Origin of the sequence: Bacillus cereus (assembly GCF_025917685.1) — a bacterium.
GTDB lineage: Bacteria > Bacillota > Bacilli > Bacillales > Bacillaceae_G > Bacillus_A > Bacillus_A cereus_AT.
The window spans coordinates 745001-802671 of sequence record NZ_CP089518.1; the positions used below are offsets into that span (position 1 = coordinate 745001).

Below are 57671 nucleotides of genomic sequence, written 5' to 3' on the forward strand. Positions count from 1 at the left end.
GGAGCTTTACTGTAGCCTGATATTGAATTTTGGTACAGTTTGTACAGGATAGGCGGGAGCCATTGAAACCGGAGCGCTAGCTTCGGTGGAGGCGCTGGTGGGATACCGCCCTGACTGTATTGAAATTCTAACCTACGGGTCTTATCGACCCGGGAGACAGTGTCAGGTGGGCAGTTTGACTGGGGCGGTCGCCTCCTAAAGTGTAACGGAGGCGCCCAAAGGTTCCCTCAGAATGGTTGGAAATCATTCGTAGAGTGCAAAGGCATAAGGGAGCTTGACTGCGAGACCTACAAGTCGAGCAGGGACGAAAGTCGGGCTTAGTGATCCGGTGGTTCCGCATGGAAGGGCCATCGCTCAACGGATAAAAGCTACCCCGGGGATAACAGGCTTATCTCCCCCAAGAGTCCACATCGACGGGGAGGTTTGGCACCTCGATGTCGGCTCATCGCATCCTGGGGCTGTAGTCGGTCCCAAGGGTTGGGCTGTTCGCCCATTAAAGCGGTACGCGAGCTGGGTTCAGAACGTCGTGAGACAGTTCGGTCCCTATCCGTCGTGGGCGTAGGAAATTTGAGAGGAGCTGTCCTTAGTACGAGAGGACCGGGATGGACGCACCGCTGGTGTACCAGTTGTTCTGCCAAGGGCATAGCTGGGTAGCTATGTGCGGAAGGGATAAGTGCTGAAAGCATCTAAGCATGAAGCCCCCCTCAAGATGAGATTTCCCATAGCGTAAGCTAGTAAGATCCCTGAAAGATGATCAGGTTGATAGGTTCGAGGTGGAAGCATGGTGACATGTGGAGCTGACGAATACTAATAGATCGAGGACTTAACCATATAATATGAAGCGATGTTATCTAGTTTTGAAAGAATATAAAAAACTTGTTGACTTTCAAAGGTGAATGAGTTATAATGATTCTTGTCTTAAATGAATACAGTCTGGTAATGATGGCAGAGAGGCCACACCCGTTCCCATACCGAACACGGAAGTTAAGCTCTCTAGCGCCGATGGTAGTTGGGACCTTGTCCCTGTGAGAGTAGGACGTTGCCAGGCAAAATGGAGGATTAGCTCAGCTGGGAGAGCACCTGCCTTACAAGCAGGGGGTCGGCGGTTCGATCCCGTCATCCTCCACCATATATGTCGGAGGGGTAGCGAAGTGGCTAAACGCGGCGGACTGTAAATCCGCTCCTTCGGGTTCGGCAGTTCGAATCTGCCCCCCTCCACCATTCTTAATTAATGGGCTATAGCCAAGCGGTAAGGCAACGGACTTTGACTCCGTCATGCGCTGGTTCGAATCCAGCTAGCCCAGCCATTAAGAGCCATTAGCTCAGTTGGTAGAGCATCTGACTTTTAATCAGAGGGTCGAAGGTTCGAATCCTTCATGGCTCACCATTTTAATCAAATATGCGGGTGTGGCGGAATTGGCAGACGCACCAGACTTAGGATCTGGCGCCTTTGGCGTGGGGGTTCGACTCCCTTCACCCGCACTTTTAATAAAATAACTCATACATGTCTTGCGGAAGTAGTTCAGTGGTAGAATACAACCTTGCCAAGGTTGGGGTCGCGGGTTCGAATCCCGTCTTCCGCTCCAATTTTCAATATGACATGCCGGGGTGGCGGAACAGGCAGACGCACAGGACTTAAAATCCTGCGGTGGGTGACCACCGTGCGGGTTCGACCCCCGCCCTCGGCACCATATGCGCCCGTAGCTCAATTGGATAGAGCGTTTGACTACGGATCAAGAGGTTAGGGGTTCGACTCCTCTCGGGCGCGCTTTTATTAACGGGAAGTGGCTCAGCTTGGTAGAGCACCTGGTTTGGGACCAGGGGGTCGCAGGTTCAAATCCTGTCTTCCCGATTTTCCCAAAAACATGGGGCCTTAGCTCAGCTGGGAGAGCGCCTGCCTTGCACGCAGGAGGTCAGCGGTTCGATCCCGCTAGGCTCCACTTTATTTTTTATATGTCGGAGGTATACCCAAGTTCGGCTGAAGGGATCGGTCTTGAAAACCGACAGGCGGTGAGAATCGCGCGGGGGTTCGAATCCCTCTACCTCCTCCATTTTTTCAAAAAAAGTGGTTTAGTTACATATAAAAAAATATTGATTTTCCTTCATGGAGGTATACCCAAGTTCGGCTGAAGGGATCGGTCTTGAAAACCGACAGGCGGCGAGAGTCGCGCGGGGGTTCGAATCCCTCTACCTCCTCCATTTTTTCAAACAATATAATATCGTCGCGGGGTGGAGCAGTACGGTAGCTCGTCGGGCTCATAACCCGAAGGTCGCAGGTTCAAATCCTGTCCCCGCAACCAATGGTCCCGTGGTGTAGTGGTTAACATGCCTGCCTGTCACGCAGGAGATCGCCGGTTCGACCCCGGTCGGGACCGCCATTTATGTTGGCTCGGTAGCTCAGTCGGTAGAGCAGAGGACTGAAAATCCTCGTGTCGGCGGTTCGATTCCGTCCCGAGCCACCATTTTTTTTTATGCCGGCTTAGCTCAATTGGTAGAGCAACTGACTTGTAATCAGTAGGTTGGGGGTTCAAGTCCTCTAGCCGGCATCATTTAGGGGCATAGTTTAAAGGTAGAACTGAGGTCTCCAAAACCTCCAGTGTGGGTTCGATTCCTACTGCCCCTGTAAAGTATATGGGCCTATAGCTCAGCTGGTTAGAGCGCACGCCTGATAAGCGTGAGGTCGATGGTTCGAGTCCATTTAGGCCCACCATATATATTCCGCAGTAGCTCAGTGGTAGAGCTATCGGCTGTTAACCGATCGGTCGTAGGTTCGAGTCCTACCTGCGGAGCCATGGCCCGTTGGTCAAGTGGTTAAGACACCGCCCTTTCACGGCGGTAACACGGGTTCGAATCCCGTACGGGTCATAAAAAAAGAGTCAGCAATGTGCTGACTCTTTTTTATTATGTGTATGCCTCTTTTTTATCATCTTATTTTTCTCAAATAAATAAAGGGATTTAGGAAAAGCTATGGTATGTATTAAAAGGAGGAGATAAAAATGACGCGAGTTAGAGACTTTATGAGTACTCATATTGTACATTGTACCCCGTTAGATAATGTATATGAGGCTGCTGTAAAAATGAAGGAAGAATCGGTTGGATTGATTCCTGTTGTTGAAAATGAACAAGTTGTTGGGCTTGTTACTGATCGAGACTTAGTTGTTCGTGGGATTGCTGAAAAACATCCTGGATCTAATAAAATTACAAATATAATGACAACAAACATTGTTTCAGTTTCTCCAGATGATTCGATTGAAAAAGCTACAGAATTAATGGCACATTATCAAATTAGACGCTTACCAGTAGTTGAGAGTGGGCAACTTGTGGGTATGCTAGCACTAGGTGATTTAGCTATAAGAGAATCGGCTGATGATCAAGCTGGCTTTGCTTTAAGTGAAATCTCGGAGCACATGGAATAAATTATGTATAAAGATCAGATACATTATTCTAGTATATATGGATTAAACTAATATGTTAGCGTGATGTATCTGAGACATTATATAATAAGTATAGCGTTAATATTTTCGACAGTTTTTTTAAATTTGTTATTCCTAATTTTTAATAAGAGAAAAAATGATATACTAATAGATATAAGTATTATGATAGATTTTGAATATAACGATATTTATTGTTAATGATGTAATAATGAATTAATATTTCCTACATAGATAAAAAGGAAAGGGGAATTATATGAGGGCTGCACAGGGCGATCCAAATTGGAATTTGGTTACAGATACATATATAGAACCAAACAATTTCGCTAAGTTATTTTCTTTGCTTGTACCTTGTCATCCAAAAGGTGAAGGGAAAGAGCGAACTATATTAGTATGGAAAGAAAAAGAGTTTTATAAAGAAGAAAATTTAGCGGCATTTATCGTATATGGAATGAATAAAGTAAAGGGTTTACCGCAGTTTCATAAAGATGAAATTCCAACTCTAGTACGTATTCTGCGTTTATGTCAAGAGATTGGTTGGTATGAAGAGGCAAATGATTTTATGATAAGCCAGGGACTAGATGAATTTGTCCAAACTTCATTGGAATATGAAACATGGGATCTTTTGACGCAAGCGGTTGCTTTAAACTATTTAATTATTAAATATCGTATTGGTGAATTAACAGATGGCGATGTAGAAATTTGGAATCGAGTTAAATTTAGTGAGAAATGTATAACAGATTGTAAACATCTATTATCTCATAAAGAAGTATTGGAATTTACATTTTTTTATATGTGTAAGCGAGCTAAAACACTATCAAAAGAACAATTAAATAGTGATATGATGAATCTAGCGATGTATTGTAATACTTTTGTGTATGATTTGTATACACATGACTTATTACGAAAGTATCGTAAGTGTACAGATTTTCTATCATATTATGGACCGAGTCAAGTAGTTTTAGCTTGTCAAAGAGCTGTGCTTTCTCAAATTTCAGATCGATTAGATCCATTAAAGACAACACATGTAGATGATTATTTATATGTGATGAAAGAAATGATGGAGCATATGACGATAGGGGTAATGGATCGATATGGTCATTTTATTGGAAAGTTGCTATCATATGTACCATTTTTTGAAATGATTCAAGTTCCACAGCATGCATATTATTGTGAAGAATTACTGTATATTTGTAAGGGTATTGAATACAAAGAAGAAACACTACGCAATTATATATTTATACAATTACATGATTGTTTACCATCATTCTTTAAACAATTTCTTAAAAATAAGCGTTATGCAACGATTCATGATATTCTTTTCTATTGGTGCGACGATGAACAAAGAATGAGCTTAGAGAAAAAATATAATCTTAGTTTTATTTATGAAAAATATGCTTGTGGATAAACCGTATTTTACATATTAAAAATTAATATAAATTAAAAAAGGATCTCAAGTTTATGTGAGATCCTTTTTTTTAGTAAAACAAGGAGAAAGTAACTAAGATAAGAAATAACATTCCATAAAGGAGAAATTGTGCAGTAGAACTTCCTTGTATACCAAAAAAAGTATTCATTTTTTCATATAAATTCAGTATATATTTCATTGGATTATCTTTGAAATATTGGTACACAGTGTCTCCTCTTTCTAAGCTTCTTGTTCATGTTTTTGGTTATGAGGAACATTAACGTATCTAGCTATGAATAATAAAACAGTCATAAAGAATACAGGAAGTACGGTAGATAAATAAAAACCATTATTAATTATATTTGTTATAAGAGCACTCAAAAGGAAAATTACATTATAAATATGGGCTATTTTTTGTTTTAGCCGCATTTGTAATGCTTCCATAATGATTTCTAAGGCAACAAAAGCAATAATAATAGATAAAAATACAGTGTTCGTATTATAAATGATTAAACAACAGATTAAACCAAAAAAGGACAGGTATTCAATAATGAGAGGTATATTGCGTGGCATAGAATTTACCTAACTAAATATGGCAGTGGGTTCACTGCATTTGTTTTTTCAAAATTCCATTCCCCATTATGTAATTCAAAATGGAGATGTTGCCCGTATGAATGACCTGTATTTCCCATATGACCGACTAATTGTCCAGCTTGCACTTGATCCCCAACTTGTACAGCACGATCCTTCATATGAGCATAAACTGTTGTATATAATTTTCCATTTATTTGATGGGCGACGAACACGACATTGCCGTAGCTAGCCGAATAATAAGATTTCACAACTTTACCTGTAGCAGCAGCTTGAATAGAGATGTTGCCTTGTGCTGCAATATCTATACCATAATGCATTTGTTCCCAGCGCATATCAAAAGTTGAGCTAATTCTTCCTTGAGTTGGAAATTTGAAAACAGCTGGAATTGATGAAGGTTGAGCTGTTTTAGTTTGTGATTGATTTTGATGTTGCACTACATAGTGTTTTGCTACATATCCGTATCCTGTGCCAAAACGAATTTTATACCAAGTACCTACCGTTTCTACTACTTGTACTTGTGTACCATTTTGTAATGAACCAAGTAGAGTGCTACTTGTACTAGCGTTGCTACGTACATTTAATTTTGGTGTTGCAACAGTATAAGAAGGAGAACCTTGTACAGTTACACCTTTTACTAGAGGTGTGGATCCATTAGATACAAATGTTTTTTGTACGTATCCAATTTGACCATTATGTAATATTTTGTACCAATCCCCTTGTTCACCTTGAATGGTAATGAATTGACCATTTGGTAATATATCTAGAATAGAAGACTCTGTATTAGGTTCAGAACGAACGTTTAATGCGTTTGCATTTACGATATATTGATTCTTTGATTGAACATTTTTTTTGAATAGAATTGCATCTTTTTTCATATAGCCTGTTTTGTTGTTAACAGATACTTTATACCAATCTTGAGTTGTCTCAAGAATAGTAACCGGGCTATTAAATCGAATATTATCAATTATTGCACTGTCTGCATTGTTATTTTGATGTAGTACAACGTTGTCAATTTTTACATATCCAGTTTTTACTTTAGATGGTTGCTTAGCAGCCGCTGTTTGTATACCGGATTCTCCCATAGAAGGAAGTAAAGAAACAATTGCTATAGTAGTTGCTGTTAAAGCTGTAGCTTTCATATTCATGTAATAAAGACCTCCTCTAGTTGTATAGTTGTATTTTTATTATAGTATAAAGATATAATATATTGGTCGTATTCACATAAATGTAATATGAAATCAATAAAAATAATGTTAGAAGAGAGGTTCGTATATAAATATTGTATATATCATTTGCGGGGGCGCATTTATATTTGTTCAACATGTTAAGATTTAATTCGCAATTAAGAAAATTAAAACAGTTGATGATGTCTTATTACGGTGTTATACTGACAGTGATAATTTTATAGTTTGCTAGGAGAGCTGGTGTTGCCAGCTGAGAGTGGGCCGTAAGCCTTTGATCCTTTTCATTACCTGATCTAGATTATGCTAGCGTAGGGAAGCAATTCGGACACTAACAATGAGTCCCCGTTTCTTTGCGTATAGAAACGGGGCTTTTTTATTTGAAAAATTCATATTGAAACCACTAGGGGTGCTTGATGTGCTGAGAGAGGAATAATCCTTAACCCTTACAGACCTGATCTAGGTAATACTAGCGAAGGGAAGTGGAACAACGAATAAATGTATAATTTTATTTGCTGTAACCACTTCTTATATATAGAAGTGGTTTTTTATTTAGGTACATATATTGAAAGGGGAAATAGAAATGAAATTTTGCGATAGATTATTAGAAACTGTGCAACCTGTTTGGGAGAAAAGTCATAATCATCCGTTTGTAGTAGGTATGGGGGATGGCACGTTAGAAAAAGATAAATTTCAGTATTATATTATTCAAGACTATTTATATTTGTTAGATTATGCAAAGTTATATGCGATTGGTGTTGTAAAAGCAACGAATCCACAAGTTATGGCAAAGTTTGCAGAGCAAATAGATGGTATTTTAAATGGTGAAATGACGATCCATAAACAATATGCAAAAAGACTTGGTATTTCTGTACAAGAGATGGAATCTGCGAAACCATCTGCTAAAAATTTAGCTTATACAAATTATATGATGTCTGTATCTCAAAATGGCACACTTGCGGAATTAATAGCAGCACTTCTACCATGTATGTGGAGTTATTGGGAGATTGGAAAGCGTTTAAATGATATTCCTGGAGCAAGAGATCATGAGTTTTTTGGTGAGTGGATTCAAGGATATAGCTCTGAAGAATACGGCGACCTTTGTATTTGGTTAATAGACTTATTAAATGAAATGGCGGTTGGAAAGTCTGAGAAAGAACTAGACCGATTAGAGGAGATTTTCTTATATTCCAGTCGATTTGAATATTTATTCTGGGATATGTCCTATCGTAAGGAGATGTGGGGATTTGAGGAGCAAGAACATACTACAGTTTCATAATGTTTCTTTTCATTATGATGAGAAACCAATCATCAATGAATTAAATGCTTCTATACAAGATAAAGAGTTTGTAAGTATTATCGGACCGAGTGGATGTGGGAAAAGTACTTTATTTCGCCTTATTACAGGATTAGAAGAGGCAAGTACTGGACAGATAGAGCTGATAGAAACAAAGAGTCATCCTGTAGGGTATATGCCTCAAAAAGATATGCTCTTACCGTGGAGGACGATTATTGAGAATGCTGCTCTGCCGCTAGAGTGTCAAGGTGTGCAGAAGAAAGAAGCACAAGTAAAAGCGAAAGAACTGTTACATAAATTTGGGTTACAAGGATACGAGGCGAAATATCCGAAAGATTTATCTGGTGGTATGAGACAACGTGTATCTTTTATCCGAACTTTATTAACGGGCGGGGAGATATTATTGTTAGATGAACCGTTTAGCGCATTGGACGCTTTAACGAAGGCATCTTTGCAAGAATGGTTGTTTGAACAATGGAAAGAGTGGGAAAAAACAATTTTATTTATCACTCATGATGTTGAAGAAGCGTTGTTTCTTTCTAATCGAATTTTGGTTGTAGAAAATCAACCGATAGCAACTTTAACTGAGCGAATTGTGCCGCTTGAGCGTAACCGAACACGAAAGGATTTATATAAGCCTGAAGTATTGGCGCTTAAAGATGAGCTCCTTAGTATGTTACAAAGGCAGGTACTTGTATGATGAACCGTTTGAAAGAATTAGTTCCTGCTCTTACACTTTCTAGTATTTTACTCGTTATGTGGGAAGTAGGGGCAAGAATTGTAGATGAGATGTACATTTTACCGCCACCATCTGCAATTGTAATGAAGATATGGAAACTAAAAGACATATTATTTACGGTTCATTTACCGGCAACGTTATACGTCGTTTTAATAGGTGTTGCTATTTCTATCGTATTAGGTGTGGGGCTAGCAATGTTAATGAATGCGAGTACGTGGATGGAAAGAGCATTTTACCCATTATTAGTAGCTTCGCAAACCATCCCGATTACAGCACTTGCGCCCCTATTTGTTTTATGGTTTGGATATACGATCTGGAGTAAGGTTGTTGTCACAGTTTTAATTACGTTTTTCCCAATTGCGGTCAATACGTATGATGGACTGCGTAGTACGAAGAAAGAGTGGGAGGAGCTCTTAGTTACGTATGGTGCAACGAAAAAAGATATTTTTCTAAAGCTAAAGTTGCCATCTGCTCTTCCTTACTTTTTCTCAGCGTTAAAAATTGCAGTTCCGCTTAGTGTGATCGGGGCGGCAATTGGAGAATGGCTCGGTGCACAAGCTGGGCTTGGATATTTCAGTAAAAGAATGATGACGCAGTTAGACGGAGCTGGTGTATTTGCACCCATTGTATTGTTATCATTATTAGCTATTTTCTTCGTCATACTTATTTCCATATTAGAAAAGAAATTTATTAGTTGGAGGAAACATTCATGAAATTATTAAAACGCATCTTTGTGTTTACATTATTAGTTGCAATGATTGCAGGATGTTCGAGTAATTCAGCATCAGATAAGAATAAAACAGAAAAAGAAATAACAGTAATGCTTGATTGGTACCCGAATGCGGTACATAGCTTTATTTATACGGCAATTGAAAAAGGATACTTTAAAGAAGAAGGAGTAAAGGTGAATATTAAATTCCCTTCTAATCCGACTGATCCATTAACGTTAGCTGCTGCAGGGAAAGTGACAGTTGGTCTGTATTATCAGCCAGATGTTGTCATGGCCAGAGCAAATGAACAAATTCCAGTAAAATCAATTGGAGCTGTCGTACGTTCGCCGTTAAATCATGTTGTATCGCTGAAATCAGCAGGTATTAAGTCACCTAAAGACTTAGAAGGAAAAACAGTTGGATATTCTGGAACCCCTTTAAGTGAAGCATATTTAAAAACGATGGTAAAAGAAGATGGTGGTAATCCAGATACAGTAAAAGTAGTCGATGTTGGATTTGATTTAGTACCAGCGTTAATTACGAAAAAAGTAGATGCTGTAACAGGAGCATACATTAACCATGAAGTACCTGTTATGCGTCATGAGGGCCATGAACCAGCATACTTTAATCCAGCTGATTACGGAGTACCGAACTATCATGAGCTTGTGTTTGTAACGGGTGATAAAACGTTGAAAAAAGATAAAGAAGCATTGCAAGCCTTTTTACGTGGGGCACAAAAAGGGTATGACTTTATGAAGAAAAACCCTGATGAAGCATTAAATATTTTATTAGATCATCAAGAAAAAGAAAACTTCCCGCTTGTACCAGAAGTTGAAAAAGAAAGTATGAAAATTTTATTAGAGAAGATGGAAACGAAAGATGAGCCATTCTTATCGGATTCAAAAGAGTCATGGGAGAAACAAAACAAATGGTTGAAAGACAAAGGAATGACGAAAGAAATCGTTCCAGCCGATGAATTATTTGAAAACATTTTAAAGTAGGCGAATGAATATGAAAAATGAGCTCCATGTAATCTCAAATGGCCATATGCCATTCGAAGAGTTAGTGAATGTAGCGATGCAAATTGAGAGTGAGATTGATTATTTGCATATTCGTGAGCGTGAGAAAAGTACGAAGGAATTGTATGAAGGTGTGGAAAGTCTTTTGGGGAAAGGCTTTTCGGCATCGAAGATAGTGATAAATGATCGAATTGATATTGCTATTCTATTAAATATTCCGCGTGTTCAGCTAGGATATCGAAGCGCAGATGTAAGGTTAGTAAAAGAAAAGTTTTCTTATTTGCATGTTGGCTATTCAGTACATTCTCTAGATGAAGCGATAGTGGCATTTAAAAATGGAGCGGATTCCCTCGTTTACGGTCATGTATTTCCAACGGCTTGTAAAAAGGATGTGCCAGCAAGAGGATTAGAAGAAATTGCTCATATGGCAAGGTGTTTATCCATACCAATAACTGCAATTGGTGGAATCACTCCTGAAAATACAGGTGATGTTCTTGCAAATGGTGTAAGTGGCATTGCTGTTATGTCTGGGATTATAAGCAGTAGTAATCCGTATAGCAAGGCGAAATCTTATAAGGAATCAATAAGAAAGTGGGCGGGAAAACATGTGTAAGAAGTATGATGTAGCGATTATTGGCGGAGGTGTAATTGGTAGCTCAGTTGCACACTTTCTAGCAGAAAGAGGGCATAAAGTAGCGATTGTAGAGAAGCAAAGAATCGCATCTGAAGCTTCGAAAGCAGCTGCTGGTTTGCTCGGTGTTCAGGCAGAGTGGGATGAATATGACCCGCTATTTGAACTTGCTAGGGAAAGCCGTGCTATATTTCCACAACTTGCAGAAGTTTTACGTGAAAAGACAGGCATCGACATTGGGTATGAAGAAAAAGGCATTTATCGTATTGCCCAAAATGAAGATGAGAAGGAAAGAATTCTTCGTATTATGGATTGGCAACAGAAAACAGGTGAAAATTCCTACTTTTTAACGGGGGACCATTTACGGGAAAAAGAGCCGTTTCTATCTGAGTCAATTATAGGAGCGGTATATTATCCGAAAGATGGTCACGTTATTGCGCCAGAGCTTACGAAAGCACTCGCGCATTCCGCGGCATTTTCTGGAACTGACATATATGAACAGACAGAAGTGTTTGATATTCAAATTGAAAACAATACAGTGGCTGGAATTGTTACGAGTGAAGGTGTAATAACATGTGAAAAAGTCGTTATCGCTGGAGGCTCATGGAGTACGAAATTACTACATTATTTCCATAGTGATTGGGGTACATATCCTGTTAAGGGCGAGGTTGTTGCAGTAAGAAGCAAGAAGCCTCTCTTGAAAGCTCCTATTTTCCAAGAAAGATTTTATATCGCGCCGAAACGTGGTGGACGTTATGTAATAGGGGCAACGATGCATCCTCATACGTTCAATAAAACTGTGCAACCCGCAAGTATTACTTCTATATTAGAGCGTGCTTATACAATATTACCGGCTTTAAAAGAAGCAGAGTGGGAAAGCACCTGGGCAGGATTAAGACCACAATCGAATCACGAAGCTCCTTATATGGGAGAGCATGAAGAAATAAAAGGTTTATATGCTTGTACTGGGCATTATCGAAACGGTATTTTATTAAGTCCTGTTTCTGGTCAGTATATGGCTGATTTAATAGAAGGAAAGCAGGAGAATCACTTGCTAGATTCATTGCTTTCTAAATCGGTTTAGAAAGGGGATGGAAGTTTGAATTTAAAAATTAATGGTAAGCAAATTGAAGTGCCGGTGAGTGTGAAAACAGTAGCTGAGCTACTTACATATTTAGAATTAGATAACAGAATTATTGTAGTAGAGCGTAATAAAGATATTTTACAAAAGGATGATCATAAAGATACATCTGTTTTTGATGGAGACCAAATTGAGATTGTAACTTTCGTAGGAGGCGGTTGATTATGTTAAACATTGGACCATTTTCATTTCATTCTAGACTTTTATTAGGAACAGGAAAATTCCCTGATTTTGATGTACAGCAAAAGGCAATTGATGTATCTGAGGCTGAGGTTTTAACGTTTGCAGTACGTCGTATGGATATATTCGATGCAAAGCAGCCTAATTTATTAGAGAAACTTGATGTGAAAAAGTATAAGTTATTACCGAATACAGCTGGAGCAAAAAATGCTGAAGAAGCTGTTCGTATTGCAAAATTAGCAAAAGCCTCAGGGCTTTGCGACATGATCAAAGTAGAAGTTATTGGTGATGATAGAACGTTATTACCTGATCCAGTAGAAACGTTAAAGGCATCTGAAATGTTACTAGAAGAAGGATTTATCGTTCTACCATACACATCTGATGATGTTGTATTAGCTCGTAAATTACAAGAACTTGGTGTACACGCGATTATGCCAGGAGCATCACCAATCGGTTCAGGGCTTGGTATTGTAAATCCGTTAAATTTAAGCTTTATTATTGAACAAGCGACAGTACCAGTTATCGTTGATGCTGGTATTGGTAGTCCAGCTGATGCGGCATTTGCAATGGAATTAGGAGCGGATGGCGTGTTATTAAATACAGCTGTGTCAGGAGCAAACGATCCTATTAAAATGGCACAGGCAATGAAATTAAGTATTGAAGCAGGACGTTTAGGCTTTGAAGCGGGGCGTATTGCACGTAAACGTTGTGCAACTGCAAGTAGTCCTTTAGAAGGAATGAGCGTAGTTGAATAATCGATATTCTCGCCAAGAATTATTTTCTCCAATTGGAGAAGAAGGGCAACGAAAAATAAGAGAAAAGCATGTACTCATTATCGGCGCCGGTGCATTAGGTAGTGCAAATGCAGAGATGTTTGTAAGAGCTGGTGTAGGCACAGTAACAATTGTGGACCGGGATTATGTCGATTGGAGTAATTTACAAAGGCAGCAATTGTATGCAGAGAGCGATGTAGAGAATAATCTTCCGAAGGCTGTAGCGGCAAAAAAACGTCTAGAAGAGGTTAATAGCGAAGTAAGAGTAGAAGCTCTCGTTCAGGATGTAACGGCTGAAGAGTTAGAAGAACTCGTTACAAATGTTGATGTAATTATCGATGCGACTGACAATTTCGAAACGCGTTTCATTGTGAATGATATATCGCAAAAATATTCTATTCCATGGGTTTACGGGGCATGTGTAGGGAGTTATGGCCTTTCTTACACAATTCTTCCAGATAAAACGCCATGTTTATCTTGTTTATTACAATCGATTCCGCTTGGCGGAGCGACATGTGATACAGCGGGTATTATATCACCTGCTGTATCTCTTGTCGTTTCTCATCAAGTAACGGAAGCTCTTAAACTGTTAGTGGAAGACTATGAATCGCTTCGAGATGGACTTGTGTCGTTTGATGTATGGAAGAATGAATATTCATGTATGAATGTACAAAAACTTCGTAAATACAATTGTCCTTCGTGTGGTGATAATGCGCTATACCCGTATTTAAATAAAGAAAATACTTCAAAAACAGCAGTTTTATGCGGGAGAAATACAGTTCAAATTAGACCACCTCATAAAGAGGAAATGAATTTTGAACAATATAAACAGCTGCTAGAAGGCCGCGTGAATGAGTTAAATGTAAATCCATATTTACTATCTTTCTCTGTTGAAGAAAAGAGGTTAGTTGCCTTCAAAGATGGCCGTGTACTTGTACACGGAACGAAAGATATAAGCGAAGCAAAGACGATTTATCATCGCTATTTTGGATAGAAAAGGATGAGTGAGATGGAAGTGAATAAAGCTTTAACAATTGCAGGATCTGACAGCGGAGGCGGTGCTGGAATTCAGGCGGATTTAAAAACATTCCAAGAGCTTGGTGTGTACGGAATGACAGCTATTACAGCAATTACAGCGCAAAATACGCTCGGCGTGCAAGGGGTATATCCTGTTCCGTTAGAAGGAATTACGGAACAGCTGAATTCAATTGGTACGGATTTAACACCAGATGCTGTGAAACTAGGAATGTTGTTTAGTAGTGAAATTATCCAAATTGTTGCCGAGCATATTAAGAAATTTGGCTGGAATAATATTGTGCTAGACCCTGTTATGATTGCTAAGGGTGGTGCGTCATTATTACAACAAGAAGCAGTGCAAGCATTAAAAGAATATTTATTACCAGTAGCAACTGTTATAACACCGAATGTTCCAGAAGCAGAAGTGCTAACTGGGATGGAGATTCATAACATCGAAGATAGTAAGAAAGCTGCGAAAGTATTGCACGAATTAGGTGCTAAATATGTGCTTATGAAGGGCGGCCATGCAGAGTATCAAGGTAATGAAGTAATTGATTTACTCTTTGATGGAGAGGAGTTTATCGAGTTTAGAAGTGAACGAATTCCTTCTAAGCAAACGCACGGAAGCGGGTGTACATTTGCTTCAGCAGTTACAGCAGGACTTGCTAAAGGGTATTCAATTGAAGAGGCAGTTCAAGAGGCGAAAAAATTTATTAGTATAGCAATTGAAGAGCCGTTGAATATTGGTAGTGGTCATGGACCAACGAATCATTTTGCGTATAAATTGAATGAAGTACAAGCATAAGTGAAAATTTAACCAGTGGGGATATACCCTCACTGGTTATAAATATTAATAGGGATTATTTGATTGGTTTAGCTTGTTTAAATGTGCCTTCTTAGATGAGTAAAGTATATACAAGGTGTAATGATATTAATATTAAAAATATAATGTATGGAATCATAGCTTTCTTATTATTACTTAAGTATTTACTATAAATTAATAACAAACAAGAAAGTAAAAAAATGATTTCTAATGTGGTGCGGAATTCAGTATAACTAGGAATAGTAACCAATATCGCTAGAATTATTAGTGACGAATTGCCTAGAATAGTTATTATTTGAATAAAATTTTTCTTTTTATCCTCGGTCATATACCATCCTCATTTCACCTTTAATTTTTAATCATTTCTTTATCTAGTATTATTACAATACGATTAATGAAAATTCCTATTGAATGTAAATATTTATAATACTTAACAATAAAAAAACTCCATTTTGAGGAGTTTTTTTATTGTTTACTTTTTCAAAATACAGGAGTAATATATCAGCCAGAATACATTTTTTGTAATACGCTGAGTCCAAATGTATGGAGCGGAGGAACCAATTTGTGCGTCGTCACTAGGGGTGAATCTTTCAAATTTGAAAGTAGGGCTACTCTCAAAGTCCGAATCCGACAGCTAACTTCGTAAGCGTCTTGAGAGAGGACGGTGCCATGATGGATACATCACTTCATCGATCTGATTAGTATAGGGGAATATCAATCTATGTTTGATTTCTTTTATGCTAAGGAGGATGAGGTACATGGAACTAACACTTATTTGTGTTGGAGGAGAAAGTAAAGTAAATAGTTTAAGAGATTTAGTAGCATTTCAACATGAGTTAATTATTTTTACAGCAAATGAAGAGATAGCGGCTGAAGTTAGGGATTGTGGATTTGATTGGACGTATAGTTGCAGTAAGGAGCAGGATTTTACTAGTATTTGTGAGTGTATTAAGAAGGTAATCTTACTAGGGGATGAGCTTCCAATCGTTAGCTTCTTCACAGAACACATTCGCTTTTCTTCTCAAGCACCTATTACTGTTGTTACAAGGAATAAACGATATCCAGCGAGGCTCTATGAAACAATGGGGGCTACATTTGTCGTGTTTACGAATTGTGATAATATTTCTTTTTTATTTTTTGAATAGGGCGGGGGAAATAAAGATGAAGGTGTTGTTATTAGGAGATATAGCGAATCGTTGGGCGGTATCGGTAGAGCGAGTTCAAGAATTGGTGGTGCTTGATCCTATTTTTCCAAGGCCATATATTATATTGCCATCGAAAGACGCTTTATATTTAAAAACAGATGTTATCGAATATGAGCAGCTACATGCAGAATTGTCACAAGTTTATATTCGCGGGAGAAATTTACGTGCTTTTTTACGAGGGGAATAAATAGTGAATGAAAAAAGAGTGAATGCTGAGTGCAACAAGCTATGCACTTCATGTAATTCGCTCTTTTTATTTCGTATTTAAAAGATCATTTCTGTGAAAAAGAAAGAAAAGACGAGAAAACAGATGAAAGAATATTAATAACACCTAATGTAAGCGTTTAAATAGATGGATATTTTCTTATTTTCAGTAATTTAACCCTTTACAAGTTAAATTTAGAGGAGTATATTTACTCTCATAAATCATTCATGAAATTTCCAAAAAAAACCTAAAATCGCTGAGTTCCAGAAATGGAGCGGGGGAACCAATTTTGTGCATCGTCACTTGGGGTGAATCTTTCAATTTTGAAAGTAGGGCTACTCTTTAGGCCCGAATCCGACAGCTAACCTCGTAAGCGTTTAGAGAGGAGGTTTACTTTGTGTTGTTCACTTCGAACACTAAGTAGAGCTTAGTGTTCTTTTTTTGATGAATAAATGTCAAATTTTAACAAAAAGTGAGGGATAGCTATGTTAGATGTTGTAATGATCGGGATATTTGTTGTATTAGTTGCATCGATGGCAAGCCTGGCAAGTTGGTCAGATAAAGTTGTGAAAGAAGGGAAGCAATCATGATGATTGCCTTATCGGTTATTGTTGCAGCGATTACGGTGTACTTAGTGTACGCATTATTAAATCCAGAAAAGTTTTAATTAGGGGGAATCATTCATTATGATTTGGGTTGCAGTCGTTATTACAATGCTCTTGTTTATTTTAGTAGCAAAGCCAACGGGGATTTATTTAGAAAAAGCTTTTCAAGGTAGCAAAACGCTAGATAAAGTATTCGGGCCTTTTGAAAAACTTATTTTTAAAATTACGGGTGTAAAAGAATACAATCAAACGTGGAAACAGTACGCATTATCACTTGTTTTACTCAACGGATTTATGATTGTTGTTGTATATTTCATTTTCAGATTACAGGGTGTGCTGCCGCTAAATCCAGCGCATATTGAAGGAATGGAGCCTACGCTCGCTTTTAATACAGCAATTAGTTTTATGGCTGATACAAATTTACAGCATTATAGCGGTGAAAATGGTTTGTCTTATTTATCACAATTAATCGCCATTACGTTTTTAATGTTTGCAGCACCAGCAACGACTTTAGCGATTGTTATGGCATTTATAAGAGGGCTTGCTGGAAAAGAACTTGGGAACTTCTTCGTTGATTTTACGAGAGCTTTAACGAGAGTTTTTCTTCCAATTGCATTTGTTGCGGCGTTAGTCTTTGTTGCACTCGGTGTACCACAAACGTTAGACGGGGCAGTTACAGCACATACGATTGAAGGTGCAAAGCAAAGTATATTACGTGGACCAGTTGCATCATTCGTTGCAATTAAGGAACTTGGGAATAATGGTGGTGGTTTCTTCGGAGCAAACTCAGCGCATCCATTTGAAAACCCAGGACAAATTAGTAATATTTTGCAAATGATGCTTATGATGTTATTACCAACAGCACTACCATTTACGTACGGAAGGATGGTAGGAAATAAAAAGCAAGGACGTATCCTTTTTGTATCACTGTTCATGGTCTTTTTACTAGGATTTATAACGATTACGACATCCGAATTACATGGGAATCCAGTATTGAACCAAACAGGTATCCAGCATGTGCAAGGAAGCACAGAAGGGAAAGAAGTACGATTTGGAACCGTATTTTCTTCACTTTATGCGACAGTAACGACAGCTGCTGAAACAGGAGCGGTTGATACGATGCATGATACGTTAACACCAATTGGCGGTTTAGTTCCACTCGTAAATATGATGTTGAATACAGTATATGGCGGCGTTGGAGCAGGCTTTATCAATATTATCATGTATGCAATTATTGCAGTCTTTATATCAGGATTAATGGTCGGACGGACGCCAGAGTTTTTAGGTAAAAAGATTGAAGGTAAGGAAATGAAATTAATTGCGGTAACGATATTATTCCATCCGTTGCTTATTTTAGGATTTTCAGCATTAGCTCTTTCAACAAGCTTAGGAACGGATGCGATTTCTCATTCAGGTTTCCACGGTTTGACGCAAGTTGTATATGAATACACATCGTCAGCTGCGAATAACGGATCTGGATTTGAAGGTTTAGGGGATAATACACCATTTTGGAATATTACGACTGGTTTAGTTATGTTTTTAGGACGTTATTTCAGCTTAATTACGATGCTAGCTGTTTCTGCTTCACTGAAGGAGAAAAAGGTCGTACCAGAAACAGTCGGAACATTCCGTACGGATAATAGTTTATTTGGTGGCATCTTCATCGGAACGATTGTAATTGTAGGTGCGTTAACATTCTTCCCGATGTTAGTATTAGGTCCAATTGCAGAATTTCTTACATTGAAGTAATGGAGGGTAAATGATGAGACCGGTAGTAGTAAAAGAAAAACAAGTAGATAAATCACAAATACATGCTGTAGAAGATGAGGTTAGACAAGCGAAAACGTTGGATCGTGATATCGTGACGCATGCGATAAAGCAATCCTTTGCAAAATTGAATCCGAAAGTCATGATAAAAAATCCGATTATGTTCGTTGTGGAAATTGGATTTATCATTACGTTACTTTTATCCTTTCTTCCAAGTAGTTCTAGTAGTGTACCAGGATGGTTTAATATAACAGTTTCTCTCATTCTATTATTTACAGTTTTATTTGCTAACTTTGCAGAAGCGTTAGCTGAAGGGCGTGGTAAAGCGCAAGCCGATTCTTTAAAACAATCGAAGAAAGATGTGTTTGCAAATGTTGTAAAAGAAAATGGAGATATTGTTCAAGTTTCAGCAACTGATCTGAGAAAAGGTGACGTTGTTATTGTAAAACAAGGAGAAATGATTCCAAATGATGGTGAAGTAATTAAAGGTTTAGCATCTGTCGATGAATCTGCAATTACAGGGGAATCAGCTCCTGTTATAAAAGAAGCGGGCGGTGATTTTTGTTCCGTAACAGGTGGAACGATGGTCGTAAGTGATGAAATTACGATTGTGATTACGAGTAACCCAGGGGAATCATTTATCGATAAAATGATTTCTTTAGTAGAAGGAGCTGCACGTCAAAAAACGCCGAATGAAATTGCTTTAAATACAGTATTAACGAGTTTAACGCTTATTTTCTTAATAGTTGTTGTGACGTTGCCGATTTTTACAAATTATTTAGGGTTTCAAATTGATACAGCTGTACTTGTAGCGTTGTTAGTTTGTTTAATTCCAACGACAATTGGTGGGTTATTATCAGCAATTGGTATTGCCGGGATGGACCGCGTGACAAAGTTTAACGTGTTAGCAATGTCAGGGAAAGCAGTAGAAGCTGCGGGCGATATCAACACAATTATTTTAGACAAAACGGGTACGATTACTTTCGGGAACCGGATGGCACATACACTACTCCCTGTAGGAAATGAAACGATTGAGCAAGTAGGAAAATGGGCAGCGATTAGCTCAGTTTTAGACGAAACACCAGAAGGTCGATCTGTTATCGAGTATATGCAAGCGAAATCTATATCATATAATAGAGAACTTGCAGAACAAGGTGAGTTCGTTCCATTTAAAGCAGAAACGAGAATGAGTGGTGTCGATTTACAGGATGGAACGAAAGTGAGAAAAGGTGCTGTAGGTAGCGTGATTGAATGGGTTCAATCACAAGGTGGAACGATTCCGAAAGATGTGAATCAAAAAGCAGATTTCATTTCAAAAGAGGGTGGAACACCACTTGTAGTTGCAGTAGACGATCGTATTTACGGTTTAATTTATTTAAAGGATACAGTAAAACCTGGTATGCGTGAACGTTTTGAACAATTACGTCAAATGGGGATTAAAACGGTTATGTGTACAGGGGATAATCCATTAACAGCAGCAACAATTGCCAAAGAAGCAGGGGTAGATGAATTCGTTGCCGAGTGTAAACCGGAAGATAAAATTGCAGTTATTAAAGCAGAGCAAGATAAAGGGAAACTTGTAGCGATGACAGGTGATGGTACAAATGATGCCCCGGCATTGGCACAAGCGGACGTTGGATTAGCGATGAATAGTGGTACGACAGCTGCGAAAGAAGCAGCGAATATGATTGATTTAGATTCGAATCCAACGAAAATTATTGAGGTTGTAGGAATCGGTAAACAATTGTTAATGACGCGTGGTGCTTTAACGACGTTTAGTATTGCGAATGATATCGCGAAATATTTTGCTATTATTCCAGCGATGTTTACACTTGCGATTCCGCAAATGGAAGCATTGAACATTATGAAATTAACATCACCGCTTTCAGCAATCTTATCAGCATTAATATTTAATGCAGTTATTATTCCGTTACTCATTCCGTTGGCGATGAAAGGTATCGCATATAAACCGATGAGTTCGAATGCACTGCTTAGCCGAAATCTACTTATTTACGGGCTTGGCGGAGTGATCGTTCCGTTCATTGGAATTAAAGTAATTGATATGATTGTCGGCTTGTTCATATAAGGAAGAGGGGAAAACAGATGGCGAAAAAACAAAGTATACTTTCACCAATTATTCGTATTACTTTTACGTTCTTAGTCTTGTGTGGACTTGTATACCCGCTAATTGTAACGGGTATAGCGCAAGCGGTAATGAAGGATAATGCGGATGGAAGTCTTATATATAATGATAAAGATGAAGTAGTTGGTTCAAAATTAATCGGTCAAAATTTCACAGATCCACGTTATTTTCATGGACGCGTCTCTAGTATAGAATATAAAGCAGAAGCATCTGGTTCAAATAACTATGCACCGTCTGATCCAGATTTAGCAAAACGAGTTGAGAAAAGTATTGAGGACTGGAAGAAACAAAATCCAACCATTCCAGTTACAGAAGTACCGATAGATTTAGTGACGAATTCGGGTTCAGGGCTTGATCCTGACATTAGTCCAAAAGCGGCTTCTGTGCAGGTAGATCGCATCTCGAAATTAACGAATATTCCGAAAGAAAAGCTGGATCAATTGATTAAGGATCAAACGGAAGGTGCTGCACTTGGCTTGTTTGGGGAAGATCGCGTGAACGTTTTAAAGTTAAATTTAGAATTACAGAAATTAATGAAATAGTAACAGTGCTACCTCAATCTAACGGATTGAGGTAGCGTTGTTTCGAATGAAAGGTTGTGCTTATTTTGTATGCGGATGACTATGAACCGAAGTTTCAAAGGCGAACGCCAGAGGAATATTTAGAATATATTCGTCAGCAAAATCGCGGAAAATTAAAGCTATATGTAGGGGCTGCCCCAGGTGTAGGAAAAAGTTATAAAATGCTCTTTGATGCAAGAGAGATGAAAAAAGACGGTATTGATATTGTAATTGGTTTAATTGAAACACATGGAAGAGAAGAGACAGAAGAAGCAATTGCTGATTTAGAAAAAGTTCCGTTAAAAGAAATACAGTATAAAGGAAAAGTATTTTATGAACTTGATGTAGAAGGAATTATAAATCGTGCGCCGCAAGTAGTTGTAGTGGATGAACTCGCGCATAGTAATATTCCTGGATCTAAAAATAAGAAACGTTATATGGATGTTCAAGAATTGTTAGATGCCGGTATATCCGTATTATCAGCATTTAATATTCAACATTTAGAGAGTGTTCATGACATTGTAGCTCAAATTACGAATGTAAAAGTACGAGAACGAATTCCGGATTTTATTTTGCAAAAAGCAAATGAAATTCAGCTTGTTGATGCAACGCCCGAGGTATTAAGGAAGAGATTAATAGATGGAAAGATATATAAGGAAGAAAAAATAGAGCAAAGCTTACAAAATTTCTTTACGCTCAATAATTTAGGGGCATTAAGGGAATTATCGCTTCGTGAAGTCGCAGATGATATGGATGAGAAAATTAGCCAAACTGTTATAGAACCGATTGGTGTGAAAGAAAAAATTCTCGTTTGTGTACAATACAGTTCAACAGCAGAGAAATTAATACGGAGAGGTTGGCGCATGGCAGATCGGTTAAATGCTGAATTGTATGTCTTAAACGTAGAAAGAGAAAATATAGATTCTATTTCAGCAGGGAAAAAGCAAACAATTGAAGAGTGGAAATCGCTAACGAATCAATTTGATGCGAGCTTTGTATTAGAAGAAGCGAAAGGAAGAAAACCCGCTGATGTTATTATTGAAGTCGCGAACAGACTACAAGTGACACAAGTTTTACTCGGGCAATCGGCGAGAACACGGTGGGAAGAAATACGAAAAGGTTCTATTGTAAATGAAATTATGAGACAAACGAAGTATATTGATATTCATATTGTTGCGGATCAACGAGCTTAAAATAGAGGCCACCTTTCGGATAGTCTCTATTTTTCTTTTTTCAAGCCTTTTGAATATAATTTCTGAAAGAACTCATATATAATAGAAAAAGATACTTAACATAGTGAATAATTAAAGAGTCAATATATATAAAGAGGAGAGAGTAACATGCTTGAAAATACAGGGTTAGTATTAGAAGGCGGCGGTATGCGTGGTGTATATACGGGCGGGATATTAGAATATTTTATGGAACAAGATTTATATTTTCCATATGTAATCGGTGTATCAGCTGGTGCTTGTCATGCAGCGTCGTATCTTTCCAGACAAAGAAATAGAAATAAGACAGTAAATATTGATTATGCATCGCATCCACAATATTTATCGTATAAAAACTTATGGAAAAAGCGTCAATTATTTGATATGGATTTCATTTTTCATGAAATTCCAGAAAAGCATGTACCGTTTGATTTTGAAACATACTATAATAGCCCAGAGCGTTTCCTTGTAGGAACAACAGATTGTGAAACAGGACAGTCTGTTTATTTTGAAAAAGAAGGAACGAATGATGATGCACTAAATTTATTACAAGCGTCTAGTTCATTGCCTTTCATTGCACCGGTAGTAAATTACCGCGGTAAGCAGTTATTAGATGGCGGGATTTCTGATCCGATTCCAGTTCGTAAAGCACAGGAAGATGGGTTTGAAAAATCAGTCGTGATTTTGACGAGAAATCATGGTTACGCGAAGAAGAAGTCAAAGTTTGGATGGGTGGCAGCGAAAGCGTATAAAAAATATCCTAATCTTGTTAACACGATGTTGAATCGTTATGAAGTGTATAATGAGACACTTCACTACATTGAAAAAGAAGAGCAAGCAGGTAATTTATTTGTTATTCGCCCAGAAGTGCAGCTTCAAGTAGATCGTATGGAAAAAGATACAGCAAAACTACAAAATTTATATGAGCAAGGCTATGAAGATGCAAAGAGACAATTTGCAGATTTACAGGCGTTCTTGCAAAAATAAGTATTAGGCTGCGGAGAAGAGTTTCTTCGCAGTCTTTTTTATTATTGATCTATAACTGAATGCCGAATGCCATTTTAGAAACAGTTATACATGTTTTTGGTTATGGTATAATATGGATGAAAGTGTGTAAAGGGATGATACATATGGAAAATGTATATAAGGGGCTTAGACATGCTGGATTTACTATGATACTTATTTTTGGTGGTGTATTTCTACTTCGCTGCTTCATTCATGGTGAGATGCTACTGGATCAGCTTATTGGGTTTAGTGTAGGAATGATGATGGTTGTTTCATCCGTTTTCATTCAAAAGTATAGTAAAAAGTTACAGGTAGATGAGAGATATTAGAAATTGTGAGCTCCCTTTATATTTGGAGGGGGCTTTTATAATTAAGTAGTTTAGCTGAAGAGGAGGCTTTCGTATGATTTTCTTACTTGTCGTATATTTTGTTTTTATTATGACGTTGTTTATGACGTTTTTTCTTTCTAAAAGATCATATGAGAAGCCGTTTATTAAATATGTACCAGCGTTAATATTGTTTATTTTGGCTTTCATTTCTTCTATTACGTTTGTATTTAATAACGGCATGGGAGAACTGATGATAGCGATATTTTTAGGAGTTACGGCAATAGCAAACTTGCTCTTACTGCTTGCGCTAAAAGTAGTTCGTGTGATTGTTGCAAAAGGAAAGTAGAGCATCGGAATTCGATGCGCTACTTTTTTATTTACGCTTCTTTTTAATAAACGAAAAGGCTAAAGCTGTAATCAAAATACTGCCTTTAATGATATCTTGTGCATAATAAGGAACGTTCATCATTGTGAGGCCATTTAATATAATTCCGATTAATACCGAGCCGAGGAATGTTCCGACTATATTTGGTTTCTTGGCACCGAACATTGCATAACCGATATAGGCAGCTGCAACTGCATCCATTAATAATGGGGAACCAGCTGAAACTTGCCCTGTTCCAACGCGGCTACATAGAATAATCCCGCCGACAGAGGCGAGTAAACCGCTAATCATATAAGCGTATACACGGTAACGATCGGTAGGGATACCGGCTAGTCTAGCAGCTTCTCGATTCCCACCTGTCATATAAAAGAAACGACCGTACGTTGTTTTTTCTAAAAATAGATGTGCAATTAAAACGACGATAAGCATGATAATGACAGGGACTGGAATTCCTAAAATGGAACCTTGACCGATAAATAAAAAGGATGGAATAAAATGTCCTGTGGCACCCGACATTCCTTCATATATTGAAGATCCTTTTGAAAATGTTAAGTGTAGTCCATTCACGATATACATGATACTTAGTGTAGCTAGTAAATCTGGTAGTTTAATTCGGATAACGAGTAGTGCATTTAATAATCCAACTAATAGTCCACACAGAATAGGAACAAGGAGTGTGACTAATAGTTCTTGTCGATATAAAACGAGACAAGAAGCAGCGGCAATTGTTGCTAAACTAGCGGTAGAGCCGACTGATAAATCAAACCCATCTACAATCAATGTAAAGGTAACACCAATCGCAAGTAACGTTACGATAGAAATAGAGCGTAAAATATCACTAATATTGTTGTATGTTAAAAAAGAATCATTGACGATAGAGAAAAAAATTGTAACACCTATAATAATAGCAACTGTACTAAATTGATAAAAAAGATGAGTAGGTAAATATAGTTTCTTAGTTTTAGTTTTATGAACGAGATTCAATGGAAAAGCTCCCTTCAGATAAATGTAAAAGCTGTTCAGGAGATAGGTCATTCGGCAAGTACTCACCTACAAATTCTCCGTTTGCCAGTATAAGAATGCGATCGGCGATATGTAGTGCTTCATCTTGTTCTCCTGTGAAATAAATTACGGAACTCCCGTTTTCTGTAATGTTGCGAATGAATTGAAAAATGTCTTGTTTCGCAGCTATGTCTACACCTTTAGTTGGCTCGTCCAAAAGAAATAGATTAGGTTTGAATCCATTCCATTTTGCAATTGAGACTTTTTGTTGATTTCCACCGCTAAGTGAATGAATAAAGGCTTTTGGGTCATTGGGTGAAATGCTGAAAGAAGAAATTACCGTAGTAGCATTATTTAATTCGGTTTGTTTTCGTCTCCAACCTGATTGGTGTAAATTAGTGTGACTTATAATATCTTCCGAAAGAAATACACCTTGTTTTCTTCTTTCTTCTGGTACAAGTGCGATTTTCGCTTTAATCGCATCTCGCGGTGTTTTAATTGTTATGTTGTGACCATCTATTTTTGCGCGATAAGTATGACGAGCACCAAATAAAGTTTCAGCAAGTGTTGTTTTTCCACTTCCAATTAATCCGTATATCACAACAGTTTCTCCTTTTCGTATTGTAAGAGAAAGGGGAGAATGATCTTCGTGTAATTGAAGCTCTTGTACTTTAAATATTTCCTCGCTCCCGATTTTTGGTGCTGTATTAATAGGAAGTGTAAGTTGTTTTCCAGTCATTGCTTCAACAATTTGTTGATCTGTAATCGTTGTAATGGCTTGAGAAAGGGCAACTTTACCGTTATGTAGTACAGTTACATCATCCGCGAAATTTCGAATCTCTGATAAACGATGAGAAACTAGGAGGATGCCAATTCCTTTTGATGTCAAATCTTTTAATAGTTTCCCAAAGGTTTCAACTTCCTTTGGTCCAAGAGAAGAAGTAGGTTCATCTAATAAAAGATAAGTTGTATTGTTAGATAAAGCTCTTGCGATAAGAAGTAATTGTTTTTCATGTAATGAGCAGTTTGAAACATCTTCTGAAACATTTAAATCTACTTGTACAATTTGCAAATGTTGTTTAGCGAGTGCAACTAATTTGGACTTTGAAAATAGTACTTTATTTTGCATTGCTAAATGATCAATTAGTACATTTTCTAATACAGATAATCCCGGAATAAGTCCATGATCTACTTCTTGTGTTACGAAAGAAATACCGTGCTTTTTTGCATCACGTGGTGAAGTGAAGGAAACAGACTGATTATCAATTTTTATATCGCCAGCAACTGGTTGGATTTCACCAGTTGCTATTTTTAGTAAAGTACTTTTTCCCGCACCATTCATTCCTAGTAAAGCGTGTACTTTTCCTTTTTGAATATGAATAGAAACATCTTCTAAAACAGGTGTAGCTACATGATAAGAATGTGTAATGTTTTGAAGAGAGAATGTCATCATTTTTTCTCCTTCTCTAATTTTTTCATCCAAGGAGAATATGCATCTTTTGAGTCTCCCCAACCGTTTATATGTTTTGATAATTGATCCATTGTTATATTTTCTTTTGGTAAACTACTTTTCTTTACTAAATAAGGTTCTAGTGAATAAATATCTGGCGTTTGTTCACCAGCAATTTTTTTGTATAAAAATCGTACTTGAACTTTACCTACTTCAGCTGGATCAGTTGCAGCTGTAGCAGTCCAAGGTGAGCTTTCTTTTTGCATGAGTTGTAAATCTTCATTACTTAAGTCAATGCCATATACTTTTATATCTGTACGACCAGCTTGTTCAAGTGCTTTAACAGCTCCTTTAGCGAACTCATCCCATGAAGCGAAAATAGCTTGTAAATCTCCTTTTTTCGGATATTTCTTTAATAAAGCTTCTACTTGTGTTTGTGTATCAAGCGGTGTGTTATTACTAGCAGTACCGAATCGTGCAACTTCTTTTATATTTGGATAACGTTTATAAAAAGCATCAATGATAACGTTGCGACGTTCCATTGGAGCAAATCCGCCAACCCATACGACTGCGATATTTCCTTGTCCATTCAAATCTTCCGCTAACGTTTTTAATGATTTCCATGCAAGACTATAGTCATCTTGATCAATAATTGTCACACCTGGCAAGCGTAGATCGTTATCAAACGCAACTACGGGAATATTCGCCTGTAACGCTTTTTCTACTCCAGGTTTTAGTGCTTCAGAGCGGCCGTGATCAATTAAAATACCATCCACTTTTGAATTAATAGCAGTATCTAAATTTGCAGCCATTTTTGCTAAATCGTTATCAGAATTGTAGACTTGTACACTACCGCCAAATAGCTCGACTTGTTTTTTGACGCCCTCAATATATTGAGAGGAAAAAGTTCCGATGGACATTTGCATAATTAATGCGATTTTTAATGGCTTCTTCATTTGGATTGGAACTTCTGTTTGTAAGTGATTTTCTACCGTTGTAGGCGCCTTTTTCACAGTTTGTTGCTTTTGTGATGAAATCGCATCTTGTTCATTTGTACAAGCGGTTAATGTAAGTAAGAGAAAAATAAGTACGATGGAACATAATTTTTTCATAAAAAAATCCCTCCTAAACTAAGAAGAGAGAGGAGGGAGTGAAAATAAAAAACGCCTTTTCATATAGAAAAGACGTCTTATCATATTACTCTTATCTTTCAACACAATGTGTTGTAAGAATTAGCACCGTGCCCATAAATGGGTCGGTTGCCGGGCTTCGTAGGGCTCATCCCTCCACCTGCTCTTGATAAGACATCGAATATTTAACTATTTTGAATTATTTCACAAATGAATGGTGTTGTCAAACAGTATTTATAAAAAAAATCCCTCAGGAAGAGGGATTTTAATGTGGTAAGAAAACTAATTGGTAAGCGAACAAGATTCCGAATAAATACACAAGTGGGTGAACAGCGCGGAATTGTCCTTTTGCCATTTTCATAAGTGGGTATGAAATAAATCCAAGTGCAATACCTGTTGAAATACTTGATGTAAGTGGCATGCTTAAGATTACTAAAAATGCTGGGAATGCTTCATCGAACGTATCCCAATCGATGTGACGAACTGAACCCATCATAAGACTACCAACGATAATTAATGATGGTGCTGTAATAGCTGAAACGCCAGAAACAGCGCTCACTAACGGTCCGAAGAATGCTGCTAATGCAAATAGAACAGCTACTGTAACAGTTGTTAAACCAGTACGACCACCAGCTGCAACACCAGCAGATGATTCAATGTAAGCTGTTGATGGTGTTGTTCCGAACATAGCTCCAATTGTTGCTGAGAATGAGTCAGATAGAAGAGCTCGTCCTGCTTTTGGAAGCTTTCCATCTTTCATGAATCCACCTTGTTGTGCTACACCAAGTAATGTTCCAGTTGTATCAAATAGTGTAACAAGGAAGAATGAGAACACAACGCCGTATAATCCGTAGTTAATTACATCAGATACAGCAGTAATTGGATTTGAAACGATAATTCCTTCTGGTAATCCAGGCATTGATGTAACGCCGTTTGAGAACGTTAATTGCCCTGTGAAGTAAGCGATAATACCAGTTAATAACATTCCGATAAATAGTGCCCCGTTTATATTTAAAGACATAAGGATAATTGTAATTCCAAGGCCAGCTAATGCTAGTAGAACTGGAGCAGAGTGAAGATCACCAAGCCCAACTAAGTTTGCATCATTTTTTGTAACAATTCCTGTTAAGCGCAAACCGATAAAAGCAATAAAAAGACCGATACCAGCAGTAAGTGCATGTTTTAAGTTTTCGGGAATTACTTCCATTAATTTCGTACGGAAAGATGTGAATGATAACAAGATTAAAATCATACCTGCTACGAATACAGCAGAGAATGCAATTGCGAAAGTCATGCCTTCATGAGCTTTTACAACAGAGTAAGAGAAGTAAGCATTTAATCCCATACCTGGTGCAATTGCGATTGGTAAGTTTGTAAAGATTGCCATAAATAATGTTCCGACAACAGCGGCGATAATAGTAGCTGTAAATGCTTGTTCAAATGGAACGCCTGCATCCCCAAGGATGACAGGGTTTACGACAATGATATATGCCATTGTTAAAAAGGTAATAATACCTGCCATAATTTCAGTTTTAATAGAAGTTTTATGTTTTGAAAGGTTAAACATATAAACATCCTTTCTTTTTACGAATAATTTTCACAACAGTTATATATAATATTCGTTTTTTGACTTTTTTGCAATAGTTTTGCATAAAAACTTTAGAACAATCCATATTTTATGTCTTGAATTTGAATATTAACCGTAAAAACGAGTGGGAATTGCGGTTGTTCATGTGTAAGTAGTTTTTAATATTGTGCACATTATAAGGAGAAAGGAGTTGAAGGAAGTTATGCCACAGCAAAAAAACTTTTTAACAATGCCAGCGCAACATCAACATAAACAGCCTGGTATTGAATCATTAATGAATCCTCTTCCAAAGTTTGAAGATCCAAATTATAAAGGAAGTGAAAAGTTAAAAGGAAAGAATGTATTAATTACAGGGGGAGATAGTGGGATTGGGAGAGCTGTGTCCATCGCTTTTGCAAAAGAAGGAGCAAATATTGCGATTGCTTATTTAGACGAGGATGAAGATGCAAATGAGACGAAAAAACTTGTTGAAAAAGAAGGCGTGAATTGTGTATTACTGCCGGGGGATTTGAGTAGTGAACAACATTGTAAAGATATTGTGGAAGAGACCGTCCGGCAGCTGGGGAGTTTAAATGTGCTTGTGAATAACGTTGCACAGCAATATCCGCAGCAAGGACTAGAGTATATTACAGCGGAACAGTTAGAAACGACATTCCGTATTAATATTTTTTCTTATTTTCATGTTGCAAAAGCAGCGCTATCCCATTTAAAGCAAGGGGATGTAATTATAAACACAGCATCTATCGTTGCATATGAAGGAAATGAAACGTTGATTGATTATTCTGCAACGAAAGGAGCAATTGTCGCATTTACAAGATCGCTATCTCAATCATTAGTACAAAAAGGGATTCGTGTAAATGGTGTTGCACCAGGTCCAATTTGGACACCGCTTATTCCATCAAGTTTTGATGAGAAAAAAGTATCACAGTTCGGGAGCAATGTTCCTATGAAAAGACCTGGTCAGCCGTATGAATTAGCGCCTGCGTATGTATATTTGGCGTCTAATGATTCGGCATATGTAACAGGGCAGATGCTACATGTAAATGGGGGCGTTATTGTAAATGGATAGTTTTCATTTATAAGAGCAAAGTAAAGCTAATTGCATTTATCCCGCTATTTACGGGCAGTAAGACTCCATCTCAAAATTTGGCTGGAGCAAAGAAGTTAGATGGGAGCCCTGCTGCCCGTAAACGCCCGATTGGTGCGGGCTAATACTCAGTGGGGGATGGACAAAACCTCCACTGAGTAAAGTTTCACTTTATTATTATGTTAGTGCTAGGGAGGATTTAGATGAAGAAAGTATGGTTAATCATAATCCTATTTTTCTGCCTACCAGCTAGTGTTTTTGCTAATACAGATCATTTAATATTAGTTAACCTTAAAACGAATCAGCTGTCTTTTTTTGAAGAGGGAAACTATACGAGAACATTTCCGATAACGACAGGAAGAGATAGCACCCCAACGCCTGAAGGGAATTTTTGTATTATAACTAAGTATAAAAATAAAGAATACCATCGAAAAAAAATACCTGGGGGTGCGCCGAATAATCCTCTCGGTACGAGGTGGTTAGGTCTGGATAAAAAGGAATATGCGATTCATGGAACAAATCGGGAATGGACGATTGGGAGCAGGGAGTCGAATGGTTGTATTCGCATGCATGATCGGGACATACAATGGTTATATGAACGGGTACAATTACAGACGAAAGTAATTATTTCTCGTTTTTATACGAGTCCCGAATATGAGGCGTATAAGCTTGGTTATCGTGTTGTGAGTTGGAATGGTCGTAAAGTAGAAGAAGGACAAATTGGAATACTTACGCTAGTAGACCGTGTAAATATATATTGGCAAGAACCAAATGGACAATTGACGAAAGTAAAAACGGTATTGCCAAATGAAAAATACGCAGTGTACTCCAAACGAAAAGATGGAATATATTATATAGGAAGCAATTTGTATATTGTTGATGAAACGGGAGAAAAAATTCGTTATGAGCAATTACCTTATTCGACCTTAAGTAATATATATAAAAGAAAATATGATGTTCCGTAATAGCTACCGTGTATAGGCGGTAGCTTATTTGTGATGAAGTGAAACTTAATGGGGGAATTGCTCTTCTTTGCTGATTATAAACTTATACTAATTGGGATTCATGTAAATAGCGGGATAAAAAATTGAAACAGCAACTATTATGTTTTGCTGAATATAATACAGTACAGATTGGGGGGCGGTCACATTATGAAAAGTGAATTTGCATTTAAGATTTTCTTAATCACGACTTGTTTATTTATCGTGTATTTATATGCGTTACTCGTCTTCTCATTTTATGTTCCATATATTGATTTAATATTGTTCGTCGGATTTATTTGGGCGTTTGTTAAAGCGAGGGAAGGGGAGAAGAGTGTATATCGACGCATCACTTTATGCGGGACGGTCCTTCTCGTTATTTTATACTTTTTTATGATGCATGATTTTTGGAGAGGAATGTAAAAAAGCATACGACTAATCGTATGCTTTTACGTTTAATATTTTGGTTTAAATGTATGGCAACAAGTTTCTACACTCGTTGTTACAGAACTTTCAAGCGTCTCGTTTGTTAAAGTAGCGCTTGTATACGAATCATTTGTATTCTGACCAGCCTCTTGTGCATCCGGTTGAACAACGATTGCACTTGCTTGACAAAAGTTACCTTGTCCCCAAAATGAGCAATTGGAAACAGAGCATTTTACTTCAGGCATAAAACCCCCTCCTTATACATTAGTGTGGGATTTTACGTCCATTTCATGTATAGAAGGAGTTTCCTTTTCTCGTTATTTTTTCGTTTGCTCAAGCCATTCTTTTAATTTGTCTTCCGGTTGTTCACCACTAATACGGCTTACTTCTTTGCCATCTTTAAAGTGAATGATTGTTGGAGTTCCTTTAATTTTATATTCATCCCAAGGAGCATCTAGTTTTTCAATGTCCATAACTTTCATATCAACGTTCAAGTCTTTAGCCATTGGTACTACGATAGGAGATAGCTTTTGACAATGAACGCAAGATGTTTGATAAAAGTATACTGTTTCTTCTTTTTTCTCTTTTAAATTCTTTTGGAGATCTGAAAGAGAGATTTTATTTGTATAGTAGTCAGGGCCATTTGTCTTACTATCAGTAGCATTATCAATTTTTTGGCTAGTAGCGTTTTTTTCTTCCATTTGTGTTACAGCGAATATTGCTGCGAACAAGGCGATAATAATACCGCCAAATATAAGCATTTTTTTCATTCTTTCATCTCCTTATTTGTTTTTGATGACAATAAAGCTACAAACAGCGATTGTGATAAAGCCGATAAGTGCCAAAAACGGGATTGTCACAAAACCGAACCAGTTTATGTATTCTCCCGTACATGGCACACGGCCGCAAGCTGCCCCAGCAGCTGAAAATGCTGCTACTTTTTGAATTGCATAATGATATAAAGAAATACAAGCACCAATACTTGCAATTGGTAAAGAATAACTTGCGATGCGATAATCTTTCTTTGCTACAGCGATACCAAGCCATAAAACGAATGGATACATAAAAATACGTTGATACCAACAAAGGACACAAGGCTCAAATTTCATGATTTCGGAAAAGTATAGACTTCCTAGTGTAGCGATAAAAGAAGCCCCCCACGCGGTAAGTAAAGCATATTCTTGCTTTTTTTCTTGTCCCATATTTTATACCTCTCTTATAATAGTTACATACTAAATTATAGTATGAAGTGGCACAGAAAAGAAAGAAAAAATATGTTTATCAATAAAAGTTTTATAAGGGAAAACTTTTATTGATATAAACATTTTAAAAAAGCGCTATTCTCATAAAGAGAATAGCGCTATATTTTACATTTGAATTTGCTCTACTTCATCTATATGTGACTTTTGGGATGCGTGGTCAATATATTGAAATAGGAGCTGTAATTGTTTATCAACTTCAGGCAGTTCTTTACTGTATTGATAAGCGTGTAAAAAATGTTCAATACGCTTAGAAAATAATTGATCGTTCGTTTGAACCATAAGAACGAGTAATTTATCCCAATTACAGCAATACGTGTAATAGAGAGCTTTATCGTAGTCGTTATATGTTTGCACTGTGTACCCTCCTTACTGAGGAGTTATATATAGTGTGTGATAAGTAAGGAGAAATACACTTGAAAGAATTTGTTAAGAAAAAAAGTGAATGAAAAGAAAAAACGAGGTATCTCCTCGTTTTTTAAGCTTTTGGCATTGGTGTAGGTGTTGGTTTTCCATAGCCTTCTTTGTATTTATTATCAATATAGTTACGAATTTCAAGCGTCGATTTTCCTTTTTGTTTCATCGAAGCAGATTCAACTGCGATTTCTAGACAATTGACGCAAGTTGTTGCATGGGAATCCCAAACAACTTCACCATTCTTTTTAATTTCACGAATAAAGCAGTTTTTATTATTTTTATGTCCTACACTTTCACCACAACCGCAGTAACATGGAATCCAATCTAATAGTTCTGCATTTTGTCCAGCGACAGTGTAGATATCTTTCATTTGTGGATCAAGCTTGTCTAGGAAGGAGGGAAGTGTTTCGACCCCTTTTGTTTTTTCTTGAATGTCAGCTTGCTGAGTATGTGATGCGTGGTCATGCTCTTCTTTTGATTCAGATGATTTTTTTTCATTTGTACCAGTACTCCCGCATCCAGCAAGAATTAGGCTCAGTACTGCAAGTAAAGAAAATACATACTTTTTCATTCGCTTGTCCCCTTTACAAATGTATTAACCAAATTGTATCAAATATCATGGTGTGTCGGGTGAAGATTTTTTCGACTGATTTTTGAAGCGCCATCGTAGTGAATGGAATAGAAATAAAATTGGGATATAAGCGTATACAATATATAAACCAGCTTGAGACAGTACGGTATTTAATGTATTGATGCTTTCCCTGTTTGTGAAAAACAAAGATGAAACAAATATAGTCGCGATAAACAATGGTAATGTAATGTTAAATGGTATGTGAAAAGAGTATTTACTAATACGACAAGAAGACCAAATGGTTAAACAAAGATTAGGTAAAATAATAAGAAACCAGATGAAAATAATAATGTATTCAAATCGCTGAATGAATGGGACTTTAATAATTTTTAGCATTGTTAAAGTAGGCCAAATTGTATGATGCAGTTGGCCCTGACTATAGTACATAAGGGAAACGATTGCTAGTATTACATATAAAATAGTTGTGAAAGCAATCCCGCCATGTGCCCATTTATGTAGTGATTTTCCCTTTCTAATAAGTGGGTAAAAGATAAGGATTGCTTCAAATCCAAGAAACTCTAATGCAGATGCTTTCGTTGAATATAGAATGTCTGCAGGTGAATGGGTGAAAATAGGTAAAATATTACGGACATGTGCGTATTTCATAGGGAAAACTAAGAAGAATAGTACGAAAATCGGTATTATGACGCCCCAAAAACACATTCCTGTTACAGAGCGAAAGCCACCTTTTATTACGTAATACGTCACGAGTAAAAATAATAATGTTAATTTCCATGGTTTAATTGTAGGAAAGACCCATACTTGAATGACTTCGATATATGTACGAAGCACAGTAAGGCAAAATAACAGAAGATATGCGGCAAAGCACATAGAGAAAAAGGTTCCAATCCATTTTCCGAAACATGTCGTATGAATGGTCATCAAATCATTGTCTTTATCTAACATTTTTAACATACAAAACAGTACGATATGAGTTAAGACACCCGCAACAATAAGGGAAATCCAAGAATCATAACCAGCATATTGTGCAATAACTCGTTGGTATCCTAACACGCCTACTCCAATTTGAAGAGAGTGTAATAAAAGAAATATGAAATAAGGGGAAACAGTCATTGTTTTATTTTGCTCAGCCATTGTAACACCTCACTATTCTCCGATACCAGATTGCACAACATTGATTTGTACGTGAACAGCAACATCTACATTAGGGTACATTTCTTGAATTTGTTTTATAGTCCATTTTCTTGAATGACTACGAATTTCTTCCCGTATCCCTATCGGATCGACCTCTTTTTCTTGAAATTGTTTTATTAATTCGTTTAAATCTTTCTCAACTGTTTTTTCTACATGTTTTTTTATGTAAGTTATGTTTTCGTTTTTCGCTAAATCAAGCCAGCTTGGAGCGCTTTTTATGAGTCCATTTAATTTTAAGTGGATGTTAACTTTCGGAATGTCACCAGTATCGGAAAGGTAACAAACGCTCTTTCCAGATAAGTTTTGAGTGGCAATTAATCCTTTATGGTTACCTTGCTGTATTGGAACTTCGTAACGACCATTTGTAGTTGGATTAAGGAGTAATTTCAATAAAAAAGATCCTTTTTTATCTGTGTACATAACCACTTTATCCTTTTTTAAAAAAGCGAGTCCTTTAATGGAAGCAGACTTGTCTTCATCAATTTCAATATAAGGAAGAAATGGATCGCATCCTGATGAATAAAAGTTATATAAAAAAATATTTAAAGCAGTCCGTGGAATCGTTTCGGCTTCTATGTTTTGCTCCAGTAAGTCAGACAGATAGAGTGATCCATTTGTTTTAATATGTTTGAGCAGTTTTTCTGTAGAACCGTCTACCAGTGCTAGTTGAACATCTCGACCAATATTAGGATCACGTTGCAAATTATTTATAATATCGCCAATTCCATGTTCGCCAATGGATTTTCCAAAAAGCACAACACGCATTTGACCGACAGCGATAGTATGAGGCGATTTTGCATTTAGTCGTGAGGATATTGTTTCGATCGTGCCAGCAGTAGTTGACTGAGTTTCTGGTTTTGATTGAACGCCTTTTGTGTAATCGGGATATAAAATCGTCCCGCGAAATTGTTTGTCTTTCGTTATATCAAATCCACCTACATGAATCATTCGCTGTGTGTCTACTATATTCGGTTGTGTACAGCCGGATTGGAAAATTAAAATGATAATGGAAAAGCATAATAAAGTATTTTTCATTTTTCTTCACCATCATGTTTTTCTTTCGCTTTGTTTGGATCATAGCGCCATTTCTTCTTTGGTCTTAGAAAAGAAGCCCGCCCTGCAGTTTGACTAAATGGAAGACGAAGGAGCCCCTCAGCTGTACCTAACCCGCGAAATGGATATAAAGGTAATAAATAAGGTGATCCAAGTGATTTTAAGCGAATTAAATGAGCTAATATGAATACAAATCCGACGATTAGCCCTACACCTCCAAATGCTCCAGCTAAAATGATGAGAGGAAATCGTAATATCCGGATAGTGGAAGACATTTTTACTGTTGGTGTTGTAAAAGAAGCAAGCGCAGATAACGCAACCGCAATTAATAAAATAGTACTTGTTAAAGCAGCCTCAACAGATGCCTGGCCAATGACAATCCCTCCAACAATACCAATTGTTTGACCAACTTTAGTCGGTAAACGAGCTCCAGCCTCGCGCAGTAATTCGATTGTAATTTCTAAAAAAAGTGCTTCTAACATAGGTGGGAACGGTACGTTAGCTCTAGAATAAATAATAGGACCAAGTAAATCAGCTGGAATCATTTGATAGTGATACGTTAATACAGCTGTATAAATAGCTGAAGAGAATAGAGAGAATGCTGCTCCGAAAAAACGAACCATTCTAAGAAATGAGCCTGCTATCCATGGTAAATAATAATCTTCTGGAGATACGAAGAAATCGAGTAATGTCGCCGGTCCAGCTAATGCGTATGGTGAACCATCTGTTAAAATGACAACACCGCCATTAATGAGTGCATAAACAGAACGATCTAAGCGCTCTGTAGGTAGTAAAACAGGGAAGGGAGAGTTACTATTATCGCTAATAAATTGTTCGATCATAGTCGCATCGAAAGGAACATCAAAGTCAATGCCTTGTAGACGCTGCATTGCAGTATTGACGTGCTGATCATTTGTAATGCCTTCGATGTAAGCAACTACGACCTTTGTTTTTGATATAGAGCCAACTACAACCTCTTTGAAAACTAATTGCTCCGTTACAATACTTCGGCGAAGTAAGTGTGTATTTGTATCAATATTTTCAACGAATCCCACTTTGGGACCGATTACACTATATTCATTTTCTGTATCGTTATATAATCGTGTACCTAAAACTGAACTTTCAGCACGAATAAGTGCATATTCTGCTGCTTGAGAATCATTTTTTAGCTGTATGAGCACATACCCACCTAATAATTTTTCACGAATATCGTCAATAGAAGGGCCTGTGATAATCTCCTCAAGTGTGACGATATTTGCTATATCACTTATATTTTCAATGTGATCTAATTCTCTTTTTATAGGTGTTAAAATAAATCGATTAATGAGGAGTGATTCAGCTGTAGATTTGTAATAAAACAAACATAATGTCCCATCGTCTACTACGTTATAAGAAACGAAATCACTAGATTCTTTCATCGTGTGGATAAACTCGGGAATGGAACAGATTGTTTTTTTATTCTTTTTAGATGTTGAACGCAACATTTGCTCACCCCTGACATGCATCATTTACTTGTGTTAGTTTTTGGGAAAGACGGGAATTTATACTTGAAAATTGAAAGTTCATGCCAAAAAGGAAGAGTAATGAATATCTCTTCCTTTTTGGCATATTAATTTGTTTTCTTTTCTTTAATAGATTTCACTAATTTAATCATTTCAGCTCGTATATCTTCTTTTTTAACATTTAATTTTTCTGCAATTTGTTTAATTTCCATTCCATCTTTTTTCATTTTTAGTACATCATCGAGAGGGGTATTACTTTTTTGAGCGATGATTGTTAACACCGCGAGCTGATGTAAGCTGATGTTATACTCTTTCATTTTTTGTTTTAGCTTATCAGGTGTAGATTTGTGCATGTTTGCTAATTCTTGCAGTAGTGCTTTTTTCGTTTCTTTATTCATATGATGTTTTTTCAATTTACTTGGATCTACACCGAAATGCTCGGCTGTTTTCTCCCAAGATTTATTTTGCTTATAGTAAGCTAAAACGTCCTTAATTTCTTTTTTGCTTATTCTTGCAATGTGTGCAGCTTTCCAAATTTCATGTTTGTTATAGCCGAGTTTTTCGAGCGACTGCATTTCTTCTTCTGAAATAGGCTTATGATGGTGCATTGTTACTTCTTTTGGCGTGGCAGCGGAAGCAGGAAAGACAGATATCCCGCACAATAATGCTGCCATAGTCATACTTACTACGATTTTCTTGTACATATAAACTCCTCCTAGATGGATAATGTGGAAAACTTTACACTTATCATTTCCATAAAATGTGAAAAAATTGTGAACACACCAAGTTTTTTTATTCACAACGAGAAATTAATTTTTTAGCTGTTTTCCAACATAAAACATTGATTAATAGTGAAAAACTAGGTTATAATCGAAATTGAAAATCAATATCAATAACGGAATTATACATATAGATAAAAATAAGGGAGAGAAAAATATGACTACATATACTTCCATCGCAAATGTTATTAAAGAAAGACGCTCTGTTCGTACATTTACAAATAAAGCAGTAGAAAAAGAGTTATTAATTGAACTATTAAACGACGCAACGTGGGCACCGAATCATAAACATCGTGAGCCATGGAATTGTAAATTATACATTGGAGAAGGCCGTCAGAAATTAGTAGACGCAGTATTAAACTCTTTCACAGAAGAAGAAAGAGCAAAACGCGGCAAAACTTTATCTGATCGTTTCTTAAGTACGCCTGCACAAATCGTTGTTTACATTGATGAAGATCCGCGTCAAATTCCACGTGACGAAGATTACGCTGCAACATGTGCATTTATGCAAAACTTCCAATTGCTTGCTTGGGAACGCGGTTTAGGCTGTGTTTGGAAATCAGGTGGATTAAACTACAATCCACTATTTATAGAAGGAATCGGTTTAACAAGAGGCCAACGCATCGTTGGAATTCTTCATATCGGTTATTTCGATAAAGCACCAGAGGGAAAAGTGCGTACGCCGATTACGGAGAAGATGGAGATTATTGAGGGTTAATAGATGAGACATTCTCGTTTTTGCGAGGGTGTCTTTTTATTATGCAATCAATCCTCATGAAAGCTTGTTCCTCATCATACACTTTCTTAAGGGAAAGTGTAAGGAGGGAAAATAATGAGAGCAAGTGATGATAAAGCACTGCAATATGCGATTGCGGAAATTACAGAAATTGCGACTGGATTTGGGCTTGATTTTTATCCGATGCGTTATGAAATATGTCCAGCGGAAATTATTTATACATTTGGTGCATATGGGATGCCGACGAGGTTTTCACATTGGAGTTTTGGAAAGCAATTTTTTAGAATGAAATTACAATATGATTTGGGACTTAGTAAAATTTATGAACTCGTTATTAACTCTGATCCATGTTACGCCTTTTTGTTAGATACGAATTCTTTAATTCAAAATAAATTAATCGTAGCGCACGTTTTAGCGCACTGTGATTTCTTCAAAAATAATGTTCGTTTTTCAAATACGAAGCGAGATATGGTAGAGAGCATGGCGGCAACAGCGGATCGTGTGAAAGCATATGAGCATAAGTATGGAAAGGCAGAAGTAGAGACATTTTTAGATGCCGTACTTGCCATTCAAGAACATATTGATCCATCACTTATGCGTCCAAAATTGGCATGGAGTATTGATGATTTAGAGGAGGAAGAAGTAGACAAGAAAAAGGCATCACAATACGATGATTTATGGAATTTAGATGATCGAAATAAAACGAGGGAACGATCCAATATACGCAAAAAGAAGAAGATTCCACCACAGCCAGAGAAAGATTTGCTCCTCTTTATTGAAGAATATAGCCGTGAGCTTGAAGATTGGCAGCGCGACATATTAACGATGATGCGCGAGGAAATGTTATATTTCTGGCCACAGCTTGAAACGAAGATCATGAATGAAGGCTGGGCTTCCTACTGGCATCAACGCATACTTCGTGAAATGGACTTAACATCTTCTGAAGCGATTGAATTCGCAAAGCTTAATGCAGGTGTCGTACAGCCATCAAAAACAAGCATTAACCCATACTACCTCGGTATTAAAATGTTTGAAGATATTGAAGAACGCTACAACAATCCGACAGAAGAAATGAAAAGGCGTGGTGTGAAGCCTGGTTCTGGTCGTGACAAAATCTTTGAAGTACGCGAAATTGAATGGGACGTATCGTTCCTAAGAAATTACTTAAATAAAGAACTCGTCATGAGAGAAGATATGTACTTGTTCCAGCGCCAAGGAAAAGAATATAAAGTAATAGATAAAGAGTGGGAACATGTGCGTGATCAACTTGTAAATATGCGTACAAATGGAGGTTTCCCGTACTTAGTAGTAGAAGATGGAGACTACTTAAAGAACGGAGAATTGTACATTAAACATAGTTATGAAGGAATTGAGCTAGATTTAAAATACTTAGAAAAGGTATTACCGTACCTTCATCAGTTATGGGGAAGAACGGTGCATATGGAGTCCATTGTGGAGAGTAAGGGCGTTGTGTTCTCTTATGATGGGAAGATGGTGCATCGGAAGTATGTGTGAGGAAAAGAACGGACATAGAAATGCTATGTCCGTTCTTTTTTATTTGGAATAAAGTTAAATATGCTATTCTTAAAGAAAGGGAGTTACATATAGAAATGGAGCGATCCAAATGAGCAAAATAGGGGTATGTAGGGTGGATATTACGCCGCCTTTAGGTATTGATTTTATCGGATATCATAGAGATACAGGAATTAATAATATTGAAGAAAGTATTTATGGGACGGTCTTTGTTTTTGAAAAAGCTGAAATGAAGACTGTGTTTATAAGTATTGATAATATTGGGATGTTAGTAGAAGATACGACGGTGATTCGTGAACGAGTAGCGAGTGAGCTTCATGTGCCATTTGAGCGAATAACGGTTGTTTATACACATACACACTCTGGTCCAGAAACGGTCGGTGATGATTCGCTAGTACAGTCGTATAAAACAATTTTAGTAAATAATGTAGTGCACGGTGCTGTTACTGCGAATAACAACTTGAGGTTATGTGAAGTTGGCTGGGGTGTTACGACAGGTGATATTGGAGTAAATCGAAGAGAGAGAACATCTGATGGAAAAGCAAGGATGGGAACAAATATAGAGGGTGTTGTAGATAAACGAATTGGTATGCTAGCAATAAGAGATGCTGAAACGAAAGAACTATGTGGGATTGTAGTGTTTTGTACTGCTCATCCGAATGTTTTAAAAGGTGATAGTGATGTATTATCCGCGGATTATCCTGGAATGACGAGAGAGATTCTTGAGCAAATAGTAAACTGTCCTGTTATTATCGTGCAAGGTGCTGCTGGTAATGTAAATGCGAAGTATCGTGGTTCAAGGGAAGCGTTAAAACAAATGGCTTACATGCTTAGTGGACATGTATTAACGCTGTTGCCAATAGTTACATATAGCCCAATTGTAAATTTAAGAACAATTTCGAGTACGATGCAAATGAAGTTGAAGGATATTCCTGAAATTGATGAGATACGAAAAATGGCCCAATTTGCTGAGCAACATTGGGGTGTGAATACGGATGAATGGCTTACTATCATTTTAGAGAAATATAAGCAAGGTATTCGGCAGTTAAGTATCGATTTAGAAATTCAACTGTTTCAAATTAATGATGGTATGTTCTCTGGGATACCGATGGAACCTTTTTCAGAAACTGCTTTAGAAGTTAAAGAGAGTCTTCAAAATGAACTAGCTTTCTTTGGTGGATATACGAATGGATATATTGGTTACTTACCGACAAAAGAGGAGTATGCATATGGTGGGTATGAAGTGGAATTAAATCCTGTTGTGTATGGAACGGTTACAAACTTGTTGATGCCGCCAGAGGAGAATACAGCAGATTTCATTGTACAGAAAGTTATAGAACTATACGTAAAAGAACTTGGAGCTATCTAGGTTCTTTTTTGTTTCGAATTTGTGAACAAAAGATATATATATTGAAAATGATTTTTGTATATTTTATTATATACCCATACGGGTATTGGTTTTCTGTTTGTAATACATGGAGAAATTAAATAATAAACAACATGGAGGTTTAAAATATGTCTAGAAAAATTGTTGTAGTAGGTGGAGTTGCGGGCGGGGCATCAGTAGCTGCAAGGCTTCGTCGTTTAAGTGAAGAGGATGAAATTATTATGGTTGAGCGCGGTGAATATATTTCATTTGCAAACTGTGGATTACCATACTATATTGGCGGTGTAATTACAGAAAGACAAAAATTATTAGTACAAACCGTTGAAAAGATGTCAAAGCGTTTTAATTTAGATATACGTGTATTAAGTGAAGTGGTAAAGATTAATAAAGAAGAGAAAACAATTACTATAAAGAATGTAACTACAAATGAAACATATAACGAGAACTATGATGTGTTAATTCTTTCACCAGGGGCAAAACCAATTGTTCCACCTATTCCAGGTATTGAGGAAGCGAAGGCGATGTTTACGTTACGAAATGTACCTGATACAGATCGTATTAAAGCGTATATTGATGAGAAGGAACCACGTCATGCGACGGTTATTGGTGGTGGATTTATTGGAGTTGAAATGGTTGAAAACTTAAGAGAACGTGGAATTGATGTTACTCTCGTAGAGATGGCGAATCAAGTAATGCCACCAATTGATTATGAGATGGCAGCGTATGTACATGAACAGATGAAACAGAATAATGTTGAGCTTGTTTTTGAAGATGGTGTGGGTTCTATAGAAGAAAACGGAACTATTGTACGTTTAAAAAGTGGTTCAATTATAAAAACAGATATGATTATTTTAGCAATTGGTGTACAACCAGAGAGTCGTTTAGCAAAGGATGCAGGATTAGCACTAGGAGTTAGAGGAACGATAAAAGTAAATGAGAAATTTCAAACGTCGGATTCACATATATATGCAATCGGTGATGCGATTGAGGTGAAAGATTTTGTTACAGAAACAGAAACGATGATTCCTTTAGCGTGGCCAGCTAATCGTCAAGGTCGCATGTTAGCAGATATTATTCATGGGCATACGGATTCTTTATATAAAGGTACGATGGGAACTTCTATAGCTAAAGTTTTTGATTTAACAGTTGCTTCGACTGGAGTAAATGAGAAAATATTGAGACGGTTAAATATACCCCATGAGGTAGTACACGTACAAGCAAATTCCCATGCTGGATACTATCCGAATGCTACGCCAGTACTAATAAAATTAATTTTTAATAAAGAGAGTGGAAAAATTTATGGAGCACAGGCTTTAGGACGTGACGGGGTAGATAAGCGTATCGATGTTATTGCAACGGCAATGAAGGCGAATTTAACTGTAATTGATTTACCGGATTTAGAATTATCATATGCACCACCTTATTCTTCCGCAAAAGATCCAGTAAACATGGTAGGGTATGCGGCAAGCAATATAGTAGATGGTTTTGTGGACACGGTACAATGGCATGAAATAGATCGTATTGTTGAAAATGGTGGATATCTTATTGATGTTCGAGAGCCTAAGGAATTAAAGCAAGGAATGATTAAAGGTTCTATTAATGTTCCATTAGATGAATTACGTGATCGCTTGGATGAAGTACCATTAGATAAAGAAATATATATTACTTGTCAACTTGGTATGAGGGGATATGTTGCAGCACGTATGTTAATGGAAAAAGGATATAAGGTAAAGAATGTAGATGGTGGCTTTAAACTATACGGAACAGTATTACCAGACCGGATTGTATATTGATATTTGTTCATCTTTCACTTCAAAATTTGGTGGAGGATGAATCCCATGGATTAAGGTTTCACTTTTTGTTTTGCGAACATGTAAGATGAAAAATAAAAATAGGGGTTTACAAAATACCCTATAGGGTATAGTATATTGTCATAAGTTATAAATGGTGACATAATGGTAATGAGGTGATTATAGAATGGAATATAATCAAGATATGAAAAATAGATTGAAACGTATTGAAGGTCAAGTTCGTGGTGTGCTTCGTATGATGGAAGAAGGAAAAGATTGCCGAGAGGTTATTACACAGTTAACGGCATCTCGTTCTGCACTTGATCGTACAATTGGACTTGTTGTTGGAACAAATTTAGAGCAGTGTTTACGTGAGCAGTTTGAGACAGGTAATGGCTCAAATGAAGAGTTAATTAAAGAAGCTGTTCAATTGCTTGTAAAAAGCAGATAATCTGTCAAACGTATGTGTTGACAGATTTTCAAAAACGTTTTAATATACCCCTACTGGTATATGTATATAAAATGTGGAGGAATCGATAATGAGTATAAAAGTAGATATGAGTTTAGATTGTAAAGGTTTGGCTTGTCCGATGCCGATTGTGAAGACGAAGAAGGCAATGGAAGGATTGATATCGGGGCAAGTGATTGAAATTGAGGCAACAGATAAAGGATCTACGATAGATATACAAAGTTGGGCGAGTAAAGTAGGGCATCAATATATCGGGACGAAACACGAAGGTGACATATTGATGCATTATGTGAGGAAAGCACACGAGCATGAAGTGAATGAAGTTGTGAAATATCCTCATACAATTACGAATACGGAATTACAGTCTATATTGTCTCGCGAGGAAGAGTGCATCGTATTAGATGTTCGCGAAGCAGCGGAGTTTGCTTTTGGTCATATTCCATCAGCCATTTCGGTGCCGTTAGGCGAATTAGACAGTGCAGCGTTAGATCAGACGAAGCAAATATATGTTATTTGCCGAACAGGTAACCGCAGTGATGTAGCTTGCCAAATGTTGAAAGAAAAAGGCTATTCAAATGTGAAAAATGTCATTCCAGGTATGTTAGAGTGGCAAGGGAATATGGAAAAGTAAAATTTTTTAAATATAAATATACCTATGGGGGTAATTAGATGGACGTTAAGGTGTTACAAGCAAAAGATGTTGCAGAGAAAGTTTTATTCGGAGAGTTGTTTATTTTAGATGTTCGTAATGAGACGGATTATGAAGATTGGAAAATTGAAGGGAAACAAATTTCTTCTATTAATAAGCCGTATTTTGACTTGTTAGATGGTGTAGATCATATTGCAAGTGAATTGCCGAGGGAGAAAGAAATTTTAGTCGTATGTGCGAAAGAAGGTTCTTCTCAGTTTGTTGCAGAGCAATTGTTGGATGCTGGTTTCTATAATGTATTTTATTTAGCTGGCGGTATGAAAGCTTGGAGTGAATATGTAAAGCCGTTAAAAGTAGGAGATGTGCAGGGCGGAGGGAGTATATATCAATTTAACCGTCTTGGAAAAGGGTGTTTATCTTATATGGTCGTTTCAAACGGTGAAGCGGCAGTTATTGATGCGGTGAGAACCATTGAAGCATACGAAGATTTTGCAAAAGAGCACGGGGCTACTATTACTAACGTAATGGATACACATCTACATGCAGATCATATTTCTGGTGGGCGTAAGTTAGCTGAAAAAGTAGGCGGTACGTATTGGTTACCTCCAAAAGATGCGGAGGAAGTGGTTTTCTCTTACGAACCGCTTGTAGAAAGTACTGTTATTACGGTGGGGGGTACCCTAATTCATATTGATGCGCTATACTCACCAGGGCATACGATTGGAAGCACATCATTTATTATTGATGGGACGTATTTATTATCAGGCGATATTTTATTTGTAGATTCAATCGGGCGTCCAGATCTTGCTGGGAAGGCGGAAGACTGGGTAGGGGATTTACGAAATACTTTATATAAACGTTATAAGGAATTATCTCAAGATTTAATTGTTTTACCGGCTCATTATTCAAAAATAAGTGAAATGGACGACAGAGGCATTGTGAGTGCGTATTTACAAGATTTATTTAAGGAGAATGTAGGGTTAAATATTGTTGATGAGGTAGAGTTTCGTAAAACTGTGACAGAGAACTTACCGCCTCAGCCGAATGCTTATGAAGAAATTCGTCAAACGAATATGGGTAAGATTTATCCGAGTGTGGAAGAAGAGCGTGAAATGGAGATTGGCCCAAATCGTTGTGCAGTTCATGATTCATTATAAAATAACAAACTGGAGGAATAGATGATGAATGTAAAACAAGTATTAGATGCGAAAGGTTTAGCATGTCCAATGCCGATTGTAAGAACGAAAAGAGCGATGGATACTTTACAATCTGGAGAAGTGTTAGAAGTACATGTAACGGATAAAGGGTCAATTAAGGATATTCCAGCGTGGGCAAACAAAACTGGTCATGACATCGTAAAGCATGCAGAAGAAAGCGATGTACTGAAGTTTTGGATTAAGAAGGCGTAGAAAGAAATAATTTTATAAATGTAGAGGGGGAGTTATATGAACACAATATTAAGTACGCTTTTCATTGTACTTGCTGCATCGTTTATTATTTCACGTTTTTTACCGGTGAAAGGTGTTCAAAATATAAATGGAAAAGAATTAAAGAGTATAGTGGGGAAAAAGGGGAAACAATTTATCGATGTTCGTACATTAGGTGAATATAGAGGAAATCACATGAAAGGATTTCAGAATATCCCGCTAAATGAATTAGCTAGTAAGGCAAATCAGTTAGATAAAAATAAGGAAATAATCGTTATTTGTCAGAGCGGGATGAGAAGTAAGCAAGCAGCAAAAGTATTAAAAAAATTAGGGTTTCAGCGCGTTATCAATGTTTCAGGTGGTATGAATGCTTGTAATTAAGAAGGAGACGGGAAATATGAAAGAAATGACTGCAAAAGAATTAGAAGAAAAATTGTTACGTAAAGAAGCAGTAAATATCGTAGATGTACGTGAAGTAGAAGAAGTAGCCGAAGGGAAAATTCTAGAAGCATGTAATATTCCGCTAGGACTATTAGAATTTCGTATGCATGAGCTAAATAAAAATCAGGAATATATTATCGTTTGTCGCTCAGGAGGAAGAAGTGCAAGAGCAGTTCAGTTTTTAGAGAGCTACGGTTTTCGAGCGATCAATATGGTAGGTGGTATGTTAGCTTGGGAAGGTAAAGTCGTATAGTACGAAGATAAACGATTTGAGCCTTTTTATAAACAATCAAATACCCCTATAGGTAATTGGAGGGAGAACAACATGGAACAACAGAAGAAAACGACCATTGTTTTATTTAGTGGAGATTATGATAAAGCGATGGCAGCTTATATTATTGCAAATGGTGCAGCGGCGTACGATCATGAAGTGACTATTTTTCATACTTTCTGGGGTTTAAATGTTCTTAGGAAAGATGAGCATGTGAAAGTAAAGAAAACGTTTATAGAGAAAGTGTTTGGAAAAATGATGCCGCGCGGCGCCGATAAGATGGGGTTATCCAAAATGAATTTTGCTGGTATGGGACCAAAGATGATAAAAGGTATTATGAAAAAACATAACGCCATGCCTTTGCCGGATTTAATTGATTTGGCGAAAGAACAGGGTATTAAACTTGTAGCTTGTCAAATGACAGTAGATTTATTAGGGTTAAAAGAGGAAGAGATTATGGAAGGGGTAGAATTTGCTGGGGTAGGAGCATATTTAGCAGATGCTTCGGATGGAAATGTAAATTTATTTATTTAAATTACCTTCTTTTTAGAAGGCGAGGGGTACAATATGACTTTAACAGTACTACTATTTATTATTGGGTTTATAGGGTCATTCATATCAGGGATGGTTGGAATTGGCGGTGCAATCATTAATTATCCGATGATCTTATACATTCCAGTATTGCTAGGATTTACTGGCTATACGTCACATGAAGTGAGTGGTATTACAGCGATTCAAGTGTTCTTTGCAACTTTTGCAGGCGCGTGGGCGTACAGGAAAAGTAACGATATGGATAAAACTTTAGTTGTTTACATGGGAGCTAGTATATTAATAGGAAGTTTTGTAGGTAGCTTTAGCGCGAATTTATTAAATGAGCATGCTGTAAACATTGTTTACACATTACTAGCTACTATTGCGGCTATTATGATGTTTGTACCGAAGAAAAATAATAGCAGAGCAGTTAATTATAATAAATGGTTAGCAAGTATGTTAGCGTTTATTGTAGGAAGTGTTTCCGGCATTATTGGGGCTGGTGGTGCATTTCTTTTAGTCCCGATTATGCTAGTTGTTTTAAAACTACCAATACGTACGACAATAGCAACATCTATCGCTATTACATTTATTTCCTCGGTAGGGATTACGACGGGGAAAGTGATTACTGGACAAATAGTTGTTATTCCAGCTCTTATCGTTGCAATAGCAAGTTTATTTGCCGCTCCTCTTGGGGTGAGAGTAGGGAAGAGAGTGAATCAAAAAGTTTTACAATATGTATTGTCTATTTTAATTGTAGGCACCGCCATAAAGATGTGGATCGATATGATATGAATAAAAAAGGATGGTGCTGCTTGCAGCCCATCCTTTTACTTATGCCCAAATAACTTTCATTAAGTTTTTATACTCGTCATTTGCTAACTTATATAGCATTCTCGTATGTTCAAAGACAAGTGCTGGATTAAAGTTTGGTTCTGAGAATGCAAGAGATGTTGAAATATCAATTGCATTTTGCTTATTTAGCGTGAATTTTGCAAATCGGTAAGATGTGTTTAATTCATTGATGACATGTAAAATGTCATTTGTTGAATCAGGTACGTGAGCAACATTGAAGCAGTATATATCCACAGTAGGATTTTCGTTGTCGAAAGCAGCGATAAGTTGAATTTTTGCGCCAGCTTCTGTTTCTAGTCCTACTGAGAAATGTACAGAACCATCATTTTCATCTATATTTTCTTCCATATATATATCGTTTGATTTTAAGTACTCTTTAAAATCTGAAATGTTATGTTTTACTGCAGCTTTCATATGTGTGAGCCCCCTGATAATTGGAATAGATTACTATTATTTATTATAATTTAAAAATATTAAAAAAGATAGTTGGAAAGTTCTGATTTTTTTATTTTGAAAGCATTAAAAAGAAGCAGTGCTCTACCTCCATAGAGAACTGCTTCACTTTATTCATTGTTATTAGACGATGTTTCTGTATCTTCACTGCTATTATCATTATGTTTATTGTTACTTGATTCGTGTTTGGTTGTATCCTCAGAGTCAGATTCTTTCGTTCTCTCTGAGTTTGTTTTTTTCGAATCGGATGTAGATTCTTTCGTTTTCTCTGAATTTGTTTTTTTCGAATCAGAATCAGAGTCAGAGTCAAATTTTGTATATGCAGGTAGCCCAAGGTGACTACGAAGTTCGTTTGTAACATTAGCTAAGTCTTTTTTATCTGGATTGTAGTAGTAAGTTCGGCCACCACCAGGAGATTTACTACATGTATCATCACCTTTTGCCATATAACAGTCGTCACCTTGAAGTTGTAATTTCTCAATTTCCGAATCCGATCCATATTTATAGAATGAAAGCATGTCATCGAATGTTAAGTTTGTAACGAATTGTCCGTTAATATCATCAATGATGTTTCCAACTTTTGTTACAGACCCAGCGCTTGTTAGTTTCTTTAAAATTGCTTCAATAACGAGTTGCTGACGTTGTCCACGCATCGCATCACTATCAATGTGTCGTGTTCTAGCAAGAGCAAGAGCCTCTTCGCCATTTAACTTTTGAACACCTTTTTTCAGGTGAATGGCCTCAGCATTATCATTGCTATCTTGCTCAGTAAATTCAACTGGTACATCAACTTCAATACCGCCTAAGTCATCGACGATTTTTATAAATGATTTAAAGTTAAATTTTACAAAGTAATCGACAGGAACATTCATTAATTTTTCAACTGCATCGATACTTGCTTGTGGTCCACCATCTTTTCCGTTTTTAGCAGAACCGAATGCATGAGCGTGTGTAATTTTATCTTTTTTCTTTTCTACTGGAATATAAGTATATGTGTCACGTGGAATACTTAATAGTTTAACAGTTTTGCTATCTTTATTAAAAGTTGCAAGTAATAGTGCATCCGTTCTTATGGCTTCACCGTATTCTTTCCCACGGACATCACTTTCATCAACACCCATGATTAAGACAGATACATTGTTTGTAATAGGTTTTACAGCCTTATCACGTAAATCAGATTTATCACCGCGCGCTAAATCGTGTGCGGCATTTCGAATAGCAGAAGATGCTTTATTTGCTAAAAACCAAGTATAACCGCCACCTACTATTAAAACTAATAGAATAACGCTTATAATAATTTTTATTTTTTTCTTACTATTTTTCGGTTTAGTTCGTGTATTTTCTTGTAAAGATGGGTTTTGCTCCATTTCTTGTACTCCTTCATTTGGATTGAAATACGACACTCATATCCACTTATTATAATGAAATTTAGCGAAAAAAAACATTACAAATCATTTACATTTCGTAAAAATTCAATTTATTTATAAAAAGTCAGATTTTCTATATTTTATTTTTGAGATGTAGAATAAGTATAAGGTGTTTTAGTAGAAATGAAAATATGTATTGTGAGAAAGTGATAGAGAAGTAAGATTTGTTGAAATATAGCCAAGAAGAAGCGATTCGATTTATATGCATTTCTTATATAATAAAGAAAGAGTTTACGGATGAAGGAGAGAGAGCATAATGAATTATACATCATTCCGAGCGATGGTCGTGAAAGAAAAGGAAAATAATCAATTTGAAAGAACCTTTGTTGAGAGAGAAGTAAATAGTTTACCTGAAGGAGACGTATTAATACGTGTTCATTATTCTTCATTAAATTATAAAGATGCCCTTTCAGCTAATGGTAATAAAGGTGTAACGAGAACATACCCTCATACACCTGGTATCGATGCGGCAGGAGAAGTTGCTAGTAGTAGAAATACCTCCTTTAAGGAAGGGGATCAAGTTATTGTAACCGGATATGATTTAGGTATGAATACTTCTGGTGGTTTCGGAGAATATATTCGCGTGCCATCATCTTGGGTCGTTCCTTTACCAGAAGGAATGTCTTTGAAGGAAAGTATGATGTATGGGACAGCAGGTTTTACGGCTGCCTTATCGGTATATAAGCTTATTAGAGCGGGAATTACGCCTAATATGGGAGATGTTTTAGTAACTGGTGCTACGGGCGGAGTAGGTAGTGTAGCAGTTAGCATTTTAGCGAAGCTAGGATATAACGTAGTAGGATCAACTGGGAAAATGGAAGAGGAACAGATGCTACTACGTCTAGGAGCGAAAAAAGCTATTCATCGTGAAGAATTGAATGATAAGTCTGGGAAACCGATGTTGAAGAGTGTATACGCAGGTGTTATCGATACAGCCGGTGGGAACATGTTAGAAAGTTCTTTAAAGGTAGTTAAGTATGGAGGTTGTGTAACGACGTGTGGTAATGTAGCGGGACATGAGTTAAATACAACGGTATACCCATTCATATTACGAGGTATTAGCCTTTTAGGAATAGATTCAGTGCAATGTCCAGCAGACATGAGAAGAGAAGTGTGGGTATTGTTAGCGACCGATTGGAAAAACTTAGAGCTATTATCTTATACAGAAGAATGTACATTAGAAGAATTAGATGAGAAGTTTGCACTTATACTGCAAGGAAAGTTAAAAGGAAGAACGATTGTAAATATGAAATAAAAAAGAGACGCTCATTTGAGCGTCTCTTTTCCCCTTATAATGATTGTTTTAAATTGATTTTTCCTTGTTCACCTAAAACACCATCAGCGATATTTACAGCGTGATCACCGATACGCTCTAAGTTACTTACCATATCAACGAAGATGATACTTGCATCACCTGAACAGCTACGTTCGTTTAGACGTAATACATGACGTTTACGAAGAACACGTTCCATTTGGTCAATTTTACGTTCTTTTGCAATAACAGTCTGAGCTAGTTCAGTGTCAAAGTTTGTTAAAGCATTGATTGCATCTTGTAATGTTGAAATTGTTAACTCAAGCATTTCATTTAGTTCAGCTAGTGCTTCATCTGATAGTGAAACACGGTTTGAAATTTGGAAGTCTACAAGTTCTACAAGGTTTTCTACATGATCACCGACACGTTCAATATCCCCAACAACACCCGCTAGAACTGAATGCTTTTCAGAGTCTGTAGGTGAAAGTGGCTTTTCTGATAGTAAAACTAAATACTCGGTAATTTTCTTATCTAAATTGTTAATAGCTCCTTCTAATTGAGTGGCCATGTCAGCATGTTTTTTATCTTGTGTATTTAAAAATTGGTTTGCTTCTTTTAATCCATGTAATGAAAACTCAGCCATACGGATAATTTCTTTTTGAGCTTCTGTTAAAGCGATAGCTGGAGATTGTTCAATAAAGATTGGATTTAAGTGTTGCGGTTTGAAATCAATAGCAGAATCTTCGCCGCGAATAATTTTTGTTACAATCCATGCTAATGCAGCGATGAATGGGAATTGAATTATAGTATTTGTTACGTTAAACGTTCCGTGTGCGAATGCAATTGTCATTTCTGGATTTAAGTTTAATGACGTTTGGAAGTATTGAATTAAATTTGTAAATGGTACTAATACAATCGTAAAGATAATCGTACCGACGATATTAAAGATAACGTGAACTAATGCTGCGCGTCTTGCGGCAATTGAAGTACCAATTGCTGCTAATACAGCTGTAATTGTCGTACCGATATTATCACCGAATAATACAGGAAGGGCAGCTTGTAAATCGATTGCACCTTGACCGAATAGTTCTTGCAAAATACCGATTGTTGCACTTGAACTTTGTACAACTAAAGTGAAGACTGTACCAACAACAATACCTAAAATTGGGTTGTCACTCATGCTAACCGTTAATTCTTGGAATGACTCTAAAGAGCGAAGAGGTTTCATACCTGTGCTCATTAATTCTAAACCGAAGAATAACATACCAAAACCGAATATTACTTGACCTAAAGAATGTACTTTTTTATTTTTAAAGAAGAATAGTAAGATCGCTCCAACTGCCATAATTGGGAGAGCGTATTCTCCAACTTTAATTCCGATAATAAATGCAGTAACTGTCGTTCCGATGTTCGCACCCATAATAACACCGATTGCTTGTCGTAATGTCATAAATCCGGCACTTACAAGTCCGACTGTTAAAGCGGTTGTTCCTGAACTTGATTGAATTAATACTGTAACTAACATACCTGCTAGTACACCCATAAGAGGGTTTGTTGTAAAACGATCTAGAATATCGCGAAGACGATCTCCAGCTGCTTGTTGCAGTCCATCGCCCATGTATTTAATCCCAAATAAGAAAATACCTAATCCACCAATGAACTGGAAGATCATATCTTGAACATTGTATTCCACGCATTCCACTCCTTAAATTTCATGTACGATGTAATTATTAACTAAACCTTGAGGCACTGTAAACGGTTTATCAGTAAAATTTACACTAAATTTACAAAGGGGTGAAAAGTTTACAATTCTTTAAAGAAACAGCTGTATTTAATTGGTTTTTATCTTTTTTAAATGATAATCCTGTAAAGAAATCACACTTTTTAGAATAGTGTTTTTCCGTTGTGAATCAAGGGAAGTCTCTGTGAGTTCATCGTATATTTTTTGATGAAAGTTAAAAAAATATGTAGGGAAATGCATGTAGTTTTATATCATCGAAAAATGGGGAATGTTTAACGTGTATTGATTAGTATGAGGTTATTGTGAGTTGAAAAAAGCCACTGAATTATCCAGCAGCTTTTTCTTTAGTTTTATCTCCATGCTTTTGTTTTCTTATACTTGTAATATAAATGAACAAGAAAGCAATAAGTAATAAAGAGGAATATCGATATACAGTTGCATAGTTAGTAAAGTGTGCAATGAATCCAAAAATAATCGCTCCAGCACCAATTCCAAGATCAAATGCTGAGAAGAATGTTGCTGTTGCTACTCCTCGTCGGTGCGGTGCTACTCGGTCAATCATCCACGCTTGTAGTGCTGGTTGAATTGCACCGAAACCACTTCCATAACACGCTGCGGCAATAATTAAGCTCGGAATTGTAGTTGTATACGACAGCAAGATAATACCTGTAAACGTAATAATAACTCCTGGAATGATGACGAATGTATGGCCTTTCGCATCATATAATTTTCCAGAAAACGGGCGGGTTACAGCGATTGCAAGCGCATTAAATAAAAAGAAGAGACTAATGTCAGCAATTCCGACTTCCGTAGCAAATAATGTGATAAAGCTTCCAATTCCCCCGTACATTAATGTAATACATAATATTAATAATGAAGGAAGTAAAGCTTTGCGCTCAATAAATCCATCGAGAAAGGTACCAGATGTTTGCTGTGGTGGTTGCGGCGATTTTTTGATTTGAAGTAGTTTCGTTAATATTAATGAAACTATTGTGCATGAAAGTGCACATAAAAAAAGAATCGTGAAGTTATATGTTTGCATAAGCCAAAGTCCGATAAGCGGACCGAGCGCCATGGCAATAGTTCCAGAAAGACCGAAATAACCCATGCCTTCACCGCGGCGAGCTTGCGGAATTAAGTCTGAAACGACAGTTCCATATGTAGTCGTTGTAATACCAAAGCCAGCTCCGTGTAAAATACGAACGGCAAGCAATAGGAAAACGGTTGAAGCGAAAAGATAACTGCCCATAGCGAGTAAACAAATCGCGGTACCGATCATTAAAATGATTTTTTTATTGAATTTTTGCAAGGCGTTTCCAGTTAGCGGTCTAACAAAAAGTGCCGCAACGGTAAACATGCCGACAACAAATCCGATATTGGAACTTGTGCCACCAATTTCTTTCACATAAACAGGTAAAGTTGGAATTAACATTTGAAACCCTAAAAACATACATAAGTTTGCTAGAATTAGTGCAACAAACTCTTTTGTCCATAACGGTTCTCGTTTTACGAGTATTGCTTCTCCCATATATTCATCCCCTATATAAAATTTTTCCCGCTATTTGCGGGCAGTAAAACTCCCACCTCAAAATCCGGCTGGAGCAAAGAAGTTAGGTGGGAGTCGGGCTGCCCGTAAACGCCCGATTGGTGAAGGCTAATAATCAGTGGGGGATGAACAAAACCCCCACTGATTAAAGTTTCACTTTATCTCTGTTCTTTCGAGTATATGTATTGGTCAACATAACAGTCAAGGAAGGTGTCTTGAAAGCGGATAACAATTTTTAAGATGAAAAACTGACAAATTTGTGTAAAAGCTACACAACTATGAAAAAAAGATGTAAAGTATAGATGTATAGACTAGTAGTTGTTATGAATGATAGAAATTGTTTTTTCTTTAAAGAAAGCGGATTCAAATGGTAGTGGACGAGAAGGGGATACATACTTTTTCACTGCATATATTTGAAAAGGTTTACAATATGATGAAGAAAGAGGCGTGTACATATGAGACGATTAGGTATTTCTATTTATCCAGAACATTCGACAGTGGAGAAAGATAAGGAGTATGTAACGTTAGCAAGTAAATACGGATTTACACGTGTATTCACATGTTTATTATCTGTAGATGGCGAAAAAGAGAAAATCATAGAAGAGTTTAAGGAAACGATCTCTCATGCAAATGCATTAGGGTTCCAAGTATTAGTTGATATTAGTCCAGCTGTGTTTGAACAACTAGGTATTTCGTATAATGATTTATCGTTCTTCCATGAACTAGGTGCTTATGGTATTCGTTTAGATGTTGGGTTCTCAGGTTTAGAAGAATCAATTATGACGTACAATCCATATGGCTTAAAAATTGAGATTAATATGAGTAACGGTACGAAGTATGTAGATAACATTATGAGTCATAGACCAAATCGTGAAAATTTAATTGGCTGTCATAATTTTTATCCACACCGTTATTCAGGATTATCATATGATCATTTCATTAAATGCTCGAAACAATTTAAAGATTACGGTATGAGAACCGCTGCTTTTATTTCATCATTCGATGCAACATATGGGCCTTGGCCAGTAACGGAAGGCTTATGTACGTTAGAGCAGCACCGTGAATTACCGATGACAACACAAGCGAAGCATCTATTTGCGACAGAATTAATTGATGATGTTATTATTGCGAACGCTTATGCTTCGGAAGAAGAATTACAAGCACTAGGTGCATTAAATAAAGAGAAACAAACATTTGATATAGGACTATATGATACAACAACAGAATTAGAAAGAATTATTGTGTTAGACGAACCACATTTTTATCGCGGAGATGTATCTGAATATATGATTCGCTCTACACAAAGTCGTGTGAAATATAAAAAAGAAGAGTTCAAACCGCATAATACGCGCGAAATTAAGCGCGGTGATCTTTTAATTGATAATGAACAGTATGGTCAATATAAAGGTGAATTACAAATTGCTTTAAAAGATATGGTGAATACAGGAAAAACAAATGTAGTTGGCCGAATTGTAGAGGAAGAAATTTTCTTATTAGATTATTTACAAGCTTGGGATAAATTTGGATTTACACTAAAGAAATAATGAGAGCGGGATAAAGTGAAGCTTTAATCAGTGGGAATGTAGATCATCCTCACTGATTATTAGCCTTCATTAATCGGGGATAAAAGGGAAAAAACTACTGATTTCAGTGGCTTTTTCCCTTTTATATAAAGAGCGAGAGGAAGAGCTATGACAAAAGTGCATCAGCGATTAATTTCTATTTTAGAGGAGTTTTTAGAAGAGAAATCGATGTTAAATCGAGCTTTTTTAGCGAGCCGTTTACATGTATCAACGAAGACGATTCAAAAGGATATAAAATTATTAAATGATATATTAGAAGAAAACGGAGCGAAAATCGAATCGCAAAGAGGGACTGGGTACGAACTAGAAATTATACAAGCGAAGAAATTTGAAGAGTTTTGCGTGAGTCTATTTCAAAAACAGGTGGAAAAGATCCCAACTTCTTATGAAGAAAGAGTAGCGTATATTTTACAACGTATTTTAACGACAGATGAGTATGTGAAGCTTTCGCAATTAGCGGAAGAGATCTATGTGAGTAAATCAACTGTAAATTTAATTATGAAAGATGTTACGGATATTTGTAGTCGTTATGAGTTACAAATTGAAAAAAGACCATATTATGGTATACGTATTGTGGGAGAGGAATTTAATATTCGTTCTTGTTTATCACAATATGGTTTACCACGTTATGACCATACCCCGTTTCATGAGCAATTTGAGCAGACTGACACATATTTATCGTTACCTCATATTTCTCTCATCCGCTTAGTTATACTAAAATACATCGAGGGAGGAACGATATATTTATCAGATATAGAGATTGAT

59 protein-coding genes, 20 tRNA genes, 2 rRNA genes, 1 pseudogene and 5 riboswitches (2 of these 87 running past the window's edge) are annotated in these 57671 nt (G+C 36.9%); of the genes and pseudogenes, 63 read left to right on the top strand and 19 right to left on the bottom strand.

The annotated features are described in order from the left end of the window. From LUS72_RS03670 to LUS72_RS03785, 24 genes are all read left to right on the top strand, one after another. Positions 1–831: ribosomal RNA gene (locus tag LUS72_RS03670) — 23S ribosomal RNA — on the top strand (it extends 2091 nt beyond the left edge of the window). Between the two features lie 101 nt (positions 832–932). Then, positions 933–1048 (top strand): 5S ribosomal RNA (gene rrf / locus LUS72_RS03675). A 5-nt stretch (positions 1049–1053) separates the two neighbouring features. Further along, positions 1054–1129: transfer RNA gene (locus LUS72_RS03680), tRNA-Val, on the top strand. An 8-nt stretch (positions 1130–1137) separates the two neighbouring features. Continuing rightward, positions 1138–1221: transfer RNA gene (locus tag LUS72_RS03685), tRNA-Tyr, on the top strand. An 11-nt stretch (positions 1222–1232) separates the two neighbouring features. Next, positions 1233–1307, top strand: a tRNA-Gln gene (locus LUS72_RS03690). Between the two features lie 4 nt (positions 1308–1311). Beyond that, positions 1312–1387: transfer RNA gene (locus LUS72_RS03695), tRNA-Lys, on the top strand. A gap of 14 nt (positions 1388–1401) precedes the next feature. Beyond that, positions 1402–1482: transfer RNA gene (locus LUS72_RS03700), tRNA-Leu, on the top strand. Positions 1483–1511: 29 nt separating this feature from the next. Continuing rightward, positions 1512–1586: transfer RNA gene (locus tag LUS72_RS03705), tRNA-Gly, on the top strand. Positions 1587–1602: 16 nt separating this feature from the next. Continuing rightward, positions 1603–1691: transfer RNA gene (locus LUS72_RS03710), tRNA-Leu, on the top strand. 3 nt (positions 1692–1694) lie between these two features. After that, a tRNA-Arg gene (locus LUS72_RS03715) sits at positions 1695–1768 on the top strand. Positions 1769–1778: 10 nt separating this feature from the next. Continuing rightward, positions 1779–1852: transfer RNA gene (locus tag LUS72_RS03720), tRNA-Pro, on the top strand. A 15-nt stretch (positions 1853–1867) separates the two neighbouring features. Next, positions 1868–1940, top strand: a tRNA-Ala gene (locus tag LUS72_RS03725). Positions 1941–1958: 18 nt separating this feature from the next. Next, a tRNA-Ser gene (locus LUS72_RS03730) sits at positions 1959–2051 on the top strand. A gap of 55 nt (positions 2052–2106) precedes the next feature. Next, positions 2107–2199, top strand: a tRNA-Ser gene (locus tag LUS72_RS03735). 24 nt (positions 2200–2223) lie between these two features. Beyond that, positions 2224–2300, top strand: a tRNA-Met gene (locus LUS72_RS03740). A 2-nt stretch (positions 2301–2302) separates the two neighbouring features. After that, positions 2303–2378 (top strand) — tRNA-Asp (locus LUS72_RS03745). Between the two features lie 8 nt (positions 2379–2386). Continuing rightward, positions 2387–2462 (top strand) — tRNA-Phe (locus LUS72_RS03750). Positions 2463–2473: 11 nt separating this feature from the next. Beyond that, positions 2474–2546, top strand: a tRNA-Thr gene (locus tag LUS72_RS03755). A gap of 6 nt (positions 2547–2552) precedes the next feature. Then, positions 2553–2623, top strand: a tRNA-Trp gene (locus LUS72_RS03760). Between the two features lie 10 nt (positions 2624–2633). After that, positions 2634–2710 (top strand) — tRNA-Ile (locus tag LUS72_RS03765). Positions 2711–2717: 7 nt separating this feature from the next. Further along, a tRNA-Asn gene (locus LUS72_RS03770) sits at positions 2718–2792 on the top strand. Position 2793: 1 nt separating this feature from the next. Then, a tRNA-Glu gene (locus LUS72_RS03775) sits at positions 2794–2865 on the top strand. Between the two features lie 131 nt (positions 2866–2996). After that, entirely contained in the window at positions 2997–3416 is a 420-nt protein-coding gene (locus tag LUS72_RS03780; RefSeq protein WP_097831334.1) for a CBS domain-containing protein, read from the top strand. A 271-nt stretch (positions 3417–3687) separates the two neighbouring features. After that, on the top strand, positions 3688–4839 hold the full coding sequence (locus tag LUS72_RS03785; RefSeq protein WP_097831333.1) for a DUF3965 domain-containing protein: 1152 nt from the start codon (positions 3688–3690) through the stop codon (positions 4837–4839). A gap of 240 nt (positions 4840–5079) precedes the next feature. Here the strand turns inward: LUS72_RS03785 and LUS72_RS03790 are convergent, their stop codons facing one another. Next, the gene (locus LUS72_RS03790; RefSeq protein WP_097831331.1) at positions 5080–5412 is read right to left on the bottom strand and encodes a hypothetical protein; all 333 of its coding nucleotides are present in this window, start codon (positions 5410–5412) and stop codon (positions 5080–5082) included. Between the two features lie 5 nt (positions 5413–5417). After that, positions 5418–6578, bottom strand: coding sequence for an SH3 domain-containing protein (locus LUS72_RS03795; protein ID WP_264448608.1), 1161 nt, complete (start codon positions 6576–6578; stop codon positions 5418–5420). Between the two features lie 259 nt (positions 6579–6837). Beyond that, positions 6838–6949, top strand: a riboswitch (TPP riboswitch). A 60-nt stretch (positions 6950–7009) separates the two neighbouring features. Further along, positions 7010–7112, top strand: a riboswitch (TPP riboswitch). 85 nt (positions 7113–7197) lie between these two features. Between LUS72_RS03795 and tenA the strand changes: the two genes are divergently transcribed. From tenA to LUS72_RS03900, 21 genes are all read left to right on the top strand, one after another. Beyond that, positions 7198–7893, top strand: a complete 696-nt coding sequence (gene tenA, locus LUS72_RS03800; protein ID WP_097831329.1) for a thiaminase II — start codon at positions 7198–7200, stop codon at positions 7891–7893. Next, positions 7862–8611 (top strand): ABC transporter ATP-binding protein, encoded by a 750-nt coding sequence (locus LUS72_RS03805; protein WP_097831328.1) that lies wholly within the window; start codon positions 7862–7864, stop codon positions 8609–8611. The genes tenA and LUS72_RS03805 overlap by 32 nt, the downstream gene beginning before the upstream one ends. Continuing rightward, a complete protein-coding gene (locus LUS72_RS03810) occupies positions 8611–9363 on the top strand; it encodes an ABC transporter permease (RefSeq protein ID WP_097831344.1) in 753 nt (250 codons plus the stop codon). Before LUS72_RS03805 ends, LUS72_RS03810 begins: the two co-directional genes overlap by 1 nt. Beyond that, a complete protein-coding gene (locus tag LUS72_RS03815) occupies positions 9360–10361 on the top strand; it encodes an ABC transporter substrate-binding protein (RefSeq protein ID WP_097831327.1) in 1002 nt (333 codons plus the stop codon). The genes LUS72_RS03810 and LUS72_RS03815 overlap by 4 nt, the downstream gene beginning before the upstream one ends. A 10-nt stretch (positions 10362–10371) precedes the next feature. Then, a complete protein-coding gene (gene tenI / locus LUS72_RS03820) occupies positions 10372–10992 on the top strand; it encodes a thiazole tautomerase TenI (protein WP_264448609.1) in 621 nt (206 codons plus the stop codon). Beyond that, the gene (gene thiO / locus LUS72_RS03825) at positions 10985–12094 is read left to right on the top strand and encodes a glycine oxidase ThiO (RefSeq protein ID WP_264448610.1); all 1110 of its coding nucleotides are present in this window, start codon (positions 10985–10987) and stop codon (positions 12092–12094) included. The genes tenI and thiO overlap by 8 nt, the downstream gene beginning before the upstream one ends. Before the next feature lie 15 nt (positions 12095–12109). Beyond that, positions 12110–12313, top strand: a complete 204-nt coding sequence (gene thiS, locus LUS72_RS03830) for a sulfur carrier protein ThiS (RefSeq protein ID WP_097831324.1) — start codon at positions 12110–12112, stop codon at positions 12311–12313. 2 nt (positions 12314–12315) lie between these two features. Next, entirely contained in the window at positions 12316–13086 is a 771-nt protein-coding gene (gene thiG / locus LUS72_RS03835) for a thiazole synthase (protein WP_097831323.1), read from the top strand. After that, positions 13079–14098, top strand: a complete 1020-nt coding sequence (thiF, locus tag LUS72_RS03840; protein WP_097831322.1) for a thiazole biosynthesis adenylyltransferase ThiF — start codon at positions 13079–13081, stop codon at positions 14096–14098. Before thiG ends, thiF begins: the two co-directional genes overlap by 8 nt. Before the next feature lie 15 nt (positions 14099–14113). Then, positions 14114–14926, top strand: coding sequence for a bifunctional hydroxymethylpyrimidine kinase/phosphomethylpyrimidine kinase (gene thiD / locus LUS72_RS03845; protein ID WP_097831321.1), 813 nt, complete (start codon positions 14114–14116; stop codon positions 14924–14926). Between the two features lie 535 nt (positions 14927–15461). Further along, positions 15462–15609: riboswitch (cyclic di-AMP (ydaO/yuaA leader) on the top strand. A 93-nt stretch (positions 15610–15702) separates the two neighbouring features. Then, positions 15703–16089: a hypothetical protein gene (locus tag LUS72_RS03850; protein WP_141533273.1), complete on the top strand. Its 387-nt coding sequence runs from the start codon at positions 15703–15705 to the stop codon at positions 16087–16089. A gap of 16 nt (positions 16090–16105) precedes the next feature. Beyond that, on the top strand, positions 16106–16336 hold the full coding sequence (locus LUS72_RS03855) for a hypothetical protein (protein ID WP_000866315.1): 231 nt from the start codon (positions 16106–16108) through the stop codon (positions 16334–16336). Positions 16337–16598: 262 nt separating this feature from the next. Next, a riboswitch (cyclic di-AMP (ydaO/yuaA leader) is annotated at positions 16599–16744 on the top strand. Positions 16745–16839: 95 nt separating this feature from the next. Beyond that, positions 16840–16944, top strand: coding sequence for a SipW-dependent-type signal peptide-containing protein (locus tag LUS72_RS03860; protein ID WP_000887889.1), 105 nt, complete (start codon positions 16840–16842; stop codon positions 16942–16944). Further along, a complete protein-coding gene (gene kdpF / locus LUS72_RS03865) occupies positions 16941–17021 on the top strand; it encodes a K(+)-transporting ATPase subunit F (RefSeq protein ID WP_000972378.1) in 81 nt (26 codons plus the stop codon). The genes LUS72_RS03860 and kdpF overlap by 4 nt, the downstream gene beginning before the upstream one ends. Positions 17022–17040: 19 nt before the next feature. Then, a complete protein-coding gene (gene kdpA / locus LUS72_RS03870) occupies positions 17041–18708 on the top strand; it encodes a potassium-transporting ATPase subunit KdpA (RefSeq protein WP_264448611.1) in 1668 nt (555 codons plus the stop codon). Between the two features lie 13 nt (positions 18709–18721). Further along, positions 18722–20812, top strand: coding sequence for a potassium-transporting ATPase subunit KdpB (kdpB, locus tag LUS72_RS03875; RefSeq protein ID WP_264448612.1), 2091 nt, complete (start codon positions 18722–18724; stop codon positions 20810–20812). A gap of 17 nt (positions 20813–20829) precedes the next feature. After that, a complete protein-coding gene (kdpC, locus tag LUS72_RS03880) occupies positions 20830–21411 on the top strand; it encodes a K(+)-transporting ATPase subunit C (RefSeq protein WP_264448613.1) in 582 nt (193 codons plus the stop codon). A gap of 56 nt (positions 21412–21467) precedes the next feature. After that, the gene (kdpDN, locus tag LUS72_RS03885) at positions 21468–22622 is read left to right on the top strand and encodes a KdpD-like non-kinase potassium sensor (protein ID WP_097831315.1); all 1155 of its coding nucleotides are present in this window, start codon (positions 21468–21470) and stop codon (positions 22620–22622) included. Positions 22623–22769: 147 nt separating this feature from the next. After that, positions 22770–23624, top strand: coding sequence for a patatin-like phospholipase family protein (locus tag LUS72_RS03890; RefSeq protein ID WP_097831314.1), 855 nt, complete (start codon positions 22770–22772; stop codon positions 23622–23624). A 143-nt stretch (positions 23625–23767) separates the two neighbouring features. Further along, entirely contained in the window at positions 23768–23971 is a 204-nt protein-coding gene (locus tag LUS72_RS03895; protein ID WP_097831313.1) for a hypothetical protein, read from the top strand. A 73-nt stretch (positions 23972–24044) separates the two neighbouring features. After that, entirely contained in the window at positions 24045–24317 is a 273-nt protein-coding gene (locus LUS72_RS03900) for a sugar ABC transporter ATPase (protein WP_097831312.1), read from the top strand. 27 nt (positions 24318–24344) lie between these two features. Here the strand turns inward: LUS72_RS03900 and LUS72_RS03905 are convergent, their stop codons facing one another. From LUS72_RS03905 to LUS72_RS03920, 4 genes are all read right to left on the bottom strand, one after another. Further along, positions 24345–25340, bottom strand: coding sequence for an ABC transporter permease (locus LUS72_RS03905; protein WP_097831311.1), 996 nt, complete (start codon positions 25338–25340; stop codon positions 24345–24347). After that, positions 25324–26811, bottom strand: a complete 1488-nt coding sequence (locus tag LUS72_RS03910; protein ID WP_097831343.1) for a sugar ABC transporter ATP-binding protein — start codon at positions 26809–26811, stop codon at positions 25324–25326. Before LUS72_RS03910 ends, LUS72_RS03905 begins: the two co-directional genes overlap by 17 nt. Beyond that, positions 26808–27920 (bottom strand): sugar ABC transporter substrate-binding protein, encoded by a 1113-nt coding sequence (locus tag LUS72_RS03915; RefSeq protein ID WP_264448614.1) that lies wholly within the window; start codon positions 27918–27920, stop codon positions 26808–26810. Before LUS72_RS03915 ends, LUS72_RS03910 begins: the two co-directional genes overlap by 4 nt. 88 nt (positions 27921–28008) lie before the next feature. Further along, a riboswitch (SAM riboswitch) is annotated at positions 28009–28114 on the bottom strand. A gap of 89 nt (positions 28115–28203) precedes the next feature. Next, the gene (locus LUS72_RS03920) at positions 28204–29505 is read right to left on the bottom strand and encodes an NCS2 family permease (RefSeq protein WP_071747782.1); all 1302 of its coding nucleotides are present in this window, start codon (positions 29503–29505) and stop codon (positions 28204–28206) included. 223 nt (positions 29506–29728) lie between these two features. On the opposite strand from LUS72_RS03920, the gene LUS72_RS03925 reads away from it, so the two are divergent. From LUS72_RS03925 to LUS72_RS03935, 3 genes are all read left to right on the top strand, one after another. After that, a complete protein-coding gene (locus LUS72_RS03925; protein WP_097831342.1) occupies positions 29729–30595 on the top strand; it encodes an SDR family oxidoreductase in 867 nt (288 codons plus the stop codon). Between the two features lie 221 nt (positions 30596–30816). After that, positions 30817–31578: a L,D-transpeptidase gene (locus LUS72_RS03930; protein WP_097831309.1), complete on the top strand. Its 762-nt coding sequence runs from the start codon at positions 30817–30819 to the stop codon at positions 31576–31578. A gap of 186 nt (positions 31579–31764) precedes the next feature. Beyond that, a complete protein-coding gene (locus LUS72_RS03935) occupies positions 31765–32016 on the top strand; it encodes a hypothetical protein (protein WP_000834189.1) in 252 nt (83 codons plus the stop codon). Between the two features lie 32 nt (positions 32017–32048). Here the strand turns inward: LUS72_RS03935 and LUS72_RS03940 are convergent, their stop codons facing one another. The 9 genes from LUS72_RS03940 to LUS72_RS03980 all read right to left on the bottom strand — a co-directional run bounded on the left by LUS72_RS03940 (position 32049) and on the right by LUS72_RS03980 (position 38740). Beyond that, positions 32049–32264, bottom strand: a complete 216-nt coding sequence (locus LUS72_RS03940; RefSeq protein WP_071735124.1) for a DUF1540 domain-containing protein — start codon at positions 32262–32264, stop codon at positions 32049–32051. Positions 32265–32336: 72 nt separating this feature from the next. Then, complete coding sequence (locus tag LUS72_RS03945) at positions 32337–32789, bottom strand: thioredoxin family protein (protein ID WP_097831308.1); 453 nt, start codon at positions 32787–32789, stop codon at positions 32337–32339. A gap of 12 nt (positions 32790–32801) precedes the next feature. Continuing rightward, positions 32802–33221 carry a disulfide formation protein C gene (locus LUS72_RS03950; protein WP_097831307.1) on the bottom strand — a complete coding sequence of 140 codons (420 nt, stop codon included), beginning with the start codon at positions 33219–33221 and terminating at the stop codon, positions 32802–32804. Between the two features lie 165 nt (positions 33222–33386). Next, entirely contained in the window at positions 33387–33635 is a 249-nt protein-coding gene (locus tag LUS72_RS03955) for a YhdB family protein (RefSeq protein WP_048526289.1), read from the bottom strand. 121 nt (positions 33636–33756) lie between these two features. Then, the gene (locus LUS72_RS03960) at positions 33757–34266 is read right to left on the bottom strand and encodes a PCYCGC domain-containing protein (protein ID WP_097831306.1); all 510 of its coding nucleotides are present in this window, start codon (positions 34264–34266) and stop codon (positions 33757–33759) included. A 45-nt stretch (positions 34267–34311) separates the two neighbouring features. Then, on the bottom strand, positions 34312–35421 hold the full coding sequence (locus LUS72_RS03965; RefSeq protein ID WP_097831305.1) for a GerAB/ArcD/ProY family transporter: 1110 nt from the start codon (positions 35419–35421) through the stop codon (positions 34312–34314). 12 nt (positions 35422–35433) lie between these two features. Beyond that, on the bottom strand, positions 35434–36516 hold the full coding sequence (locus LUS72_RS03970; RefSeq protein WP_097831304.1) for a spore germination protein GerYC: 1083 nt from the start codon (positions 36514–36516) through the stop codon (positions 35434–35436). Then, complete coding sequence (locus tag LUS72_RS03975) at positions 36513–38018, bottom strand: spore germination protein (protein WP_097831303.1); 1506 nt, start codon at positions 38016–38018, stop codon at positions 36513–36515. The genes LUS72_RS03970 and LUS72_RS03975 overlap by 4 nt, the downstream gene beginning before the upstream one ends. Positions 38019–38143: 125 nt before the next feature. After that, positions 38144–38740: a hypothetical protein gene (locus LUS72_RS03980; protein ID WP_141533271.1), complete on the bottom strand. Its 597-nt coding sequence runs from the start codon at positions 38738–38740 to the stop codon at positions 38144–38146. Positions 38741–38972: 232 nt separating this feature from the next. Here LUS72_RS03980 and LUS72_RS03985 point away from each other — a divergent pair, with 232 nt between their 5' ends. The 12 genes and pseudogenes from LUS72_RS03985 (at position 38973) to LUS72_RS04040 (ending at position 48844) form a co-directional block, all read left to right on the top strand. After that, entirely contained in the window at positions 38973–39533 is a 561-nt protein-coding gene (locus LUS72_RS03985) for a nitroreductase family protein (protein ID WP_097831302.1), read from the top strand. Positions 39534–39647: 114 nt separating this feature from the next. Then, on the top strand, positions 39648–41066 hold the full coding sequence (spoVR, locus tag LUS72_RS03990; RefSeq protein ID WP_097831301.1) for a stage V sporulation protein SpoVR: 1419 nt from the start codon (positions 39648–39650) through the stop codon (positions 41064–41066). Between the two features lie 20 nt (positions 41067–41086). Further along, a pseudogene (locus tag LUS72_RS03995) lies at positions 41087–42453 on the top strand (neutral/alkaline non-lysosomal ceramidase N-terminal domain-containing protein). Between the two features lie 146 nt (positions 42454–42599). Next, positions 42600–44264: a CoA-disulfide reductase gene (cdr, locus tag LUS72_RS04000; protein ID WP_097831299.1), complete on the top strand. Its 1665-nt coding sequence runs from the start codon at positions 42600–42602 to the stop codon at positions 44262–44264. A 184-nt stretch (positions 44265–44448) separates the two neighbouring features. Beyond that, positions 44449–44712, top strand: a complete 264-nt coding sequence (locus LUS72_RS04005; protein ID WP_097831298.1) for a metal-sensitive transcriptional regulator — start codon at positions 44449–44451, stop codon at positions 44710–44712. A 73-nt stretch (positions 44713–44785) separates the two neighbouring features. Beyond that, positions 44786–45361 (top strand): sulfurtransferase TusA family protein, encoded by a 576-nt coding sequence (locus tag LUS72_RS04010; RefSeq protein ID WP_141533270.1) that lies wholly within the window; start codon positions 44786–44788, stop codon positions 45359–45361. 38 nt (positions 45362–45399) lie between these two features. Further along, positions 45400–46536 carry an MBL fold metallo-hydrolase gene (locus LUS72_RS04015; RefSeq protein WP_097831296.1) on the top strand — a complete coding sequence of 379 codons (1137 nt, stop codon included), beginning with the start codon at positions 45400–45402 and terminating at the stop codon, positions 46534–46536. Between the two features lie 21 nt (positions 46537–46557). After that, positions 46558–46788, top strand: coding sequence for a sulfurtransferase TusA family protein (locus LUS72_RS04020; RefSeq protein ID WP_071747801.1), 231 nt, complete (start codon positions 46558–46560; stop codon positions 46786–46788). 36 nt (positions 46789–46824) lie between these two features. Next, positions 46825–47187, top strand: a complete 363-nt coding sequence (locus LUS72_RS04025; RefSeq protein WP_128855739.1) for a rhodanese-like domain-containing protein — start codon at positions 46825–46827, stop codon at positions 47185–47187. 16 nt (positions 47188–47203) lie between these two features. After that, complete coding sequence (locus LUS72_RS04030) at positions 47204–47500, top strand: rhodanese-like domain-containing protein (protein WP_016128744.1); 297 nt, start codon at positions 47204–47206, stop codon at positions 47498–47500. Between the two features lie 72 nt (positions 47501–47572). Continuing rightward, a complete protein-coding gene (locus tag LUS72_RS04035) occupies positions 47573–48052 on the top strand; it encodes a DsrE/DsrF/DrsH-like family protein (protein WP_097831295.1) in 480 nt (159 codons plus the stop codon). Positions 48053–48085: 33 nt separating this feature from the next. Further along, entirely contained in the window at positions 48086–48844 is a 759-nt protein-coding gene (locus LUS72_RS04040) for a sulfite exporter TauE/SafE family protein (RefSeq protein ID WP_097831294.1), read from the top strand. Positions 48845–48883: 39 nt separating this feature from the next. On the opposite strand, the gene LUS72_RS04045 is transcribed toward LUS72_RS04040, so the two are convergent. Beyond that, the gene (locus tag LUS72_RS04045) at positions 48884–49318 is read right to left on the bottom strand and encodes a YbjN domain-containing protein (RefSeq protein ID WP_071747805.1); all 435 of its coding nucleotides are present in this window, start codon (positions 49316–49318) and stop codon (positions 48884–48886) included. A gap of 149 nt (positions 49319–49467) precedes the next feature. After that, positions 49468–50760: an LCP family protein gene (locus LUS72_RS04050; protein WP_141533269.1), complete on the bottom strand. Its 1293-nt coding sequence runs from the start codon at positions 50758–50760 to the stop codon at positions 49468–49470. Positions 50761–51040: 280 nt separating this feature from the next. On the opposite strand from LUS72_RS04050, the gene LUS72_RS04055 reads away from it, so the two are divergent. Continuing rightward, positions 51041–52039, top strand: a complete 999-nt coding sequence (locus LUS72_RS04055) for a YhdH/YhfP family quinone oxidoreductase (protein ID WP_097831293.1) — start codon at positions 51041–51043, stop codon at positions 52037–52039. 34 nt (positions 52040–52073) lie between these two features. Here the strand turns inward: LUS72_RS04055 and LUS72_RS04060 are convergent, their stop codons facing one another. Beyond that, positions 52074–53729, bottom strand: a complete 1656-nt coding sequence (locus LUS72_RS04060) for a Na/Pi cotransporter family protein (protein ID WP_097831292.1) — start codon at positions 53727–53729, stop codon at positions 52074–52076. Between the two features lie 373 nt (positions 53730–54102). Next, positions 54103–55305 (bottom strand): MFS transporter, encoded by a 1203-nt coding sequence (locus tag LUS72_RS04065; protein ID WP_097831291.1) that lies wholly within the window; start codon positions 55303–55305, stop codon positions 54103–54105. A 473-nt stretch (positions 55306–55778) separates the two neighbouring features. On the opposite strand from LUS72_RS04065, the gene LUS72_RS04070 reads away from it, so the two are divergent. After that, positions 55779–56867 carry a DUF871 domain-containing protein gene (locus LUS72_RS04070; protein WP_001253369.1) on the top strand — a complete coding sequence of 363 codons (1089 nt, stop codon included), beginning with the start codon at positions 55779–55781 and terminating at the stop codon, positions 56865–56867. 147 nt (positions 56868–57014) lie between these two features. Beyond that, a protein-coding gene (locus LUS72_RS04075) for a BglG family transcription antiterminator (protein WP_097831289.1) crosses the window boundary here: on the top strand, positions 57015–57671 show its beginning. The gene runs 1284 nt beyond the window's last position; the window shows 657 of its 1941 coding nt (coding positions 1–657); it begins with the start codon at positions 57015–57017; its stop codon lies beyond the right edge, outside the window.

Excerpts from the sequence above, each read along its gene's own strand:
- LUS72_RS03780 (WP_097831334.1), top strand. The coding sequence starts at position 2,997 with ATGACGCGAGTTAGAGACTTTATGAGTACTCATATTGTACATTGTACC.
- LUS72_RS03785 (WP_097831333.1), top strand. The coding sequence starts at position 3,688 with ATGAGGGCTGCACAGGGCGATCCAAATTGGAATTTGGTTACAGATACA.
- LUS72_RS03790 (WP_097831331.1), bottom strand. The coding sequence starts at position 5,412 with ATGCCACGCAATATACCTCTCATTATTGAATACCTGTCCTTTTTTGGT.
- LUS72_RS03795 (WP_264448608.1), bottom strand. The coding sequence starts at position 6,578 with ATGAATATGAAAGCTACAGCTTTAACAGCAACTACTATAGCAATTGTT.
- tenA (WP_097831329.1), top strand. The coding sequence starts at position 7,198 with ATGAAATTTTGCGATAGATTATTAGAAACTGTGCAACCTGTTTGGGAG.
- LUS72_RS03810 (WP_097831344.1), top strand. The coding sequence starts at position 8,611 with ATGAACCGTTTGAAAGAATTAGTTCCTGCTCTTACACTTTCTAGTATT.
- LUS72_RS03815 (WP_097831327.1), top strand. The coding sequence starts at position 9,360 with ATGAAATTATTAAAACGCATCTTTGTGTTTACATTATTAGTTGCAATG.
- tenI (WP_264448609.1), top strand. The coding sequence starts at position 10,372 with ATGAAAAATGAGCTCCATGTAATCTCAAATGGCCATATGCCATTCGAA.
- thiO (WP_264448610.1), top strand. The coding sequence starts at position 10,985 with ATGTGTAAGAAGTATGATGTAGCGATTATTGGCGGAGGTGTAATTGGT.
- thiG (WP_097831323.1), top strand. The coding sequence starts at position 12,316 with ATGTTAAACATTGGACCATTTTCATTTCATTCTAGACTTTTATTAGGA.
- thiD (WP_097831321.1), top strand. The coding sequence starts at position 14,114 with ATGGAAGTGAATAAAGCTTTAACAATTGCAGGATCTGACAGCGGAGGC.
- LUS72_RS03850 (WP_141533273.1), top strand. The coding sequence starts at position 15,703 with ATGGAACTAACACTTATTTGTGTTGGAGGAGAAAGTAAAGTAAATAGT.
- LUS72_RS03855 (WP_000866315.1), top strand. The coding sequence starts at position 16,106 with ATGAAGGTGTTGTTATTAGGAGATATAGCGAATCGTTGGGCGGTATCG.
- LUS72_RS03860 (WP_000887889.1), top strand. The coding sequence starts at position 16,840 with ATGTTAGATGTTGTAATGATCGGGATATTTGTTGTATTAGTTGCATCG.
- kdpF (WP_000972378.1), top strand. The coding sequence starts at position 16,941 with ATGATGATTGCCTTATCGGTTATTGTTGCAGCGATTACGGTGTACTTA.
- kdpA (WP_264448611.1), top strand. The coding sequence starts at position 17,041 with ATGATTTGGGTTGCAGTCGTTATTACAATGCTCTTGTTTATTTTAGTA.
- kdpB (WP_264448612.1), top strand. The coding sequence starts at position 18,722 with ATGAGACCGGTAGTAGTAAAAGAAAAACAAGTAGATAAATCACAAATA.
- kdpC (WP_264448613.1), top strand. The coding sequence starts at position 20,830 with ATGGCGAAAAAACAAAGTATACTTTCACCAATTATTCGTATTACTTTT.
- LUS72_RS03890 (WP_097831314.1), top strand. The coding sequence starts at position 22,770 with ATGCTTGAAAATACAGGGTTAGTATTAGAAGGCGGCGGTATGCGTGGT.
- LUS72_RS03895 (WP_097831313.1), top strand. The coding sequence starts at position 23,768 with ATGGAAAATGTATATAAGGGGCTTAGACATGCTGGATTTACTATGATA.
- LUS72_RS03900 (WP_097831312.1), top strand. The coding sequence starts at position 24,045 with ATGATTTTCTTACTTGTCGTATATTTTGTTTTTATTATGACGTTGTTT.
- LUS72_RS03910 (WP_097831343.1), bottom strand. The coding sequence starts at position 26,811 with ATGATGACATTCTCTCTTCAAAACATTACACATTCTTATCATGTAGCT.
- LUS72_RS03915 (WP_264448614.1), bottom strand. The coding sequence starts at position 27,920 with ATGAAAAAATTATGTTCCATCGTACTTATTTTTCTCTTACTTACATTA.
- LUS72_RS03920 (WP_071747782.1), bottom strand. The coding sequence starts at position 29,505 with ATGTTTAACCTTTCAAAACATAAAACTTCTATTAAAACTGAAATTATG.
- LUS72_RS03925 (WP_097831342.1), top strand. The coding sequence starts at position 29,729 with ATGCCACAGCAAAAAAACTTTTTAACAATGCCAGCGCAACATCAACAT.
- LUS72_RS03930 (WP_097831309.1), top strand. The coding sequence starts at position 30,817 with ATGAAGAAAGTATGGTTAATCATAATCCTATTTTTCTGCCTACCAGCT.
- LUS72_RS03935 (WP_000834189.1), top strand. The coding sequence starts at position 31,765 with ATGAAAAGTGAATTTGCATTTAAGATTTTCTTAATCACGACTTGTTTA.
- LUS72_RS03940 (WP_071735124.1), bottom strand. The coding sequence starts at position 32,264 with ATGCCTGAAGTAAAATGCTCTGTTTCCAATTGCTCATTTTGGGGACAA.
- LUS72_RS03945 (WP_097831308.1), bottom strand. The coding sequence starts at position 32,789 with ATGAAAAAAATGCTTATATTTGGCGGTATTATTATCGCCTTGTTCGCA.
- LUS72_RS03950 (WP_097831307.1), bottom strand. The coding sequence starts at position 33,221 with ATGGGACAAGAAAAAAAGCAAGAATATGCTTTACTTACCGCGTGGGGG.
- LUS72_RS03960 (WP_097831306.1), bottom strand. The coding sequence starts at position 34,266 with ATGAAAAAGTATGTATTTTCTTTACTTGCAGTACTGAGCCTAATTCTT.
- LUS72_RS03965 (WP_097831305.1), bottom strand. The coding sequence starts at position 35,421 with ATGGCTGAGCAAAATAAAACAATGACTGTTTCCCCTTATTTCATATTT.
- LUS72_RS03970 (WP_097831304.1), bottom strand. The coding sequence starts at position 36,516 with ATGAAAAATACTTTATTATGCTTTTCCATTATCATTTTAATTTTCCAA.
- LUS72_RS03975 (WP_097831303.1), bottom strand. The coding sequence starts at position 38,018 with ATGTTGCGTTCAACATCTAAAAAGAATAAAAAAACAATCTGTTCCATT.
- LUS72_RS03980 (WP_141533271.1), bottom strand. The coding sequence starts at position 38,740 with ATGTACAAGAAAATCGTAGTAAGTATGACTATGGCAGCATTATTGTGC.
- LUS72_RS03985 (WP_097831302.1), top strand. The coding sequence starts at position 38,973 with ATGACTACATATACTTCCATCGCAAATGTTATTAAAGAAAGACGCTCT.
- spoVR (WP_097831301.1), top strand. The coding sequence starts at position 39,648 with ATGAGAGCAAGTGATGATAAAGCACTGCAATATGCGATTGCGGAAATT.
- cdr (WP_097831299.1), top strand. The coding sequence starts at position 42,600 with ATGTCTAGAAAAATTGTTGTAGTAGGTGGAGTTGCGGGCGGGGCATCA.
- LUS72_RS04005 (WP_097831298.1), top strand. The coding sequence starts at position 44,449 with ATGGAATATAATCAAGATATGAAAAATAGATTGAAACGTATTGAAGGT.
- LUS72_RS04015 (WP_097831296.1), top strand. The coding sequence starts at position 45,400 with ATGGACGTTAAGGTGTTACAAGCAAAAGATGTTGCAGAGAAAGTTTTA.
- LUS72_RS04020 (WP_071747801.1), top strand. The coding sequence starts at position 46,558 with ATGATGAATGTAAAACAAGTATTAGATGCGAAAGGTTTAGCATGTCCA.
- LUS72_RS04025 (WP_128855739.1), top strand. The coding sequence starts at position 46,825 with ATGAACACAATATTAAGTACGCTTTTCATTGTACTTGCTGCATCGTTT.
- LUS72_RS04030 (WP_016128744.1), top strand. The coding sequence starts at position 47,204 with ATGAAAGAAATGACTGCAAAAGAATTAGAAGAAAAATTGTTACGTAAA.
- LUS72_RS04035 (WP_097831295.1), top strand. The coding sequence starts at position 47,573 with ATGGAACAACAGAAGAAAACGACCATTGTTTTATTTAGTGGAGATTAT.
- LUS72_RS04040 (WP_097831294.1), top strand. The coding sequence starts at position 48,086 with ATGACTTTAACAGTACTACTATTTATTATTGGGTTTATAGGGTCATTC.
- LUS72_RS04045 (WP_071747805.1), bottom strand. The coding sequence starts at position 49,318 with ATGAAAGCTGCAGTAAAACATAACATTTCAGATTTTAAAGAGTACTTA.
- LUS72_RS04055 (WP_097831293.1), top strand. The coding sequence starts at position 51,041 with ATGAATTATACATCATTCCGAGCGATGGTCGTGAAAGAAAAGGAAAAT.
- LUS72_RS04065 (WP_097831291.1), bottom strand. The coding sequence starts at position 55,305 with ATGGGAGAAGCAATACTCGTAAAACGAGAACCGTTATGGACAAAAGAG.
- LUS72_RS04070 (WP_001253369.1), top strand. The coding sequence starts at position 55,779 with ATGAGACGATTAGGTATTTCTATTTATCCAGAACATTCGACAGTGGAG.